Genomic DNA, 57,671 nt, shown 5'->3' on the forward strand with positions numbered 1-57,671 from the left:
GATCGGCAGGTTCTTGGTCAGCGGGATGCTCGGGTCGGTCAGCCGCAGGTGGCACGGCTGCTCTTCCTCATGGTTGGTGCCGGAGATGAACACCGAGCTGAGCTTGTCGAAGCTGATCTTGCCGTCGGGTTTCGGGTAGTCGATCTTCTTGCACTCGGCCGCAGGCTTGAGGCAGGCGTAGTCCGGCTTGGTGTCGTGCAGGGTGAACGGCAGCTTGCCGCCGAAGATGTTCTGGTCGAGCCAGTTGAAGCCTCCGCCGACAATGGCGCCGAACTTGTGGATCGCCGGGCCGAAGTTGCGGCTGGCGAACAGTTCTTCGTGCAGCCAGCTGTTCTTGAAGGCGTCGACGTAGGCGGTCAGCTCCTCGGTGCCGTCCTTGTCGGCGAACAGTGCGTCGGCCACGGACTCGGCCGCGAGCATGCCGGACTTCATTGCGGTATGGCTGCCCTTGATCTTGGCGAAGTTCAGGGTGCCGAGGTCGCAGCCGATCAGCGCACCGCCCTTGAACACCATCTTCGGCAGCGAGTTCAGGCCGCCCTTGCAGATCGCCCGGGCGCCGTAGCTGATGCGCTTGCCGCCTTCCAGGTACTGCTTGAGCACCGGGTGATGCTTGAGGCGCTGGAACTCGTCGAACGGCGACAGGTAGGTGTTGCTGTAGGACAGGTCGACGATCAGGCCGACCACCACCTGGTTGTTCTCCAGGTGATAGAGGAACGAGCCGCCGGTGTTCTCGGTGCCCATGATGTCCATCGGCCAACCGGCGGTGTGCACCACCAGGCCCGGCTGGTGCTTGGCCGGGTCGATTTCCCAGATTTCCTTCAGGCCGATGCCGTAGTGCTGGGCGTCGGCGTCGCTGTCGAGGTTGAAGCGCTTGATCAGTTGCTTGCCGATGTGGCCGCGGCAGCCTTCGGCGAACAGCGTGTACTTGCCGCGCAGTTCCATGCCGGGGGTGTACAGGCCGTCCTTAGGATGGCCTTCGCGGTCGACGCCCAGGTCACCGGTGATGATCCCGCGCACCACGCCGTTCTCGTCGAACAGCGCTTCCTGGGCGGCGAAGCCCGGGTAGATCTCCACGCCCAGGTTCTCGGCCTGCTGGGCCAGCCAGCGGCACAGGTTGCCGAGGGAAATAATGTAGTTGCCTTCGTTGTGCATGGTCTTGGGCACAAAGAAGTCAGGAATTTTCTGCGCGCTTTCGGCGTTTTTCAGCACGAAGATGTCGTCGCGGGTGACGGGGGTGTTCAGCGGAGCGCCGAGTTCCTTCCAGTCAGGGAACAGTTCGTTCAGGGCCCGTGGTTCGAATACCGCGCCGGACAGGATGTGAGCGCCGACCTCGGAGCCTTTTTCGACCACGCAGACGCTGATTTCCTTACCGGCTTCGGCGGCCTTCTGCTTCAGGCGGCAGGCGGCGGACAGACCAGCGGGGCCGGCACCGACGATGACCACGTCGAATTCCATGTATTCGCGTTCCACAGGCTATCTCCTACTCAAGGCTCAACAGTTTTTTTTCTAATTTGGAGGTTTGATGTCGCATTCGTTATTGCCTTTACGTTAACGTCAAAGGAAATAATGGATAAGCCACCCGTCTCTCTAGGGGGCGCATTATATCTACACCACTCCCAGCGTCCAATACAAACGTTTGTTTGAATCGGCCGCAGGCCAGAGAAATCAAAGAAGCGCGGCTTATGGGCGACCATTTTGCCGTATTGACCGGAATAGGCGTTCCGGTCAAGATACGGGCGGTTTTGCGCTCGCCGTAGGCTGAATGGTGGTTTCAAGAGCACCTCTAAAGACAGGGCGTGGGCGGTACGGCGGTGAGGCGCAGCGCGCAGTCTGCACACCGGGAAGATGACTGACCTGCGGGTCGCTCCTGACGAACGGTCACCCGTTCGCTGGAGAAGTCAGCCGTACTGAAGCCGGCGTTTTTAGAGGTGCCCTTGTGCCCGATGAGCACCCACCGCCAGGTTCGCCTAGGCGATTTCCTTTTCACCGGAGAGTAACGAGGAATCCATGAAGGTTCTTGTAGCTGTCAAACGCGTTGTGGATTACAACGTCAAGGTTCGCGTGAAGGCGGACAATTCCGGCGTAGACCTCGCCAACGTCAAGATGTCGATGAACCCGTTCTGCGAAATCGCAGTGGAAGAAGCCGTGCGCCTGAAAGAGAAGGGCGTTGCGAGCGAAATCGTCGTCGTCTCCATCGGCCCGTCCACCGCTCAGGAGCAACTGCGTACCGCACTGGCCCTGGGTGCCGACCGCGCCATCCTCGTCGAATCCGCTGAAGACCTGACTTCCCTGGCCGTGGCCAAGCTGCTCAAGGCCGTGGTCGACAAGGAACAGCCTCAGTTGGTGATCCTGGGCAAACAGGCCATCGACAGCGACAACAACCAGACCGGCCAGATGCTCGCCGCGCTGAGCGGCTACGGCCAAGGCACGTTCGCCTCGAAAGTCGAAGTCTCCGGCGACAGCGTTGCCGTGACCCGCGAAATCGACGGCGGCGCGCAGACCGTTTCCCTGAAGCTGCCGGCCATCGTCACCACCGACCTGCGTTTGAACGAGCCGCGCTACGCGTCCCTGCCGAACATCATGAAAGCCAAGAAGAAGCCTCTGGAGACCCTGACTCCGGACGCCTTGGGCGTTTCCACCGCCTCCACCAACAAGACCCTGAAGGTCGAAGCGCCGGCTGCACGCAGCGCGGGCATCAAGGTCAAGTCGGTGGCTGAACTGGTCGAGAAACTGAAAAACGAAGCGAAGGTAATCTAAATGACTATCTTGGTTATTGCTGAACACGACAACAAAGTGCTGGCCCCGGCCACGCTGAACACCGTTGCTGCCGCTGCCAAGATCGGCGGCGACATCCACGTCCTGGTCGCAGGCCAGGGCGCTGGCGCCGTAGCTGAAGCCGCCGCGAAGATCGCCGGCGTGAGCAAGGTCCTGAACGCGGACAACGCCGCCTACGCCAACCAACTGCCGGAAAACGTCGCGCCGCTGGTGGCCGAACTGGGCAAGAGCTATAGCCACATCCTGGCCGCCGCCACCTCCAACGGCAAAAACATCCTGCCGCGCGTCGCCGCCCAGCTGGACGTCGACCAGATCTCCGAGATCATCTCGGTCGAAAGCGCCGACACCTTCAAGCGCCCGATCTACGCCGGCAACGCCATCGCCACCGTGCAGTCGACCGCCGCGATCAAGGTGATCACCGTGCGCGCCACCGGTTTCGACCCGGTTGCCGCCGAAGGCGGTTCGGCTGCCGTTGAATCGGTTGCCGCTGCCCACAACCCGGCCATTTCCAGCTTCGTCAGCGAAGAGCTGGCCAAGTCCGATCGTCCGGAACTGACCGCTGCCAAGATCGTCGTTTCCGGCGGCCGCGGCATGCAGAACGGCGACAACTTCAAGCATCTGTACGCCCTGGCCGACAAGCTGGGCGCCGCCGTCGGCGCTTCCCGCGCTGCCGTCGATGCAGGCTTCGTGCCGAACGACATGCAGGTCGGCCAGACCGGCAAGATCGTCGCGCCGCAGCTGTACATCGCCGTCGGCATCTCCGGTGCGATCCAGCACCTGGCCGGCATGAAAGACTCCAAGGTGATCGTTGCGATCAACAAGGACGAAGAAGCGCCGATCTTCCAGGTGGCCGACTACGGCCTGGTGGCGGATCTGTTCGAAGCGGTGCCTGAGCTGGAGAAGCTGGTCTAATCCGGCGGCTTCACTTATAAAGAGCCCGGCCTGTTGGTCGGGCTTTTTTTTGTTCCGGATTTGAGCGGGAGCGTTTCGCCATGGATCTGCATCGTCGGTTGGGCCTTACATTGCTGCTGGGACTGGTGTCGTTGCCGGGGCTGTCGACGGCTGCGGGCAAGTGCGAGCGCCTGGTGGTCACCGGCAGTCCGGATGCGCCGCCGTACCTGTGGCAGGATCCGCAGAACCCCAAGCAACTGATCGGCGCCAGTGCCGACCTGCTGCAGCAGGCGGCCAAGGAACTGGGCATCAAGGTCGAACTGCTGTACGCCGGCAAACGTTCCCAGGCGCTGGACGAAGTGCGCAGCGGGCGCATGGACATGCTGGCCGACGCGCCGCTGGCCTTCAACGAGCTGGAGCATCTGGACTACATTCACCCGCCGTTGCTGGAGAACGATTACCTGGTGTGGACGAAGAAGGGCTCGACGCTGGTCTACGGCGAAGCGAAGGACCTTCATGGGCATTCAGGCGCTTTGTCGGAAAAGTCTCGTTTGACCCAGGCATTCAGCCTCTATGCCGAGCGGCAATTGACCCTCACCCGTACGGCAAACCTCACCCAGGCCTTGCAGAAACTGCTGTTGGGGGAAGTGGAATATGTACTCGCCGGACGCTACTCGGGCATGGCGGCCGCGCAGGCGCTGGGGATGGCCGATGACTTGCTGGCCTTCGAGCAGCCTGTCGACCGGCCGGGGCTGTACCTGGCGGTTTCGCACAACTCGGCCTGCAACGATCCGTGGTTGCGCGGACAGTTGGCCAAAAAGATGACAGAATTGCCCGCGTCCGGCCTGACGGAAGCCGCGCTGCAGCGCAACATCGAGCGCTGGAAGGCGCAGCAGCAACAGCCGCAGCAACCTGTCAGTGCCCCAAAACAGTAGGGATTCTTAGTGAGCAATCGACTTCTTTTCGCAGCGGTGGCCGTTCTGGCGTTGGCCGGCTGCGCCAATGATCCTGCGCCCAATGAGCAGATGCGCCTGACCGGGCAGGCCCTGGAACAGGCCAAGGCCGTCGGCGCCAGTGCCGACGATGTGCCGGAAATGAAACTGGCCGAAGACAAGTACAGCCGCGCCAAGGGCAGCATGGCCGGCGAGTCTTACAAGAACGCGCGGATGCGGGCCGAGCAGGCCGAACTGGACGCGCGGCTGGCGGAGGCCAAGGTGCTGACCCACAAGAGCGAAGAGCAGGTGAATGCGCTCAACACCCGCATCGCCCGCCTGCGCAAGCAACTGGGGGATGCCCAATGAGCCTCGCGTCCAGACTCCTCGGCGGCCTGATCGTGGCCGGCTGCGTCGGTCTCTACGGCTGCGCCGGCCAGCAGAGCGAATCGGCGCTGCAACAGGCGGGTGCCGACTTCCAGAAGGTCAAGGAAGACTCCAACGTGCTGCGCATCGCGCCGAAGGACGTGATCCGCGCCGGCGAATCCCTGGCCCGTGCCGACCGTCTCTCCACGTACTGGGGCAGCGGCGGCGACGTGCAGCATTACGCCTATCTGAGCCAGCGCTACAGCGCGATCGCCCGCGAACACACAAACCAGGTGCTCAACGAAGAGCGCGCCGCGAAACTGGAGCTTGAGCGCCAGCGCCTGCAACTGGCCCTGCGCGAATCCAAACTGTCGAGCGTGCAGCAGCAGGGCAAATGGCTGGAAGAGCAGATCGTCGCCTTGGCCACCACCCAGACCGACCGCGGCCTGGTCATGACCCTCGGCGATGTGCTGTTCGACACCGGCGAGGCGGAGCTCAACAACTCGGCGAACCGCGTGGTGCTCAAGCTGGTGCAGTTCCTGCAGCTCAACCCCAAGCGGGTGGTGCGCATCGAGGGCTACACCGACAGCACCGGCGGCAAGCAGGAAAACCTCAAGCTGTCTCGCGACCGCGCCCAGTCGGTGGCCGATGTGCTGATGGATCTGGGCATCGACGACAAGCGCATTCAGGTCGAAGGCTACGGTGACGAGTATCCCGTGGACGCCAACGCTTCCGAGCGCGGGCGTGCGCAGAACCGTCGGGTGGAAATTGTGTTCTCCGACGAAAAAGGCCAGCTCGGCGCCGCCCGCTGAGGCCGGCGTCACTGGAAAGCCCGGGCTGTCAGGCAGCGCCGGGCTTTTTTACGTCTGTCGAATAGCGCTCAAATATTCAGGGCGATGGCTGACACTGCACTGTACGGTCGAGTAATGTGGCAACTGTCCCAGTACACTTCTAAACTGTTCCGGTATTGTTTCGAACAAGAATAAAACGCCCCGTGAAATCGAGTGCTGCGTCATGACCAATCTCTTGCTCTACCAGCGTATTGCTCAACAACTGGCTGAAGACATCCGTCGCGGCGTCTATCAACCGGGTGAACGCGTGCCGTCGGTGCGCAAGATGAGTTCGCAGCTCAACGTCAGCCACGCCACGGTGCTGCAGGCCTACGCCAACCTCGAGGATCAGGGGCTGATCCGTGCGCGGCCGCAGTCCGGCTACTACGTGCACCAGACACCGGCCCTGACCGCGCCGACGCCGGACATCGCGCGGGTCGAGCGCCCGGGCCTGGTCACCCGTAGCAGCATCATTCAGCAGGTGCTGGTCGAATCCCGCCGCGAAGGCGTGTTCCCGTTGGGCGCCGCGGTGCCCAGCGTCGATTACCTGCCGGTGCGGGCATTGCACCAACAGTTGGCCAAGGTCACGCGGTTCCACAGCCCGCGGGCGTTCAGCTACATGTTCAGTCCCGGTTTCGAGCCGCTGCGCCGGCAAGTGGCGATCCGCATGCGCGACGCGGGCGTGGTGGTCGACCCGTCCGAAGTGGTGATCACCCACGGCTGCGTCGATGCCCTGCAGATGTCGCTGCGGGTGCTGACCCGGCCCGGCGACCTGATCGCCGCCGAGTCCCCGACCTACTACGGCTTGCTGCAGCTGGCCGACCTGCTGGGCCTGAAAGTCATCGAGATCCCCAGCGACCCGGCCACCGGCATGAGCCTGGAGGCCCTGCAACTGGCGGCCAACCAATGGTCGATCAAGGCCCTGGTGCTGACCACGCGCCTGAGCAACCCCTTGGGCGGCACCATGCCGGAAGAGCGGCAGAAACAGCTGCTGCGCCTGGCGTCGGATTTCGACATCCAGATCGTCGAGGACGACATCTATGGCGAGCTGATGTTCGAGCAGGGCCGCACCAAGGCGCTCAAGGCCTACGACCGGCTCGACCGGGTGATCTACTGTTCGAGCTTTTCCAAGACCTTGTCGCCCGGCGTGCGCATCGGCTGGATGATCGCCGGCAAGTATCAGCAGGAGATCCAGCGGCTGCAGACCTTCAGCACCCATTCGGCGTGCAGCGTCACGCAAATGGCGATTGCCGCGTACCTGGAGAACGGCGGCTATGACCGGCATTTGCGGTACATCCGCCAGGAATACCGAAAAAACCTCAGCGCCTTCCAGCTGGCGGTCCAGCAGTATTTCCCTGAAGGCACCCAGATGACCCGGCCCACCGGCGGCTTCATTCTGTGGGTGAGCCTGCCGGGACGGGTCAACACCCAGGAGCTGCATGTGCGGGCCCTGCAGCAGGGCATCAGCATTGCGCCCGGTCTGATCTTCAGCAACACCGAGCAGTTCAACCACTGCATCCGGCTCAACTGCGGCATTTCCTGGAACCGCGAGGCGGAGCGGACGCTGATGACCCTCGGCCTGCTGGCGACCCAACTCTGCCAGGAGACCGCCGGCGGCTTCTGAGTCGATGGCAGAGCTTGTCACAGGCTCTGCGACAGGCGAGCATATGGCCCTCTGCCGTTAGCCCCGTTGGATTCATGAAAGCGATTCTCCCTGTCGTCCGGGTTTTGCTCTGCCTGTTTGTGTTCGCACAGGTGCCTGGCGTCCTTGCGGCTTCTGCCCAGGACAAGGCACCCGCTGCCGCCGCCGCGAAAAAGCCGGCCGCAGCCGCCAAGGCGGCGCCGGCAAAGAAGACGCCACAGAAGAAGGCCGCGCCGGTGAAGAAACGCGCACCGGTCGCCTCCAAGTCGAAGTCGGCCAGTGAAGTGGCCAAGATGCCGTTGCCCCCCGCAAAGCTCGACCTGAGCCTGCCCAAGGAGATGGTTCAGCAGTTGAAGCCGGCCGGTGCCGTGCCGCTGCCCAAGCATGAGGCGATCCTGCCGCAGATGTTCGGCGAGAAGAACAGCGGTTTCCAGCTCAACGGCCGTCTGCTGAGCAACGAAATGCAGTTGCAGCTGCGCAACGAGGAGCGGCGGGACGTCGAAGGGGCCGCGCTGGATTTCGAGTTCAAGCAATGAAACCCGCTCATCAGTGACCCGCCGGCCAGACACTTTGTCGGAGACTGGTCGGTCATTTCCGTTTACGCGTAAAAACTCTGTTTCAGGGAATTTAAAACAGGCGTTTTAGCCGTTACTCTGTTCCCTGTCCTTTTCATGCATTGCCCGCCGCGAGGAATCTGTTGCCATGAACTGCCGTGAAGGTTGTGGCGCCTGCTGCATCGCCCCATCCATCAGTTCACCGATTCCCGGCATGCCCGACGGCAAGCCCGCCGGCGAACGCTGCGTGCAGCTCTCGGCCGAAAACCTGTGCAGCATTTTCGGTCGCCCGGAGCGTCCGGCGGTCTGTTCGGGGTTCAAGGCCGATCCTGAAGTCTGCGGCGACAGCCGCGAAGAGGCGGTCAGGCTGATCGGCTGGTGGGAGCAGATGACGGCGGCGTGATGCGTCAAACGAACGGAACTTCAACAATAAGGAACAAGACTATGGGTTCGCTGCACCGTATCGCTGTGTTGTGTGGTCTGACCGCTGTGCTGGCCACCTCGGCCGCCCAGGCCGAAGACTGGAAAGTCGCCAAGAACGAGGACGGGATCAAGGTGTCCCTGAGTGAAGTGCCCGGTTCGGACTACAAGTCCTATCAGGGCGTGACGCTGATGAAGACCACCGTCGCCAAGCTGCGCGCCCTCCAGGAAGACGTTTCCGGCGCCTGCGCCTGGATCCACGAGTGCGAGTCCCAGAAACTGCTCAAGCACGAAGGCGACCAGAGCTGGACCTACACCCGCTTCAACACGCCGTGGCCGGTCACCCCCCGTGACTCGGTGCTGCACATCACCACCGTCGAAGGCGCCGACGGCAGCCTGACCCGCAACCTGGAAGGCGTGCCGAAGTACGTTGCGGAAGAGAAAGGCTATGTGCGGGTCGCCCAGGTCAAGGGCTTCTGGAAGTTCGTGCCCAAGGGCGACCAGGTCGAAGTGACCTACCAGGTGCACACCGAGCCGGGCGGCAGCGTGCCGGCGATGGTCGCCAACAAGTTCGTGGTGGATGCGCCGTTCAACACGCTCAAGGCCCTCAAGGCCCGCGCCGAGAAGTAAGCGCCGGCGCAACGGACGAAACGCCCTGATCCCTCGGGGCGTTTTGTTTTGTGGCGGTTTTGTACTTATTTTGTGTTTCCGGATATGCGTTGAACGAAATTTTCACAAACGCTTCCCGACAATTCGCCCGCATCCTTGCGCCCTGCCGGCCCGACATGAAAGTGTCCGGCGCCGGGGCAGTAATCAATGGCAATGGCGCCTTCGATCGTGCACCATTTGCGCACCGCGCGAGCCCCGGGGCCTGGGAATGGCCAACAGAGGGCAGGGCGCAGCTGTTTCTTGCAATTTCAACTTCCAATGGGTCCTAAAACGACATGGCAAACCCGGACGCCCTGAACCGGCAGCGATCTTCCAGTCGCCTGCTGCAACCGACCGTCAAATCGCATCTGGCCTACACGCTGCTGTGCGCGCTGGTCATGATGGTGATGTTGTCCGTGCTGCGCCTCGCGCTGCTGGTCTACAACCGCGAGATGATCCTCGACACCCCGGCTTCCACCTTCCTCGAAGCCTTCGCCAACGGCCTGCGTTTCGACCTGCGCCTGGTGGTCTACCTGTGCATTCCGCTGCTGCTGGCGCTGTTCAGCGTCCGGGCGATGGCCGCCCGCGGGTTCTTCCGCCTGTGGCTGACCGTGGTCTCCAGCATCGCGCTGTTCCTCGGCCTGATGGAGATGGACTTCTACCGCGAGTTCCACCAGCGCCTCAACGGCCTGGTGTTCCAGTACGTGAAGGAAGACCCGAAAACCGTCATGAGCATGCTCTGGTACGGTTTCCCGGTGGTGCGCTACCTGTTGGCCTGGGCCGTGGGCACGCTGATCCTGACCCTGGCGTTCAAGGGCGCCGACCGCGCCACCCGCCCGCGCGGTCCGTTCAGCGGCGGCAACGTCGGCACCCGTCAGGTGGCGCCGTGGTATGCGCGCCTTGCGGTGTTCGTGGTCTGCCTGGTGGTCTGCGTGGTCGCCGCCCGCGGCACCCTGCGCCAAGGCCCGCCGCTGCGTTGGGGCGACGTGTACACCACCGAATCCAACTTCGCCAACCAGTTGGGCCTCAACGGCACGCTGTCGCTGATCGCGGCGGCCAAGGACCGGATGGGCGAAGACCGCAACAACATCTGGAAGGCCACGCTGCCGCAGCCCGAGGCGCAGAAGGTGGTGCGCGAGATGCTGCTGATGCCGGACGACAAGCTGGTCGATGCCGACATCGCCACCGTGCGTCGCGACTACACGCCGCCGGCCGACAAGACCCTGCCGATCAAGAACGTCGTCGTGATCCTGATGGAAAGCATGGCCGGCCATTCGGTGGGCGCGCTGGGCGGCCCGGGCAACATCACGCCGTACCTGGACAAGCTGTCGAAGGAAGGCCTGCTGTTCGACCGGTTCTTCTCCAACGGCACCCACACCCACCAGGGCATGTTCGCCACCATGGCGTGCTTCCCGAACCTGCCGGGCTTCGAATACCTGATGCAGACGCCGGAAGGCAGCCACAAGCTGTCCGGCCTGCCGCAACTGCTCAGTGCCCGCGCCTTTGACGATGTCTACGTCTACAACGGCGACTTCGCCTGGGACAACCAGTCGGGCTTCTTCAGCAACCAGGGCATGACCAACTTCGTCGGCCGCAACGACTTCGTGAACCCGGTGTTCTCCGACCCGACGTGGGGCGTGTCCGACCAGGACATGTTCGACCGTGGCCTGGAAGAACTGAAGGCCCGCGACGGCAAGGACAAGAAACCGTTCTATGCCTTGCTGCAGACCCTGTCCAACCACACCCCGTATGCGCTGCCGACGCCGTTGCCGGTGGAGCGCGTGACCGACCGCGGCACCCTGAACGAGCACCTGACCGCCATGCGTTACGCGGACTGGGCGCTGGGCCAGTTCTTCGAGAAGGCCCGCAAGGAGCCGTACTTCAAGGAGACCCTGTTCGTCATCGTCGGCGACCACGGCTTCGGCAACGAACGCCAGATCACCGAAATGGACCTGGGCCGCTTCAACGTGCCGATGTTGATGATCGCGCCGGGCATCCAGGAAAAGTTCGGCCAGCGTGACCACAACGTGGGCACCCAGATCGACATCGTGCCGACCATCATGGGCCGCCTGGGCGGCGAAGTGCGTCACCAGTGCTGGGGCCGCGACCTGCTCAACCTGCCGCAGGGCGACACCGGTTTCGGTGTGATCAAGCCGTCGGGCAGCGAGCAGACCACCGCCATCGTGACCGCCGACCAGATCCTGGTGCTGCCGAAGGACAAGGACATGGCGCCGAAGATCTACGCCTACGAACTGGGCGCCAATCCTCACGCCGAGGTCATTCCCGATGCGCCGCGCACCGCCGAGCTCAAGCACAAGCTCGAAGCGTTCCTGCAGACGGCCACCAAGAGCCTGATCGACAACACCGCCGGTGTGATCAACGGCAAGCCGGACTGACCGTCAGGCAAGCCAGGTTCCGCCCCATGAAAAGAGGCCCTTGAAGGGCCTCTTTTTTTGCCTGCGAGAAACGCTATATCCGGCCGAGCAGCAACAGCACCAGCAGCACGACCAGCACAACGCCGATGATGCCGGAAGGGCCGTAGCCCCAACTTCTGGAGTGCGGAAAGACCGGCAGACCACCGATCAGCAACAGGATCAGGATAATGATGAGGATTGTGCCCATGTCTGTTTCCTTGTCGAGAAGGTTTCGGAAAGTCTTGCAGTCCAAGGCCGGCTGGAAACGATCCGGATCCAGGCGTCTTACCAGTTCCGACCGGCGCGTCCGACAGAAAATTCAATGTTTTTTGGCGCTGCCCGCAACGCGCTCGGCCCACGCCCGGTCCCCGCATTGCGTGGTGGTTTGCCCTTGCCATTCAGCAATCTGATGGAGCGTGGGCGGCCGCGGATCCTTCGCTACACTCCGCGCATCTCCCAAAGAACAACAAGGCTGTCTGCTATGCAAAATCGCATGATGATCACTGGTGCAGGCTCCGGCCTGGGTCGCGAAATCGCGTTGCGCTGGGCGCGTGAGGGGTGGCGGCTGGCCTTGTCGGACGTCAGCGAAGCGGGCCTGCAGGAAACCCTCAAGTTGGTGCGCGAGGCCGGCGGCGACGGCTTCGTCCAGCGCTGCGACGTGCGCGACTACAGCCAGCTCACGGCGTTCGCCCAGGCCTGCGAGGTGAAGTTCGGCGGCATCGACATCATCGTCAACAACGCCGGTGTGGCGTCGGGCGGCTTCTTCAGCGAGCTGTCGCTGGAGGACTGGGACTGGCAGATCGCAATCAACCTGATGGGCGTGGTCAAGGGCTGCAAGGCGTTCCTGCCGCTGCTGGTGCAGAGCAAGGGCAAGATCATCAACATCGCTTCCATGGCGGCGCTGATGCAGGGGCCGGCCATGAGCAACTACAACGTGGCCAAGGCCGGTGTGGTGGCGTTGTCGGAGAGCCTGCTGGTGGAACTGGCCCAGCAGGAGGTCGGTGTCCACGTGGTGTGCCCGTCGTTCTTCCAGACCAACCTGCTGGACTCGTTCCGGGGCCCGACGCCGGCCATGAAGGCCCAGGTCGGCAAGTTGCTGGAGAGTTCGCCGATCACCGCCGCCGATATCGCCGACTACATCTTCAACCGGGTCGCCGCCGGCGAGTTCATGATCCTGCCCCACGAGCAAGGGCGCATGGCCTGGGCGCTCAAGCAGAAGAATCCGCAATTGCTGTACGACGAAATGACCGTCATGGCCGACAAAATGCGCGCCAAGGCCCGCCAGAGCAACGGCTGAGCTTGCTCCCGCAGGGCCTCATCGCTAGGGTGGCCGCAACAGTCACCCTGACGAGATGTCTTGCATGCTCAATTACCTGTGGTTCCTTCTTGCCGCACTGTTCGAAATCGCCGGCTGCTTCGCCTTCTGGATGTGGCTGCGCCAGGGCAAGAGCGCCTTGTGGGTGATCCCGGCGCTGCTGAGCCTGACCCTGTTCGCGCTGCTGCTGACGCGCATCGAGGCGACCTACGCCGGCCGTGCCTACGCCGCGTACGGCGGCATCTACATCGTCGCGTCGATCGGTTGGCTGGCGGTGGTCGAGCGCATCCGGCCGTTGGGTTCGGACTGGATCGGTGTCGCGCTGTGCGTGATCGGCGCCACGGTGATCCTGTTCGGTCCGCGTCTTTCTGCTGCCTGAAAAGGTGTAGGTCATCGCCGCTTTGCGGGAAACGTCCGAAGGGCGATGTACCTGCCGCGTGTAGGGCATGACTGATTTGTCCGGCATGCATTGTGGAGCGCGGGCAAGCCGCGCATCTTCAAGGCCCGTTTACCTTGAAGGACCAACCCCATGCTTGTACTCAGCCGTGTCGTCGGAGAACAGATTTCCATCGGCCACAACATTTCCCTGCGCGTGTTGTCGGTCAACGGCTCCAGTGTCCGGTTCGGCGTCGAGGCGCCGCAGCAGGTCGAGGTGCACCGCGCCGAGGTCTACGAGCGCATCCAGCGCAAGCAGGCCGGCGCCAAGGGGCGCTGAGGGTCAGTCGAACAAATGCTTGGGCACATCGTGCTTGAGCATCAGTTGGCATTGCTCGCTCTCCGGGTCGAACACGATCAGCGCCTGGCCTTTGCTCAGGGCCTGGCGGACCCGCAGCACGCGGGTCTCCAGCGGGGTGTCGTCGCCGTTGTCGGTGCCGTCGCGGGTGACGAAGTCCTCGATCAGACGGGTGAGGGTGTCGACTTCAAGCATGTCGTGGGGAATCAGCATGGGGGCCTCGGCTCGATCAATGCCGTGATGCTACGGCGATTGGCGGCCGGCGGCCAGTGCGGGAGGCGCGTGTGGCCTGTTCGGCCCCTTCGCCGGCAAGACCGGTTCCTGCGGGAGCCGGCCTGCCGGCGATGGCGTCAGCCCAGGCACCGCCGACCTAGCTGTCGGGCCGCTGACCCACCAGGCTGTCCACCGGCGGCACCCGCGTTTCGCTCTCCATCTGCGTGTCATGTTCGATCTGATGGCTGAAGCGCTCAAGGGACGCATCGGCCGGCTGCGCGTCGCTGGCGAACACCGGCGCGCTGAGCATGTACGCCCCCAGCAGGCGGCTGAGCGCCGCCAGGCTGTCGAGGTGGGTGCGTTCGTAGCCGTGGGTCGCGTCGCAGCCGAAGGCGAGCAGGGCGGTGCGGATGTCGTGGCCGGCGGTCACCGCCGAATGGGCATCGCTGAAGTAGTAGCGGAACAGGTCGCGGCGCACCGGCAGTTCATGTTCGTCGGCCAGGCGCAGCAGGTGCCGCGACAGGTGATAGTCGTACGGGCCGCCGGAGTCCTGCATCGCGACGCTGACCGCGTGTTCGCTGGAGTGCTGGCCGGGCGCGACCGGTGCGATGTCGATGCCGACGAACTCGCTGACGTCCCACGGCAGGGCCGCCGCCGCGCCGCTGCCGGTCTCCTCGGTGATGGTGAACAGCGGGTGGCAGTCGATCAGCGGTTCCCGGCCGCTGTCGACGATGGCCTTGAGGGCCGCCAGCAGGGCGGCCACGCCGGCCTTGTCGTCGAGGTGGCGGGCGCTGATGTGGCCGCTTTCGGTGAACTCCGGCAACGGGTCGAAGGCCACCACATCGCCAATGCCGATGCCCAACGAATCGCAGTCGGCCCGCGTCGCGCAGTAGGCGTCCAGGCGCAGCTCGACGTGATCCCAGCTGACCGGCAGCTCATCCACCGCGGTGTTGAACGCATGCCCGGAGGCCATCAGCGGCAGGACGCTGCCGCGGATCACGCCGTTGTCGGTGAACAGGCTGACGCGGCTGCCTTCGGCGAAGCGGCTCGACCAGCAGCCGACCGGCGCGAGCGTCAGGCGGCCGTTGTCCTTGATCGTGCGCACGGCGGCGCCGATGGTGTCCAGGTGCGCCGACACCGCCCGGTCGGGGCTGTTCTTCTTGCCCTTGAGCGTGGCGCGGATCGTGCCGCGGCGGGTCATCTCGAAAGGGATGCCGAGCTCCTCAAGGCGTTCGGCGACATAGCGCACGATGGTGTCGGTGAACCCGGTGGGGCTGGGAATGGCGAGCATTTCCAGCAGGACTTTCTGCAGGTAGTTCAGGTCCGGTTCGGGAAGTTGAGGGGACATGGAATCTCCTGTTGGGTGAAAGGCAGCGCTGATCGTCAGGGCACCCCTGCGGGCAGCTCGCTGCACTCCTGTGGGAGCGAGCCTGCTCGCGAAAGCGGTGGCCCATTCAACGCATCCAGGTCAGACAGCCGGCCGGCTGTGGGGAAACAACAGATCCACAAACCGCTCCGCCGTCGGCTGCGGCTCGTGGTTGGCCAGGCCGGCCCGTTCGTTGGCTTCGATGAACACATGCTCCGGCCGGTCTGCGGCGGTCACCATCAGGTCGAGGCCGACCACCGGAATGTCCAGCGCCCGGGCGGCACGCACGGCCGCATCGGCCAGCGTCGGGTGCAGGATGGCGGTGACGTCTTCCAGGGTGCCGCCGGTGTGCAGGTTGGCGGTGCGGCGCACGGACAGGTGCTCGCCCGCCGGCAGGACGCTGTCCCAGTCGTAGCCGGCCATCTGCAGGGTGCGCCGGGTTTCGTCATCCATGGGGATCTTGCTTTCGCCGTCGGTGGCCGCCTGCCGGCGCCGGCTCTGGGCGTCGATCAAGGCGTCGAGCGCGTGGAGGCCATCGCCCACCACGTGCGCCGGCCGGCGGATCGCCGCCGCCACGACGTCGAAACCGATGACCAGGATCCGCAGGTCGAGCCCATCGTGGAAACGCTCCAGCAGCACCCGGCTGTCGAACGCCTTCGCCGCTTCGACGGCTTGCTGCACCGCTTCGATGCTCTGCAGGTCCACCGCCACGCCTTGGCCCTGTTCGCCGTCCAGCGGCTTGACCACCACGCGCAGGTGCTCGTCGAGGAACGCCAGATTGTCGTCCGCGTTGCCCGCCAGGCGCTGCGCCGGCACGTTCAGCCCGGCGGCCTTCAGCACTTTGTGGGTCAGGCTCTTGTCCTGGCACAGGGTCATGCTGACGGCGCTGGTCAGGTCGCTCAGGGATTCGCGGCAACGCACCCGGCGCCCGCCGTGGCTGAGGGTGAACAGCCCGGCCCCGGCGTCGTCCACCTGCACATCGATGCCGCGCCGGTGCGCCTCTTCGACGATGATCCGCGCGTAGGGATTGAACGGCGCCTCGGGCCCAGGCCCCAGGAACAGCGACTGGTTGATGCCGTTCTTGCGCTTGACGGCGAAGGTCGGGAGGCTGCGCATGCCCAGTTTGGCGTAGAGGGTCTTCGCCTGCCGGTTGTCGTGCAGCACCGACAGGTCGAGGTGGTTCAGACCGCGGCTCATGAAGTGTTCGATCAGGTGGCGCACCAGCACTTCGCCGACCCCCGGACGCCGGCACTGCGGATCCACCGCCAGGCACCACAGGCTGCTGCCGTTTTCCGGATCGTGGTACGCCTTGCGGTGATTGAGGCCCATGACGCTGCCGATCACCGCGCCGCTGTCCTCGTCCTCGGCCAGCCAGTACACCGGCCCGCCCCGGTGGTGCGGGGTGAGCCGGGCAGGGTCGACCGGCAGCATGCCGCGGGCGTGATACAGCCGGTTGATGGCCAGCCAGTCCGCGTCGCTTTGGGCGCGGCGGATGCGGAAGCCGCGAAACACCCGGGTCGCCGGGCGGTAGTCGCTGAACCACAGGCGCAGGGTATCGGAAGGGTCGAGAAACAGTTGCGCAGGTTCGAGGCCGAGCACCTGCTGCGGTGCGGCGACGTACAGGGCGATGTCACGTTCGCCCGGCTGTTCCTTGAGCAGTTCTGCGGCCAGGCTCGATGGGTCCGGGAAGGTATGGCCGATCAGCAGGCGGCCCCAGCCGCAATGCACCGCGATCGGGGCGCCGGCCGGTGCGCTGCCGTCTTCGGCCAGGCGCGCCTGCAAGCGTTCGTAGGAGGGCGCCTGACCGCGCAGCAGACGCTGGCCGTAGGCCGTGGCATGAGGTTTCATCGGTCAGATTCCTTGTTCGCTGAGCCACAGGTTCAGGGCCGCCAGTTGCCACAGGCGCGAGCCGCGCAGCGGGGTGATGTGGCTTTGCGGGTCGGTCAGCAGGCGGTCGAGCATCGCCGGGTCGAACAGGCCGCGGTCCTGGCTTGGGTCGAGCAGCAACTCGCGGACCCAGTCGAGGGTGTCGCCCTGCAAGTGCTTGAGGCCGGGCACCGGAAAGTAGCCTTTCTTGCGGTCGATCACCTGCGCGGGAATCACCTGCCGTGCCGCTTCCTTGAGCACCTGCTTGCCGCCGTCGGGCAACTTGAAGCGGGCGGGGATCCGCGCCGACAGCTCGACCAGGCGATAGTCCAGGAACGGCGTCCGCGCCTCCAGGCCCCAGGCCATGGTCATGTTGTCGACCCGTTTGACCGGGTCGTCCACCAGCATCACCGTGCTGTCCAGGCGCAGGGCCTTGTCCACCGCCGCGTCGGCGCCGGGCTGCGCGAAATGCTCCTTCACGAAGTCGCCGGCCGCGTCATGGGCCGTCATCCATTTCGGCTGCACGGTGGCCTTGTAGCCGTCGTGGGTGCAGTCGAAGAACGCCTGACGATAGGCCGCATACGGATCGGCCGCGCCGTCCACCTGCGGATACCAGTGATAACCGGCGAACAGTTCGTCTGCGCCCTGGCCGCTCTGCACCACCTTGCAGTGCTTGGCCACCTCGCGGGAGAGCAAGTAGAAGGCGATGCAGTCGTGGCTGACCATCGGCTCGCTCATGGCGCGGAACGCGGCGGGCAGCTGTTCGATGATTTCCTGTTCGTCGATGCGCAGTTGATGGTGGCGGGTGCCGTAATGCCTGGCGATCAGATCTGAATACTGGAACTCGTCGCCGCGCTCGCCGCCGGCGTCCTGGAAACCGATGGAGAAGGTCGACAGGTCGTCCACGCCGGTTTCGCGCAGCAGGCCGACCAGCAGGCTCGAATCGACGCCGCCGGACAGCAGCACCCCCACATCCACCGCCGCACGCTGACGGATGGCGACCGCCTCGCGGGTGCTCTCGAGCACGCGGTCGCGCCAGTCCTCAAGGGTCAGATCCTGCTCGTCGGCGCGCGGGCCGTAGGACAACGCCCACCAAGTCTTGCGCTCTGTGCTGCCGTCCGCGCCGACGCGCATCCAGGTGGCGGGCGGCAGTTTTTCGATGCCGGCCAGCAAGGTGCGCGGCGCCGGCACCACGGCGTGGAAGTTCAGGTAATGGTTGAGGGCGATCGGGTCGATGACCGGTGCGATGTCGCCTCCCTTGAGCAGCGCCGGCAGGCTTGACGCAAAGCGCAGGCGCTCGCCGGTGCGCGACAGGTACAGCGGCTTCACGCCGAGCCGGTCGCGGGCGAGGAACAGCCGCCGGGTGTCGCGCTCCCAGATCGCCAGGGCAAACATGCCGTTGAGCTTGGGCAACAGTGCTTCGCCCCAGGCGTGATAGCCCCGGAGCAGCACTTCGGTATCGCCGCCGGAATGGAAGACATGGCCGAGGCCTTCGAGCTCGGCGCGCAGTTCCGGGAAGTTGTAGATCGCGCCGTTGAAGGCCAGGGCCAGGCCCAGACTGTTGTCGGTCATCGGCTGTGCCGAGCCGTCCGACAGGTCCATGACTTTCAGGCGGCGATGGCCCAGGGCGACCGGCCCTTGGGCATGGAAGCCCCAGGCGTCGGGGCCGCGGGGGGCCAAGTGATGGGTGATTCGTTCGAGGGCTGCAAGGTCTGCAGGGCGTTGGTCAAAACGTAACTCGCCAGCTAATCCGCACATAAGTTCCTTACCGGTTTATTCCGTTGGGGAGGTCAACATGCACCGTGCCGGAATGGCCGGTACTGAAAAACTGACCTGTGCAGGAACCGGTAGTTTTAGAACGATCGGTTATATGGCGTCGTCGGCGAGCAGAATCCCATAACAGCTTCACCACGGTTTTGTGCGGTACAGGGTTATGCAAAACATGGGAATTCTTGCTGATCCGCAACGGCAAACGCGCAGGATTTCGCGTTATCAATCGCTCACAGGGATCGCTAAGTTAAAGGCCTGAACCCGCGATTAAGGACGATTGCCGATGCCGCCCCCGGACACCCCCCTGACACCTGTCACGCTCACGAACGAACAGGTGCTTGCGACCCTGCTGGACGCCACCGGCGATCTGGACACCGCCGAAGTGCTTCAGCAACGCCTCCCTTCGTGGTTGCTCCAGGCTCCCCATGAGGAACTTTCGGCATTGGCGCAGGCGGTCCGGGAACTGCGGGCCAGCCACGAGCAGGTGGAGGCGGGACTGAGCCGCCTGCAATCCTTGAAAGCCTATTGCATCTTCGAGTTGACCCACGCGTTGCGCCTGCGTTGGCCGGTGGCGTTCGAGGTCGAAAACGATCACCTGGCGCTCATGGGCGCCCACCCTGGCAAGCGCACCTTGCTCGACGCGGCCATGCAGAACTTCACCGAAGCGCAGGCAGACGCCGACGGTTTGCCCAAGGGCAGTGAGATCCAGCTCAAGAACCAACCGCAAGGGGTGGCCGGACTGACGCCGTCAGCCTTCGCCGGCTTTTGCCGCGACCTGGATCTGGGGCGGCGTTATCAAGCGCATTTCACGCAGGTGTTCGGCCTGCAGAGGCGGGCCGGGCAGATGGAGGTGACGAGCGCCCTGGGCCAGGACATCGTCCGCCTGAAAAAACGCTTGTTGGCGTTCGACATGCATCTGGCCTTACTGAAAGGGGACATCACCCGGGAGGGGTATCGGATGTTGCAGCGACTGGTCGAAGCCGATGGCGTCGCCGACGCGAAAACCCTGCATTACGAGGGGCGTCCCTTGCGCATGCAGGGGCTCGGGCTGCAAGGCACCTGCATCTGGGGAGTGGTGGTGTTTTCGCAGCGACCGGTTGAGGAGCATCCGGATGAATGGTGTCTTGTCTACATGCCCGGCGAACCCTACCGGCCGCTGTTCGAATACCCCGACTTCAGCACGTTCGAGCTCTACCTGACGCTGAAGCTGGGCCTGCGCAGTTATCAGGCGCCTTTTTCCCGCTACCTGGACGAGGACGGCAAGCCTGGTTTTTTCAAGACCTTTGCCCGCACACGGAGCCTGGGGAAGGTCGAGGCGCGGCCGATCACGCGGTCGTTGTTCGACTTCTTGCTGTACAGCCATGTCGGCAAGCTGCAGATCGATGCGCAGGTGCTTGCGGTGCCCACCGCCGATGTGGACGCCGAGGCATCGCGTGAGCGCTGGCTGGGGTATCTGGACACCGGCATGACCATCGCCGGTCTGGCAGGGTTTTTCTTGCCGGTGGTGGGCGAGCTGATGATGGGGGTGGCGGTCGGCCAACTGCTGGCGGGGACCTTCGAGGGCGTCGAGGACTGGAGTGCCGGCGACCGGCACGACGCCCTGGCGCATATGCTCGATGTGGCGCAGAACGTCGCTCTGATGGCGGCAACCGCAAGCGCCGCGAAAGGACTGGGCACCGTGGTCAGCCGCACGCTTGCACGGCACCCGGAATTCTTCGGGCGCTTCGCGGCGGTGCTCGACCGCTCGGGCTGGCCGAAGTTGTGGAAGCAATCGCTGCAGGCCTATGAGCAACCCGAGGCGGCCAAAGGGCAGGCGCAGGTGGACTTCTCAGGGTTGTACCGGGTGCAGGACCGCACGTTCCTGCAGATCGAGGACAAGCACTATGCCGTGGCGCTTGATCCGGAGTCGCAGACGTGGCGGATTCAGCACCCGTCGCGCAAGGACGCCTTCAGGCCTGAACCGCTGCCCAGCGGCACGGGGGGCTGGCTTCGTCCCGGCGAACCGGTGGAGCAATGGCGCAATCCGGCTTATGTGCTCAAGCGCATGACCCCCGTTCTGTCCGGCATCGACGATAGCCGGCTGGACATGATCCGGAAGCTGACCGATACACCGCTCCATGAGCTGCATCGTTTGTTCCTGGACAGCGCGCCGATGCCGCAGCGTCTGCAGGACATGGCCAAGCGCTTCAAACTGGACAGCAAACTGCGCGGTTTCATTGCCGACATGGAGCAGGGCGATGTGCGCAGCGTGCGCCATGTACAGGAGCAGTTGCATGCGTTGCCCCTGCTCAAAGGATGGCCTCACGGGCGCTACATCGAAGTGTTGGACGGACAGGCGAATGTCGTGGCGACCTACCCGTCCTCTGCCGTGAGCGACCATGACCTGTGCGTCCATGTGACCGAAGATCAGTTGGCGGATGGGCAATTGCTGCAAGTGATCACAGAAGGGCTCTACCCCCAGGAAGTGCAGACGTTGACCGGCGTGCCCGCGTCAGGCGGCGAGCGGGCCGTGCACCTGGCGAAAACGCTGGGCGCCGAGATCAAGGCCGAGCGGCGACCCCTCTTCGACTGGATGTACGGGCAATACGATCAGGGCCGTTCGAGCGAGGTGGGGGCGGCTCGGGGCCGGTTTCCCGACCTGCCCGCACGCTATGCCCAACGACTCACGGACCTGGCCTCCAGCGTCGAACGCCTGCATGTGCGTGCCGTCGGACGACTGCCGATGAACCTGGCCCAGAAGATGCGCCAGGCCCGTGATGCCATACGGATGGACAGGGCGCTGGCGGGTTTCCACCTGCCGGAGCTGGCCAATGCCGACACGGAGCGGCTGGGCATCCGCCTGTTGCCGCGCCTGGACGGCTGGCAGGCGGATTGGCGGCTGGAGTTGCGCGAAGCGTTCCGCCACGGGCCGTTGCTGGCGGACATCGGCGATCCGGGCGCCGCGCCTGCGCAAGCCGGAATGATCGTCAGGTCGCCGGGCGGGTATCGGGTGTTCAACGGGGAAGGGCAAGCCCTGGGGCAGGTTGCATCCGGGCCTGAAAGCCTTTATGTCGCGGTGCTCAAAGGCATGCCGGAGCCGTTGCGCCGCGCCACGGGGTTTGCCGAAGCTCAGCCGGAAGCGGCCGGACGCCTGCGCAACCGGTTGCTGAACGCTGCGCTCGACGACCGGGCCGATGCCGAGCGGGCACTGTTCACCGATCAGCCCTTGCCGGTGCGCAAGCGCATGGCGTGCGTGCAACACGACGGCCCTGTCGGCTCGTCGAACCATTCCGCTGCGCTGGTGCGCAAGGTCAAGCGGCTCTACCCGTCGTTTTCCGATGCGCAAGCCAGCACGCTTCTCCTCGGTCTGGGGCCGGATCCCCTGGGCCGGGCCCGAGCGGTCAGACAACTGCAGCAGGCGTTGAAAGAACTGACCGAGAGCCTTGAGGACTGGAGCGAGGATCAGCAGGCGCTCAACGCCATCGGCACACCATTGCGCGAGGCCCGTCAGAGTCGGCAATTGGCGGCGGGGATGATCGAGGACGCCTGGCGGCAACTGACGAGGACGTCAGACGGGCAATGCAGTCTCAGGCTCGACGGTATGCGCATCGGGCAACTGCCGCACCTGCCCGCGAGCGTTTCGTTCGACCATGTGAAGCAACTGTCATTGAAGAACATGGAGCTGAACGATGACTCGGTCTACTTCCTAAAGGCATTCCGGCAGGTGCAGTCGCTCGACCTGGACGGCAACCGACTGACCCGCTTGCCGGAAGCGGTCTCGCACATGCCGGCGCTCACGCGCCTGAGCCTTTCGGACAATCGGGTGCAATTGACGGAGCAGACGCTGGCGAAGCTGTCCGGATTGCGCACTCTGCATGCCTTGAACCTGAGCGGCAATGCCTTGGGGGCCACGCCGGATGTCGGCAAGATGTTCGACTTGCGTCTTTTGGCCCTGCGCAATACCCGCGCGACCGAGTTGCCCAAGGGCTTGTCCCGCTTGCCGAACCTGGATCGTGTCGACCTGCGTGACAATGACATCCGGCAGTTGCCGGACTGGCTGTTCCAGACGCCCAGGCGCATGAGCGAGACGGTCAACCTGCGGCACAACCCGCTGGAGGATCCGAGTCGCATCCGCTTGCTGGAGTATCGGGATCGGGTCGGAGTCGGCATGGGGTTCATTGAAGACGACATCTCCCGCCTCAACGAACAGCAGGCCAGGGCGTTATGGTTCACGGACCGGGCCGGGCAGTCGTTCGAACGGCGAAACAGCGTCTGGACGGCCTTCAAGGACGATCCGCGGGCCGACGGCTTGTTTCGCCTGTTGTCGGAGGTGGGCAACACGGCGGACTCGGAATACGTTCACCGGGACATGGCACGTCGGGTCTGGCGTGTGCTGGAGGCCGCCGAGGCGGATGCGACGCTGTGCGAGCAGATCCTCGACCTGGCGGCCAACCCGATCCACTGCACGGATTCGGCGGCGTTGAACTTCAGCCACCTTGAGGTGGCGGTGGAGGTGCATCAGATCACGGACCGTCAGGCCGATGCCGAAACGCGCGCGGCGGATCTGCTGAAGCTGGGGCGCAGGCTGTTTCGCCTGGAGCAGGTGGACAAGCTGGCCCAGGCCCACATCGACAGCCATCCGAGGGCCGATCCGCTGGAGGTCGGCCTGGCCTATCGCACGGGGTTGGCCGATGACCTGGACTTGCCCGGCCAACCCAGGCACATGCGCTTCGAGTTCTTGAGCGGCGTCACCCGGAAAGACCTGGAGGCGGCGCTGATCAAGGTCAAGCATGTCGAGCTGTCGACCGGGTTTGCGGCTTTTCTGGCGCAGCAGCCGTTCTGGTGCGATGTCATGAAGCAGCACCATCCCCGTCAGTTCGAAACGGCGCAAGCGATCTACCCGCCCAGGCTGCAGGCCCTGTTCGAAAAGGCGGACACCCTGACGACGGCGGACTATCTCGAACAGGTCGAGGCCATCTCGTTCGAACGGCAGAGCGCCGAAACGAACTTGATGAAGCGGCTGACGGACGACGTCATCAAGCGGATCGAGCTGGGTGTCTGCGCGTTGTCCGATTTCTGAATGCCTGCGGATTCGGTTTCACTTGCCTCGTATCAAGCGGCGCAAAACGAACCGGTTGGGATGGCAGGCTTCGGCAACGGCTTTGGGCAAGGGCAGCGGCTCGTCGTCCAGCCACGCCGCCAGCAGCTCGCCGCACAGCGGTGCGGTGATCAGGCCGCGCGAGCCGTGCCCGCTGTTGACGTACAGGCCATCGAGCCATGGACAGGGCACCTGCGGCACTTGCCGGGCATCCCTGGCCAGTGCGGCGTAGGCGTGGGCAAAAGCTTCGCGGTCGGCGAGGGGGCCGACGATGGGCAGGTAGTCGGGGCTGGTGCAGCGAAAGGCTGCGCGGCCCTGGAGGTGGCCGACGTCCTGCCCGTGGATGTTCAGGCGTGCGGTCAGGTCGGTGGAGATTTCGTCGAGCATCTCCAGGTTGCCCAGGTGTTCGGCGGCGGTCGGGGTCAGGTCGTCGCTGTTGAAGTCGAAACTGGCGCCCAGCGTGTGTTCGCCCAGTCGCGCAGGGGCGACGTAGCCCTCGGCGCACACCACGGTCTTCAGCGCCTGGCTCTGCTCCGTTTGCGCCAGGCGGGTGATCTGCCCGCGAATGCGCTTGAGCGGCAGTTCGGCGCTTTGGGCGAAACGCCGCACGTCGGCGGCGCCGGCCAGCACCACGACCGGTGCGCTGGCGATCAGGCGATCACCGTCGAAGGCCTGCCATTGGCCGTCGACCTTGCGCAGTTCCAGCACTTCGTGATGGTGCAGCAGTTCGATGTTCGGTTGGTCGGCCTGGGCCTGGCACAGCGCCGGCGGGTGAACCCAGCCGCCCTCCGGGTAGAACAGGCCACCGTGGGCCAGGCCGATCCCGGCGCGGTCTTGCGCCTGGGGTGGGTCGAGCCATTGCAGCAGGTCCGGCGGGAAGGCGGCGGCCAGTTGCGCGTGACGCTCGGCCTCCTTGTCGTTGAACGCCAGTTGCAGCACGCCGCAGCCGTCCCAGTCGGTGCCGCGCTGCAGGCTTTCCAGCAGACGGCGGGTGTAGCCGAATCCGCTGACGATCAACTGCGACAATGCCGTGCCATGGGCCGACAGTTTCAGGTACAGCACGCCTTGGGGGTTGCCCGATGCCTCCTGCGCCACCGCGCCATGTCGCTCCAGCAGGCTGACCCGCCAGCCCCGGGCCGCGAGGCTGGCGGCGCTGGCGCAACCGGCGAGCCCGGCGCCGATCACCAGCGCCCGGCGCTCGCCGGTCAACGGTGCCGGGCGGGCGAACCAGGGTTTGTCCGGCGCGGGGGCGGGCACTTGCGCCGGCCAGCCGAGGAATTCGCCGCGCAGGATCTCCCACTTGTGGCCGATGCCCGGCGTGCGCTTCATCTTGAAGCCCGCCGCGTTGAGCAGGCGCCGCACCCAGCCGGTGCTGGTGAAGGTGCTGATGGTCGCGCCGGGCGCGGCCAGCCGGGCCAGTTCGGCGAACAGTTCGGCGGTCCACATGTCCGGGTTCTTCGCCGGCGCGAAACCGTCGAGGAACCAGGCGTCGATCCGGGCGTCCAGCTGCGGCAACTGCTCCAGCGCATCGCCGATCAGCAGGGTGAGGGTGACCCGCCCGTTGTCCAGCACGATGCGCTGGAACCCTTGATGAATCGCCACATAGCGCTTTTGCAGTTGATCGGCGAAGGTGGCCAGTTCCGGCCACAGCGAAAGTGCCCGCTGAAGATCCGCAGGGCTCAGGGGGTACTTTTCGACACTGACGAAATGCAGCCGCGCACCGGCCGGGGCAGACCGTTCGAACAACTGCCAGGCGCAGAGAAAATTCAGCCCGGTGCCGAACCCGGTCTCGCCGATCACCAGCCTGCCGTTTGCCGGCAACGCGGCGAAGCGCTCGGCCAGGCGGTTCTGTTCGAGGAACACGTAGCGGGTCTCTTCCAGCCCGGACTGGTCGGAAAAGTACACATCGTCAAAGGCCCGCGAACGCGGGCGTCCCTGGTCGTCCCAGTCGAGCTGGGCGTGGGGCAGTTCAGGTTTCATGGCAGGCTCGGCAACGGCAAGGCCGCCATTCTAGCCGATTGCGCAAAGGCGGCTTGATCCATGGCAAACCTTGCGGGCGCAGGTTCACGGACAATCCGCCGCCCGCCGGAATTTCTGTGCCGCGCCGGTGCCTGATCCGCTAGTCTTGCTGAACCCTGGAAGGAGCCGTCCCATGTTCGAATCCGCTGAAATCGGTCACGCCATCGACAAAGACACCTACGAAGCCGCGGTGCCGGCCCTGCGCGAAGCGCTGCTCGAAGCCCAGTTCGAACTGCAGCAGCAACGGCGCTTTCCGGTGATCGTCCTGATCAACGGGATCGAGGGGGCCGGCAAGGGCGAAACGGTCAAGCTGCTCAACGAATGGATGGATCCGCGCCTGATCGAGGTGCGCACCTTCGATCAACAGACCGACGAGGAACTGGCCCGGCCGCCGGCCTGGCGCTACTGGCGGATGCTGCCGGCCAAGGGGCGGATGGGCATCTTCTTCGGCAACTGGTACAGCCAGATGCTCCAGGGGCGGGTGCACGGGCTGTTCAAGGATCCGCGGCTGGACCAGGCGATCAACGCCGCCGAGCGCCTGGAGAAGATGCTCTGCGATGAAGGCGCGTTGATCTTCAAGTTCTGGTTCCACCTGTCCAAGAAGCAGATGAAGGCGCGGCTCAAGGCCCTGGCCGACGACCCGCTGCACAGCTGGCGGATCAGCCCGCTGGACTGGCAGCAGTCGCAGACCTACGACAAGTTCGTCAAGTACGGCGAACGGGTGCTGCGCCGCACCAGCCGCGACTACGCGCCTTGGCATGTGATCGAGGGGATGGACGCCCATTACCGCAGCCTGGCGGTGGGCAAGATCCTGCTGGAGGGGCTGCAGAACGCGCTCAAGCGTCCGGACGTGCACCCGCACGAAGTCAATGCCGCGCCGCTGGGCACGGCCGTCGACCAGATGAACCTGCTCGACAGCCTCGACCTGACCCAGTCCCTGGACAAGAAAGACTACGAAGAGCAGCTGATCACCGAACAGGCGCGGCTGTCCGGGCTGATGCGCGACAAGCGCATGCGCCGCCATGCGCTGGTGGCGGTGTTCGAAGGCAACGACGCGGCCGGCAAGGGCGGGGCGATCCGGCGGGTCGCGGCGGCGCTCGACCCGCGTCAGTACAGCATCGTGCCGATTGCCGCACCGACCGAAGAGGAGCGTGCGCAGCCGTACCTGTGGCGCTTCTGGCGGCACATCCCGGCACGGGGCAAGTTCACTGTGTTCGACCGCTCCTGGTACGGCCGGGTGCTGGTGGAGCGGGTCGAAGGCTTTTGCAGCAAGGCCGACTGGCTGCGGGCCTACGGCGAGATCAACGACTTCGAGGAACAGGTCGCCGACGCCGGGGTGATCGTGGTCAAGTTCTGGCTGGCCATCGACAAGGACACCCAGATGGAGCGCTTCCAGGCCCGGGAGGAGATCCCCTTCAAGCGCTTCAAGATCACCGAAGACGACTGGCGCAACCGCGACAAGTGGGACGCCTACCGCGCGGCGGTGGGCGACATGGTCGACCGCACCAGCACCGAGGTCTCGCCGTGGACGCTGGTCGAGGCCAACGACAAGCGCTGGGCCCGGGTCAAGGTGCTGCGCACGATCAACCGGGCGCTGGAGGAGGCGTTCGAAAAGTCCGACCGCCGGGAGAAGAAGCACAAGAGCTGAACCGATGGGCACGCATACGCCGGGTGAATGATCGTCGCGGCAGGTCTCGGGGTGGACTTATGCTCGAAACCACTCCCGACCGACTCAATGAGGTGTGCGATGCGTGAAGTGGTGATCGTCGACAGCGTCCGGACCGGCCTGGCCAAGTCCTTTCGCGGCAAGTTCAATATGACCCGTCCCGATGACATGGCGGCCCATTGCGTCAATGCGTTGCTCACCCGCAACGACATCGACCCGGCCAGCGTCGAGGACTGCATCGTCGGCGCCGGCTCCAACGAAGGCGCCCAGGGCCACAACATCGGCCGCAACGTGGCGGTGCTGTCGCGCCTGGGCACCGGCACCGCCGGCATGACCCTCAACCGCTTCTGCTCGTCCGGCCTGCAGGCGATCGCGATCGCGGCCAACCAGATCGCTTCCGGCTGCAGCGACATCATCGTGGCCGGCGGCGTCGAGTCGATCAGCCTGACCCTCAAGAGCGTCAACACCGACCACCTGATCAACCCGCTGCTCAAGCAACGGGTGCCGGGCATCTATCACACCATGGGCCAGACCGCCGAAACGGTGGCCCGGCGCTATGGCGTCACCCGCGAAGCGCAGGACCGCTATGCGCTGCAAAGCCAGCTGCGCACCGCCCAGGCCCAGGCGGCGGGGCTGTTCGACGATGAGATCGTGCCGATGGCGGTGAAGTACCGGGTCGAGGACAAGGCCACCGGCGCCGGGCAGATCCTCGACGGCATTGTCGACCGCGACGACTGCAACCGCCCCGACACCACCTACGAAAGCCTGGCCGGGCTCAAACCGGTGTTCGCCGAGGACGGTTCGGTGACCGCCGGCAACTCGTCGCAACTGTCCGACGGCGCGTCGATGACCCTGGTGATGAGCCTGGAGAAGGCCTTGCGGTTGGGGCTCAAGCCCAAGGCGTTTTTCCGCGGCTTCACCGTGGCCGGCTGCGAGCCGGACGAAATGGGCATCGGCCCGGTGTTCTCGGTGCCGAAACTGCTCAAGGCCAAGGGCCTGCAAGTGGCGGACATCGATCTGTGGGAGCTCAACGAGGCGTTCGCCTCGCAGTGCCTGTACAGCCGCGACCGGCTGGAGATCGACAACGAGCGGTACAACGTCAACGGCGGTTCGATTTCCATCGGCCATCCGTTCGGCATGACCGGGTCGCGTCAGGTCGGGCATCTGGTGCGCGAACTGCAGCGGCGCAACCTGCGTTACGGGATCGTCACCATGTGCGTGGGGGGCGGGATGGGGGCGACCGGGCTGTTCGAGGCGGTGCGCTGAGCTGAGCGATTGAATCTGCCTGCGGCGACCCGACGGGCTCCCTCGCCAAAGAGGCCTATGCGGATTGCAGTTGCATTCGCGCAATGTAGGCGCGGATCTCCTGCTGCGCCTTCTCCAGGCTGTCGAACGGCCCTTCGAGGGTGTTTTCCCGGGTGCTGAAGAACAGTTCGCCGTTGACCCGGCACAGCCGGTCGCTGCGAAAGTGCATGGCGGGTGCCGGATCCTGGACGCGCATGCCGTACATGGTGGGTCTCCTGGAGGGGGCGCTGGAAGGATCCGATGAGCTTATGCCTGAAGCACTTGGCGCGCCCGCCGAGCCGATCAACGGGCGTGCGTCAATATTGCGCTGCGACCTGCACAGTTCCGTTTGCGGCCTGACCCCAACTGTCCCTGTGTCGCGCCGGCCGCCGCGCCTAGAATGAGCGCACTCGTCAGTCGCATTCGGGGTACTCATGCACATTTCATCGGGCCGTTGGGTGTACGGCATGTTCCTGGCCTTGCTGACCGCGTTCCTGTGGGGAATCCTGCCGATCAAGCTCAAGCAGGTGCTGGTGGCGATGGATCCGGTCACGGTGACCTGGTTCCGCCTGCTGGTCTCCGGCGGTTGCCTGTTCGTCTACCTGGCGGCCACCCGGCGCCTGCCCAGCCGCAAGGCGCTCGGGCCCAAGGGCGGCTGGCTGGTGCTGATGGCGGTGCTCGGGCTGGTGGGCAACTACGTGCTGTACCTGATGGGCCTGAACCTGCTCAGTCCGGGCACGGCGCAGCTGGTGGTGCAGATGGGGCCGATCATGCTGCTGATCGCCAGCCTCTTCGTGTTCAAGGAGCGCTTCAGCATCGGCCAGGGCATCGGCCTGGCGGTGCTGCTGATCGGTTTTGCGCTGTTTTTCAACCAGCGCCTGGCGGAGCTGCTGACGTCATTGTCCGACTACACCGCCGGCGTCCTGCTGGTGCTGCTGGCCTCGACCGTGTGGACGTTCTACGCGCTGGGCCAGAAGCAGCTGCTGACCGTGTGGAACTCGCTGCAGGTAATGATGGTGATCTATCTGTTCTGCGCCTTGCTGCTCACGCCGTGGGTGCATCCTCTGGAGGCGCTCAGCCTCAGCCCGTTGCAGGGTTGGCTGCTGCTGGCGTGCTGCATGAACACCCTGATCGCCTACGGTGCGTTCGCCGAGGCGCTGGCGCATTGGGAGGCGTCGCGGGTCAGCGCGACGTTGGCGATCACGCCGCTGGTGACGTTCGGCGCGGTAGCGGTGGCGGCCTGGTGGTGGCCTGACTACGTGCACGCCGAGCAGATCAACCTGCTGGCGTACGGCGGGGCGGTGCTGGTGGTGCTGGGGTCGGCGCTGGTGGCCCTGGGGCCTTCGCTGATCGCCGGGCTCAAGGCGCGGCGGGCCAAGGTCGTGCCGGGCTGAGCGGGCCCCTCGCCGACGCTGTCGCCGGCAGGCTGGCTCCTGCAGAAGACCTGGGTGAATGCAGCCTTTGTGTTCACCGCAGAACCCTGTGGGAACCAGCCTGCCGGCGATGGCGCCGCAAGGATCAGCCCTTGGCCCCGGCCTCCAGCATGTTCTCCGGCCGCACCCAGGCATCGAACTGCTCATCGGTCAGGTAACCGAGCTGCAACGCCGCCTCACGCAAGGTCAGCCCTTCGCTGTAGGCCTTCTTGGCGATTTCCGCCGACTTGTCGTAGCCGATGTGCGGGTTCAGGGCCGTCACCAGCATCAGGCCGCGCTCCAGGTGTTCCGCCATTTTCTCGGCATCCGGCTCCAGTCCGGCGATGCAGTGCTGCTGGAAGTTGCTGCAGCCGTCGCCCAGCAGGCGGATCGATTGCAGCAGGTTGTGGATGATCACCGGCTTGAACACGTTCAGTTGCAGGTGGCCTTGGCTGGCGGCGAAGCCGATCGCCACGTCGTTGCCCAGCACCTGGCAGGCGAGCATCGACAGCGCTTCGCATTGGGTCGGGTTGACCTTGCCGGGCATGATCGAACTGCCCGGCTCGTTGGCCGGCAGCTTCACTTCGGCGAAGCCTGCACGGGGGCCGGAGCCGAGCAGGCGCAGGTCGTTGGCGATCTTCATCAGGGCCACGGCGAGGGTCTTCAGGGCGCCGGACAAGGTGGTCAGCGGCTCGTGGCCGGCGAGGGCGGCGAACTTGTTCGGCGCAGTGACGAACGGCAGCCCGGACAGCGCCGCCAGTTCCGCCGCGATGGCTTCGGCGAAACCGTGGGGCGAGTTCAGGCCGGTGCCGACGGCCGTGCCGCCCTGGGCCAGTTCGCACACCGCCGGCAGGGCGGCGCGGATCGCCCGCTCGGCGTAGTCCAGTTGGGCGATGAAGCCGGAAATCTCCTGGCCGAAGGTGATCGGCGTGGCGTCCATCATGTGGGTGCGGCCGGTCTTGACCAGCTTCAGGTGCCGCGCCGACAGCTCCGCCAGGCCGCCGGACAGTTCGGCGATGGCCGGCAGCAACTGGCCCTGCACCGCCTGGGCCGTGGCGATGTGCATGGCGGTGGGGAAGCAGTCGTTGGAGCTCTGGGAGCGGTTGACGTGATCGTTCGGGTGCACCGGCAGCTTGCCGCCGCGCGGGTTGCCGGCCAGTTCGTTGGCGCGGCCGGCGATCACTTCGTTGACGTTCATGTTGCTCTGGGTGCCGCTGCCGGTCTGCCAGACCACCAGCGGGAACTGGTCGTCGTGCTGGCCGTCGAGCACTTCGTCGGCGGCCTGTTCGATCAGGCGGGCGATGTCGGCGGGCAGGTCGCCGTTGCGGTCGTTGACCCGGGCGGCGGCTTTCTTGACCAACGCCAGGGCGTGCAGCACCGGCAGCGGCATGCGCTCCTGGCCGATGGCGAAGTTGATCAGCGAGCGTTGCGTCTGAGCGCCCCAGTAAGCGTCGTCCGGGACTTCGATCTGGCCCAGGCTGTCGGTTTCGATACGGCTCATCGTGCACACTCCTGTCGGTCTGATTTGCGCTGTTTAGGCCGGCTTCGGCCAGGGGGGTTCCATCGGATCGATTGTTGACCGGTCACGCCCGCCAGGCAAGCGCGGCAAGGCCCGGGGGTTGAGCCTCGATGTTAATCAGGCGCAGAATGGTCGCCCTTGGGGTTTTACCTCGCCTGCTAGAAAAGGAAACTCGATGACTCGTCTTCGTGCCATCTGTACCGCGGTTGCCCTGGTCTGCGCCAGCGGCCAGGTGCTTGCCGACACCGCCAGCCACAACGCCAGTGCCGAAGCTTTCCTGACCCTGGCGCACGCCGACAAGCTGGGCACTCCGGTGTACATGCAAGTGCAGCAGATGTTCGCCCAGCGCTTTGAACAGACCAAGGCGCCGGAATCCAAGAAAGCCGTGCTGGAGACCTACCAGGCCAAGGCCAACGCCGCCCTGGATCAGGCCATCGGCTGGAACAAGCTGAAGCCGGACATGGTCAAGCTCTACACCAGCAACTTCAGCGAATCCGAACTCAAGGACCTGGTGGCGTTCTACCAGTCGCCGCTGGGCAAGAAAGTCCTGGAAAAGATGCCGCAACTGACCCAGCAATCGGCCCAGATGACCCAGGCCAAGCTGGAAAGCGCCGTGCCGGTGGTCAACAAGCTGCTGGACGACATGACCAACGAGCTGGCCCCGAAAGGCGCGGCGCCGGCCAAGAAAAAGCCGTAAGCGGAGTCCGTGATGACCATGCAACAACGCATCGAATCGACGCTGGCCCTGCTTCAGCCTGAACACCTGCAGGTGCTGGACGAAAGCCACATGCACAGCCGCGGCCTGCAGACCCACTTCAAGGCTGTGGTGGTCAGCGCCCAGTTCGAGGGCCTGAACCGGGTCAAGCGCCACCAGAAGGTCTACGGCACGCTCGGCGAGCTGATGGGCGAGTTCCATGCGTTGGCGCTGCACACCTACACCCCGCAGGAATGGGCAGAGGTCGGGGCCGCCCCGGCGTCGCCGACCTGTGCAGGGGGGCATTGAGGCAGCCGCAAGTTTTAAGCTGCAAGCGGCAAGCGCAAGCACGGCGATCGGCTTGTAGCTTGCCGCTCATGGCTGCTCCTTTGCTACAATCCGCAACGCGCCGCTGACCCGGCGCGTTTTTTTTCGCATCCGGTTCACCCTTTGCGAGGGTAGCCACCTGGAGAGACACCCATGACACAACCGATTGTCGTGGCGGCACTGTATAAGTTCGTCACCCTCGAAAATTACGTCGACCTGCGCGAGCCGCTGCTCAAGGCCATGCTCGACAACGGCATCAAAGGCACCCTGCTGATCGCCGAGGAAGGCATCAACGGCACCGTGTCCGGCAGCCGTGAAGGCATCGACGGGCTGCTGGCCTGGCTGCGCGACGACCCGCGCATGGTCGACATCGACCACAAAGAGTCGTACTGCGACGAGCAGCCGTTCTACCGCACCAAGGTCAAGCTCAAGAAAGAGATCGTGACCCTGGGCGTCCCGGGCGTCGACCCGAACAAGAAGGTCGGCACCTACGTCGAGCCGCAGGACTGGAACGCGCTGATCAGCGACCCCGAGGTGCTGCTGATCGACACCCGCAACGACTACGAAGTGTCGATCGGCACCTTCGAAGGCGCCATCGACCCGAAGACCACGACCTTCCGCGAGTTCCCGGAGTACATCAAGGCGCATTTCGACCCGGCCGTGCACAAGAAGGTCGCGATGTTCTGCACCGGCGGCATCCGCTGCGAGAAGGCCTCGAGCTACATGCTGGGCGAAGGCTTCGAAGAGGTCTACCACCTCAAGGGCGGGATCCTGAAGTACCTCGAAGAGGTGCCGCAGGAAGAGACCAAGTGGCAGGGCGACTGCTTTGTGTTCGACAACCGCGTCACCGTGCGCCATGACCTGAGCGAAGGCGACTACGACCAGTGCCACGCCTGCCGCAACCCGGTGAGCGTCGAGGATCGCGCCTCCGAGCACTACGTGGCCGGGATCAGTTGCCCGCACTGCTGGGACACCCTCAGCGAGAAGACCCGCCGCAGCGCCATCGACCGGCAAAAGCAGATCGAACTGGCCAAGGCGCGCAACATGCCGCACCCGATCGGCTACAACTATAAGCAAGCATCCACCGAGGCCTGAACCATGTCTGCGCGCCTGCTCTATGTGATGGATCCGATGTGTTCCTGGTGCTGGGGGTTCGCTCCGGTGGCCAAGGCCCTGGTCGAGCAGGCGCAGGCAGCGGGGGTGGAGCTGCACCTGGTGGTCGGCGGTTTGCGCACCGGCAGCGGTGCGGCGCTGGAGCCGACCACCCGGCGCTACATCCTTGAGCATTGGCACGCGGTCGCCGAGGCCACCGGCCAGCCGTTCCGCTTTGAGGGCGCGTTGCCCGACGGTTTCGTCTACGACACCGAGCCTGCCTGCCGCGCCATCGTCACCGCGCGCAGCCTGGCGCCGGACTGCGCGTGGACACTGCTGGGCCTGATCCAGCACGCGTTCTACGCCGAAGGCCGCGACGTCACCCACGCCAGCGTGCTGGTGGAACTGGCGGAGCGGGCCGGCGTGCCGCGCATCGAGTTCGCCGAAGCCTTCGACCGCGCCGAGCAGCACGCGGCCACCGCCGCCGATTTCAGTTGGGTGCAGGACCTGGGCATCGCCGGATTCCCGACTCTGCTGGCCGAGCGCAACGGTCAGCTGGCGTTGCTGACCAACGGTTATCAGCCGTTGGGCGAACTGTCGCCGTTGCTCGGCCGATGGCTGGAGCGCGCCGCCTGTGTCTGACCCGGCCGATGACACGCCAGCCGTCAAGCGTGTCGACCGGCTGAGCTGGGCGGAAGTCCGGCGACTGGCGCTGCATCACAAGAAATCCCTGTGGATCGCCAACGGCGTGGCTGTGCTGGCGACGCTGTGCAGCGTGCCGATCCCGTTGCTGTTGCCGCTGCTGGTGGACGAAGTCCTGCTGGGCCATGGCGACGCCGCGCTCAAGGTCATGAACCACGTGCTGCCGTCGATGTGGCAGCAGGCGGCCGGCTATATCGGCCTGATGCTGCTGGTGACCCTGACCCTGCGCTGCAGCGCCCTGTGCTTCGGCGTGCTGCAGGCCCGGCTGTTCGCGCGGCTGGCCAAGGACATCGTCTACCGCATCCGGATCCGCCTGATCGAGCGCCTCAAGCGCATCTCCCTCGGCGAATACGAAAGCCTGGGCAGCGGCACGGTGACCACGCACCTGGTCACCGACCTGGACACCCTCGACAAATTCGTCGGCGAAACCCTCAGCCGTTTCCTGGTGGCGATGCTGACTCTGGTGGGCACCGCCAGCATCCTGGTGTGGATGCACTGGAAGCTGGCGCTGCTGATCCTGCTGTTCAACCCGTTGGTGATCTACGCCACCGTGCAGTTGGGCAAGCGGGTCAAGCACCTGAAGAAACTGGAGAACGACAGCACTTCGCGCTTCACCCAGGCGCTGAGCGAGACCCTCGACGCGATCCAGGAAGTGCGCGCCGGCAACCGCCAGGGCTTCTTCCTCGGGCGCCTCGGCCTGCGGGCCCAGGAGGTGCGCAATTACGCGGTCAACTCGCAGTGGAAGACCGACGCCTCCAACCGGGCCAGCGGCCTGCTGTTCCAGTTCGGCATCGATATCTTCCGCGCGGCGGCGATGCTCACGGTGCTGTTCTCGGACCTGTCCATCGGCCAGATGCTCGCGGTGTTCAGCTACCTGTGGTTCATGATCGGCCCGGTCGAGCAGTTGCTGAACCTGCAATATGCCTACTATGCGGCGGGCGGCGCGCTGTCGCGGATCAACGAACTGCTGGCCCGCGCCGACGAGCCGCAGTACCCCGGCGGCCTCGACCCGTTCAAGGGCCGCGAGACGGTCGGCATCCAGGTGCAGGGGCTGAGCTTCGGTTACGGCGACGAGCTGGTGCTGGATCGGTTGGACCTGTCCATCGCCCCCGGCGAGAAGGTGGCCATCGTCGGCGCCAGCGGCGGCGGCAAGAGCACCCTGGTGCAACTGCTGCTGGGGCTGTACACGCCCTTGGCCGGCACCATCCGCTTCGGCGGCTGCAGCCAGCAGGACATTGGCCTGGACACGGTGCGGGAGAACGTCGCGGTGGTGCTGCAGCACCCGGCGCTGTTCAACGACACCGTGCGGGCCAACCTGACCATGGGCCGCACCCGCAGCGACGAAGCCTGCTGGCAGGCGCTGGCGATCGCCCAGCTCGAACCCGCCATCCGCGCGCTGCCCGACGGACTGGACAGCATCGTCGGCCGCGCCGGCGTGCGCCTGTCGGGCGGCCAGCGCCAGCGCCTGGCGATTGCGCGGATGATCCTGGCCGAACCGAAAGTGGTGATCCTCGACGAAGCCACCTCGGCCCTCGACGCCGCCACCGAGTACAACCTGCACCAGGCCCTGGCGCGGTTCCTCAACGGCCGCACCACCCTGATCATCGCCCATCGCCTGTCGGCGGTGAAACAGGCCGACCGGGTGCTGGTGTTCGACGGCGGGCAGGTGGCCGAAGACGGCGACCACCAGCAACTCATTGCCGACGGCGGGCTGTACGCCAGGCTCTATGGGCACCTGCAACAGCATTGAGCGGATCTGCCATGGCGTGCACGCCCGTCTCCGGCGAATGGGCGCATTCAGGGAGCCGGCTGCCTGTCAGGACGTTTGCCCCATATCACGTTGAGATCATCAATATGGCGATCTTGCCCGAACCCTTTGACGATAATCGAGCATGAGTCGCAGGGCGGCAGGGTCGTGACCACATTGATCGAGCGAATGTCCCCGGAATTTGGGTACTCTTCCCGCAGGTAGCCGATCAACTTGCTTTCGCTGTCGACAGATGTCACCCGCTCCAGTACATCGGGCCGGGCTGGATCCGTGATTGGGTGGGGAATCGCAAGCAACACTTCATCATCCGTCAGTTTCAAGGCTTCGGGAGCAGCAGGTTTCCTGAATCTGTCGACATTGAAGTAATACATGCCATTTTTCTCGACAACTGGAATATCGGGGCTTGATCGGAATATCGGCAAGTGCCGGGTGTTATCGCCTGCACCCGAAACGCTGACATAGATTTCCTTCCGGTCTCTCGCGGTAATGACCTCGGCATAGGCAATGTTGCGGGGCGAGGAGCGAGCGTAAGGAGTCAGGCTCTGTAAATCCTGCATGGCATTGTCGATTGCGATGCCTCGGGATGCCGGATCGCTTTCTCTCAAGAACAAAGTATCAAAGTTATCGGCAACCGATCGCTGCAACTGCGCACTGGTCAGATTGCTTCTGCTCCATACATTGGCACCTTCAGCCAGTGTCACCGCTGTCGTTCGCGTTGGACCATCAAACAATAACGAACTGGCTGGGTAGGCTGTCACCTTCACCCATTTCAACCCAGTTTCAGGATTGGCTGGCGCTCCAATGGCTACCGCAAACTCTTCAAGACTGTCCAATGTTCGATGAACCCGCTCCCATCCATGAATGCGCACCAGGTTGTTGGCATTCAGCGAGCCGATGTATATGCGCCGCAGCTCGCTTGCGGGTGTATCTCCCTGGAGAAGTTCTTCGGTCACTTTTTTCATGCGAAGGGGCTTTTGAATACTGTCATTGGCTGCAAGCGTGGTCATGTAGTAGTCGTTTGTATGCAGCCTTGCGAATACGTAGCGATGCTGACTGTCCAGGGAGTAGGCAACCACCGCACCTACCTCGTGCACATCATCGATTTGAATGGCGCTCCCGTTCACTTTCAAGCCGGCAAAAATTCCTTCCTGGAACTCCAGTCGGGCATCGATGTAAGGCTTGGCGATGGGTCTGTTCCGGCGCAGGCCAATCGCGGATGGGTGACCGCGATAAAGTTGAAGGGCGTTGTCTCTGACCTCATAAATTCTGTTTTCAAAGGCCAGTAGTTGACGTGGCTGGGCTGAGGTCACAGGGGAAGGTGTGAATCTGCTGTCGCCGAACCATTCGGCCCAACTGTTTTCTTCCGAAAAGTGGCCAACAGCGGGACGTTCGGCAGGGGTATCGGTGATCACATATCGGGTCTTGCAAATTCCGTTGGGGACTCTACGAGCGCGGCAATGTGCGGCGTTCAGTGTTCCGCTTGCATCGAGGCGATCCACGCGTGTCAAAGCGTTCTTTTGAACCCGGTAGGCAACGTCGTCAATCCACACCATGGTTCGACCGTCGACTTCCAGTATTTGTCTTGCCCGGGCTGTCTTGGCAATCGCATACAAGTCTTCATTGTTTGTGAGGCCTATACGTCGATAACTCGCTTGGCCTACGGAGACTTGAGAAAGAGCCAGGCGTGGCCCGAATGGTTTGCCCGACAGGGGATCGACCAGATGGAGCACCCGCGATCCGGCCGATCCTGTGTTGCGTACCGGAACATTCTCGATGCCCTCGACCGTCGCCAACTGGTCTCCCCGAGAGAGCGGTTTCCAACGTCCAACGTCGTCTATCTGTGGCAGGCCTTGCACAATACGGTAGCGACCGGCTCTGCCGGCCGCCTCGCGGAGCTTGAACAACCCGCTGCTGGCCAGTTTCACTCCCCGGCTGCCCATGGCCCTGAGCAGTGATGCGATTCCGTCGAAGGGGTTCAGGGTTGACTGTAAAAACGCTCCTGTCAGTTTTGCAAACGCCGGGAGCGCCCTGTTGAAACCTACAGTGGTTGCCGTGTTGACAATCTTCAATGTGCCGGCAGCGAATTTCCCCAACGGGAGTACAAACGAGACCAAATCGGTGAACATGCCAAAGGTGCCCTGGATCCAGCGCGTGCTGTCGCCCGACAGCAAATCTTCCATGCTGCCCCAGAACGGGACAAACCCTTTGATAGTGGCAAGGTTCTTGTCTTTGCTCTCCTGTTCCTCTTCAAACGAGGTTTTTCCATAACAACTTTTACGCAACAGGACTTCGTCAAAAAAGAGAAACCTCCAGGAAATGCAATAAGCGATGTTTTTGGTGGCCTGAGACTCTAGCGTGCGTGGAATGCTCTCGTGGGAGGATTGGCTGTCCGTGCTGGCGGGGACATTGACGACTGCATCGAGAATGGCCTCGCACTGAGCATTGGCGATGGGAGGTGTGCCATTGACGTGGGCATCCCAATCGAAAGGGAGAGTCTTGTGCCGCAGGACGGCCACGCTTACAGGCGAGCCTTTGCTGACTTTCCACTTTTCCGTCTTGGGCAGGCCGCCCAGGTGCCGAGGCTCGATGTCTTGCCGGCGGCGTATCACCCCAGCCTTTGGCAAAACCTCGTAATAAACCACTTCGTCTTCGTTTGTCGCTTGCACAATGAAACCGTTGCGCGCCCGCAGAGGCAGAGTGTCGCTGGCCTGTTCATTTTCCGCCGCGATGCCCGAGGTAGCCCTTCGCAGGCTAAAGATCGCAATAGAGCCATTCTCCAACGCACGACGGTCAGCCAAGGGCAAGGAGGCGAGCAAAGCGGCAATCAACTTGCTGTAGGCACTTCGGATGATGTCCAGGTAAATCTTGAAATGAGTGTCGAAGTTCTTTTCGATGTCCGGCAGAGTCGGTGTTTTCAATGAGGGAGCAGCAACAGTCCCGAGATGGCTCTGCAAGGTACGATCTTCATTCAGTTGAAACCAGGTGGCGGTGGCTATGTGGAGGGCGGGGTCGACCACAAACCACTTGTTTTCGTTCAGTTTCCCGGATGCATAAACATCGACGAAGGAATGTGTCTTGGGTATCAGACGCTGGGCGTATAACCCGAATTGATGTTGCGGGACGGTAGTGTCGCCGATGGCAGTCAGTCTGATATTTTTGGCGATGAACTTCTCGCCAAATATTTTTTCGATTTTCAATCTGGCGATGTTCAACCTTTCCGGCGGAGGGATGGTGATCCAGCTGGCGGCGTCTTTCAGATTGTTGATGGCGGTGTCGAGCTTTCTGACTGCTGTCTTCAGTTCCTTATGCGTGAAGTCATCTTCGATTTTATCCGGGATGAACCCATTGGTGATTGCCCAATCCAGCGTGGCTCTAAAACGTGTAGCATTTATAAGATTCTTTTGTTCTGGGTTTGCTTTCATGGACTGTTTTGCTGGTAGATCCAATAGTTTCTGAAACGTCAGTCTCTCCAGCAACTGCGGATCTACGGCATTGGCGAGATAAACGCCGTGGACGAAATTGACCCAGACAACGGAACTCCTGTAGGCAAGTTCGCCAGGTATGTCGGCAACCTGGAACTCCAGCGGAAACTCGGGGCGCAGTAAGCATGCGAGCAGAATCGCTTCCTTTTCGGATGCGGCCTGACGGGACTTGAGAAGGTGCTGCTCGAACTCGGACCAGATCTGCGGGTAGCTCTTTCCCCAGTTCGAAGGATGACGCAAGGCGTATCCGGCAACGTCTTTCGGCGAATACGGCTTTGTCATCCATAAACGGATGGCTTTGCCGAGCAGTTTCGTCCGGACGATGGGAGAAGTCTCTTCCTCTGAAGCCGCACCAAACCAGTTCAGATCTTTCAACAGCACGTCGGTCAGTCTTTTCGCTTCATCGGATTGAAAGAGCTTCTCCAGAGTCCTGGCAGGTGAAGTCCTGATCTGCTCGGCAGTGATGTCGGGTACCGCTTCCTTGATCAAGTGAGTGAATATCGAAGTTTGTTGTTCGGGCAGAAACCTCCTGACGATATCGACGATCTTCCTGTTGGTCCGCAGGCTGACCAGTTCATCCAGGCTCATTGGCAAAGTCGGGACGCGTTTGTGCAGGAGACGGAGAATTCTTTGATCTATCAATGTTGCCGGGCGTCTGACCGCATCCAGCTCAAAGCCACTGAAAAGTTGGAGCGAATGGCGGGCGCTTCGCTCCTCCAGTTCACGGATCAACGGGTCTATTGCCGCGCTGCTTTCAGGTTCCGCTGCCGGCAAGCCGTAATAGTCAAGAAATGCGTGCAGGCTGAGTCGTTTGTCGGAGCGCAGGTGTCCGCCCAGATCGCGAGCTTCGCGCTCTATTCTTCTTGTCAATTTACGCAGGCGGGGGAAGTCGGTCAGGGACAGCACGACTTCCTTTCCGTGCATGTCTGTCGTTTTGTAGGTGCTGGCACTTGCGCCAGCAGAAACCGACAGCATGCTCAATCGGTCGCCTGGATAATCCGGATGCTTCAGTAGTCGCTGCAGAAGGCCTTGTCCGATGTCATGTTTCAGCATGAGAGCGCTGTGCTGGACAGGAGAGAGATACACAGTGGCCAAGGGCACATTCCTGGCCTTGGCATCACGTAACTCAGTCAGTAATGCATCGAATTCTGCCTGCTGGCCTTGGTATTGCTGTTGCAATGTTGCCGGGAGTGTTGTGGTGTCCATGAATGCGTAGCCTCTTGAAAGGGAAAAGAAGTATTGGTGCGATCAAGGGCTGTTCTGGTGGTACATAGTTAGTCGAGGTTGTGTCGGTCCTGGCTTGCCGTGAGGACGAACGCCTCCTAATCTGGCTACAGCGATCTCGTTCGGAATACGATTATGCAGTGCTGACGGCAAGGATCCCCATGAAGCAAAAGCCGACTCTCGGAACGCCGCGGTTGCTGGGCATCGTCTGGCCATTCATCGCCGTCGTGCTGTTTCAGGCTTTGCTGGGGGGCGTGAGTCTTTACGTCCTGTCGGCGGTGCGTGGCTATGTCGCCGGCGAAAGCCTCTGGTCCAAGGGCCAGAAGGACGCCATCTATTACCTCAACCTCTACGCCGACAGCCGCGACGAGGCGATCTACCTCAAGTACCAGAACGCGATCGCCGTGCCCCAGGGCGGGCATCAGCTGCGTCTGGCCCTGGATCGGCGTCCGCCCGACCTGCAAGCGGCGCGGGAAGGCATCCTCAAGGGCGGCAACCATCCCGACGATGTTTCCAGCCTGATCTGGCTGTACCTCAACTTCCGGCACTTCAGCTACCTGGAGACCGCCATCGACCGATGGACCCTGGGCGATGCCTATCTGGTGGAGCTCGACGGCGTGGCCCGGGAGATGCACGAGAAAATCAGCGCAAACGCCGCCGACGATGAAGACATACGTCGCTGGAAGGCGCGCATCTTTGCGATCAACGATGGCGTGACGCCCGCAGCGAAGGCGTTCAGCGACGCGCTGGGCGAAGGGTCGCGGGTGATCCTGCGCCTGCTGCTGTTCACCAACCTGGCCACGGCGCTGGGCCTGATCGTGCTGGCCCTGTGGCGCACCCGCAAGCTGCTCAAGCAACGGCACGCGTTCGCCGAAGCCCTGCAACTGGAAAAGGATCGCGCCCACATCACCCTGCATTCGATCGGCGACGGCGTGATCACCACCGACGTCAGCGGTGCGATCGACTACATGAACCCTGCCGCCGAAGCGCTGACCCACTGGAAGGCGGAGCAGGCCGCCGGCCTGCCGCTGGCGGCGCTGTTCAACCTGCTGGACGACAATGCCCAGGCCGAAGGCCTGACGCTGATCGAGCACATCCTCAGCGGCCGGCTCACCGGCGGCAGCGAGCATTCAAGGCTCATCCAGCGCCTGGACGGCAGCACGGTGTCGGTGAACCTGGTCGGGGCGCCGATCCGCAACGCCGGCAAAGTCAGCGGCACGGTGCTGGTGCTGCACGACATGACCCAGGAGCGCCAGTACATCGCCAACCTGTCGTGGCAGGCCACCCATGATGCGCTGACCGGGCTGGCCAACCGCCGGGAATTCGAATACCGCCTGGAGCAAGCGCTGCACAACCTTTCCCGTCAGGCCGGGCGGCATGCGCTGATGTTCCTTGACCTGGACCAGTTCAAATTGGTCAACGACACCTGCGGCCACGCGGCGGGGGACGAATTGCTGCGGCACATCTGTGCGCTGCTGCAGTCGGGGTTGCGCGAGGGCGATACCCTGGCGCGGCTGGGCGGCGACGAATTCGGCGTCCTGCTGGAGAACTGCGCGCCGGAGGCCGCGGAAAAAATCGCCGAGGGGCTGCGCCAGACTGTGCAGAACCTGCATTTCGTCTGGAAGGGCAGGCCTTTCCTGACCACCGTGAGCGTCGGCCTGGTGCACATCGCCCAGACCCCGACCACCCTCGAGGCGTCCCTGCGCGCCGCCGACATGGCCTGCTACATGGCCAAGGAGAAGGGCCGCAACCGGGTGCAGGTCTACCACGCCGACGATTCGGAACTGTCGCTGCGTTTCGGCGAAATGGCCTGGGTGCAGCGCCTGCACATGGCGCTGGAGGAAAACCGCTTTTGCCTGTACGCCCAGGAAATTGCGCCGCTGGGCCCCGCCGATGGCGCGCGCGGGCACATCGAGATCCTGTTGCGCCTGCATGACGAGGCCGGCCGGATGATCCTCCCGGACAGTTTCATACCGGCGGCCGAGCGCTACGGCCTGATGACGTCGCTGGACCGTTGGGTGGTGCAGAACGTATTCAAGGTCATTGGCCAGTGCATTGAAGATGAATGTCAGGGGCCGTTGGCGATGTGTGCGATTAATCTTTCAGGCATAACTATCGGAGATGACGCGTTCTTGCACTTCTTGCGTGAACAGTTTGTTAATTACAATGTTCCGCCTGAAATGATTTGTTTTGAAATCACTGAAACGAGTGCCATCGCAAATCTCGGCAGTGCCATCCGATTTATCAATGAGCTCAAAGGTTTAGGTTGTTTCTTTTCACTCGATGACTTTTGCGCCGGAATGTCTTCGTTCGCGTATCTCAAACATTTGCCTGTAGACTTCCTGAAGATCGACGGGAGTTTCGTAAAGGATATGCTGGACGACCCGATTAACCGCGCAATGGTCGAAGTGATCAATCACATCGGGCATGTCATGGGCAAGCGGACGATTGCCGAGTTCGCCGAAACGCCGCAGATCGAGCAGGCATTGCTTGAAATCGGCGTGGATTACGCTCAGGGTTATGTCATCGACCGCCCGCAGCTGTTCACCTGTGACAGTTTGCAAAGTCGGCCCGCCAGGCCGCAGCCGCTGTTGTTCAAGGCGCCTGGCACGTTCCGTTGAAGACTCTCGCCGATCCTTACAATCACAAATCAAAAGGAGCCGAACAGTGATCGACACATTCAACCGAACCGGACCACTCATGGAAGCCGCAAGTTACCCAGCCTGGGCGCAACAGTTGATCCAGGATTGCAGCGAGAGCAAACGCCGGGTTGTCGAACATGAACTGTATCTGCGCATGCGGGACAACAAACTCAGCGCCAAGACCATGCGTCAGTACCTGATCGGGGGCTGGCCGGTGGTCGAGCAATTTGCGCTGTACATGGCGCAGAACCTCACCAAGACCAAGTTCGCCCGCCATCCCGGCGAAGACATGGCGCGGCGCTGGCTGATGCGCAACATTCGCGTCGAACTCAACCACGCCGACTATTGGCTGAACTGGAGCCGGGCCCATGGGGTGAGCCTGGAAGACCTGCAGGCCCAGCAAGTGCCGCCGGAGCTGCATGCCTTGAGCCACTGGTGCTGGCACACCAGTTCGGCGGACTCGCTGATCGTGGCCATCGCCGCCACCAACTACGCCATCGAAGGCGCGACCGGGGAGTGGTCGGCGCTGGTCTGCTCCACTGGCGTCTACGCTGCCGCGTTCCCCGAGGAAGACCGCAAGCGGGCCATGAAATGGCTGAAGATGCACGCCCAGTACGACGACGCTCATCCTTGGGAAGCGCTGGAGATCATCTGCACGCTGGCGGGCCTGAACCCGAGCAAGGCGCTGCAGGTCGAGTTGCGCCAGGCCATCTGCAAAAGCTACGACTACATGTACCTGTTCCTTGAACGGTGCATGCAACTGGAGCTGACGGAGCGGGTGATGGCCGGGCGCGAGCGGCGGGCGCTGGTCGAAAGCTGATCAGGCGGCTCCCGCAGTGCGCGGCACGGCGCCTGCGGGAGCCGGCCTGCTGGCGATGGCGCCAGCAGGCGCGCCGCCTGACGGAACAAAGGCGGGCCGTCAGCCGGCCATGGTGAGACGGTTGCGCCCCTCGCGCTTGGCCACATAAAGCGCACTGTCGGCCCGGCGCAGCAGGCTGTCGGCCGACTCCCCCGGCAACAGGGTCGAGCAGCCGAGGCTCACGGTCAATTCGATCAACTGATTGCTGGCGTAATAGTCCTGGGCCTGGGCAGCCTGGCGCAGGCGTTCCCCGACCATCGCCGCCGCTTCGCGGCCGGTGTTCGACAGCAGGATCAGAAACTCTTCCCCGCCGTAGCGGAACACCATGTCGACGTTGCGCAGCTGGCTCTTGATCGAGGCCGCCACGGCCCTCAGCACGTCGTCGCCGGCGGTGTGCCCGTGAATGTCATTGACCCGCTTGAAGTGGTCGATGTCCAGCATCAGCAGCGACAGCGGCTGTTGGTGCCGGCGCGACATCTCGATTTCCCTCTGCAGGGTCTGCTCCATGGCGATGCGGTTGCCGGTGCCGGTCAAGGGATCGCGCAGCGCGCTCTGGGTCGCGGCCCGATAGAGCAAGGCGTTGCGCATCGGATACAGCAGCGCCGACAGCAGCGATTCGAGATGGCCCTGATCCTGTTCGCTGAAGCGCTCGTTGCGGCGGAACACCAGTTCGCCCATGTGTTCGCCTTCGTGGCTGAGGCTGTAGCTGACCGAATGACGGCCCCGCGTGCCGAACTCCAGGCGCAGGTCGCTGCTCTGGTGCTGATAGCTCAGGGCGTCGAGGGGCACCAGGCGCTGAACTTCACGGAAGAACAGACCGAGGATGCGTTGCGGCTCAAGACTGGTTTGCAGCTGCAGGCCCAGTTGCTGGCGCAATTGCGCGACAGTGACCGGCCGTTCCAGAAGCGGAGGCTGTTGACCGAAGCCCAGGCGTTGCAATTTTGCGCTGTCAAAATCAATTGCAGTGGTCTGGGAGGGTGATTTCATATGGCGTGAGCCCCTAAGCAGTAAGTCTGTCTTACAGGCTGGGTGAAGCGGCTATGGGCTGCGCGTCATACTGATCCATCAGTCCCGTAGGACATTTGACGCAAGTTTAGTCTGCCTGATGTCGATTAGTCAGCTATCGAATCAGGCCCCGCCCGACTGCCTTCACACGGCGTGCTTTGAGGAAATTTAGAGCGAAAGTCGTGCCATTCGGTTCGCAATTTTTTAAATCGTTACGAATCAATGGGTTGTGACTGGAGAGAGGCGCGCGGCGCTGGTTTATTGACTGAAGCGGCCACGGATGAGCGGTAAAAACCTGCCGCGACGGGAAACCGCCGCGGCAACAAAAGCGACGTATGGCATCACTGGGCGTTGAATGCCTGCCCGTTGATGCCTGCGCTGTCCGGGCCCATGAGGTACAGATAGACCGGCATGATCTCCTCGGGCGTCGGGTTGTTCAGCGGGTTTTCCCCCGGGTACGCCTGAGCGCGCATGCTGGTGCGGGTCGCTCCCGGGTTGATGCTGTTGGCGCGCACCGGGGCCACGGTGTCGACTTCGTCGGCCAGGGTCTGCATCAGGCCCTCGGTGGCGAACTTCGAGACGCCGTAGGCGCCCCAGTAGGCGCGGCCCTTGCGTCCGACGCTGCTGGAGGTGAACACCACCGAGGCGTCCTGCGACAGCTTGAGCAGCGGCAGCAGGGTGCTGGTCAGCATGAACATGGCGTTGACGTTGACTTGCATCACGCGCATGAAGTTTTCGCCGGACAGCTGTTCGATCGGGGTGCGCGGGCCGATGATCGAGGCGTTGTGCAGCAGGCCGTCGAGGTGGCCGAACTCGGTCTCGATCATCGCCGCCAGCTCATCGTACTGATGGGGCAGGGCGGTCTCGAGGTTGAACGGGATCACCGCCGGCTGCGGATGGCCGGCCGCTTCGATCTCGTCGTAGACCTGGGTCAGGTTGGCTTCGGTCTTGCCCAGCAGCAGCACGGTCGCGCCGTGGGCGGCGTAGGCTTTCGCGGCGGCGGCGCCGATGCCGCGGCCGGCGCCGGTGACCAGGATGACGCGGTCCTTGAGCAGTTCGGGGCGAGCGGAGTAATCAAACATAAAAAACCTCACAAAAATCCATTTGCACGACCTGCGCTGTGTGGCGAGGGAGCTTGCTCCCGCTCCACTGCGCAGCAATGGCGAACAGGAGCGCTGCGCACTCCAGCGGGAGCAAGCTCCCTCGTCGCCTTCAGCAGCGGCACAGCGCGCTGTCGATCACCTTGCGCAGCTCCAGCGGATGGTCCACCACCACGTCCGCGCCCCAGTGGCGCGGGTTGTCGTCGGGGTGGATGTAGCCGTAGGTCACGGCGGCGGTCTTGGTGCCGGCGTCGCGCCCGGACTCGATGTCGCGCAGGTCATCGCCGACGAACAGCACGCTGGCCGGGTCCAGGTCGAGCATCTTGCAGGCCAGGATCAGCGGCTCGGGATCGGGTTTGCTGTTCTTCACGTGATCCGGGCAGATCAGCAGCGCCGAGCGCTCGGCCAGCCCCAGCTGCTGCATGATCGGTTCGGCGAAACGCACCGGCTTGTTGGTGACCACGCCCCAGGTCAGGTTGGCCTTTTCGATGTCCGCCAGCAGCTCGCCCATGCCGTCGAACAGCTTGCTGTGCACGGCGCAGCCGGCCATGTAGCGCTCCAGGAACTCCTGGCGCAGTTCCTCGAAGCCCGGCGATTCCGGATCCATGGAGAACGTCACCGCCACCATGGCCCGGGCGCCGCCGGAGATCTCGTCGCGGATGTGCTTGTCGCTCATCGGCGCCAGGCCGCGGTCTGCGCGCATCGCCTGGCAGATGGCGATGAAGTCCGGCGCGGTGTCGAGCAGGGTGCCGTCCATGTCGAAAAGGACTGCTCTGATGGTCATCGGCTCACTCCTCGCGCAGGGTCTGGATCATGTAGTTGACGTCGACGTCCGCCGCCAGCTTGTAGTGCTTGGTCAGCGGGTTGTAGGTCAGGCCGATGATGTCTTTGACGGTGAGGCCGGCGGCGCGGCTCCAGGCGCCCAGCTCGGACGGGCGGATGAATTTCTTGAAGTCGTGGGTGCCGCGCGGCAGCAGCTTCATGATGTATTCGGCGCCGATGATGGCGAACAGGTAAGCCTTGGGGTTGCGGTTGATGGTGGAGAAGAACACCTGGCCGCCGGGCTTGACCATGCGCATGCAGGCGCGGATCACCGAAGACGGGTCCGGCACGTGCTCGAGCATCTCCAGGCATGTGACCACGTCGAACTGCCCGGGCATTTCCTCGGCCAGGGCCTCGGCGGTGATCTGCCGGTATTCGACGTTCACGCCCGATTCCAACTGATGCAGCTGCGCCACCGCCAGCGGCGCTTCGCCCATGTCGATGCCCATGACCGTGGCGCCGCGCTGGGCCATGGCCTCGCTGAGGATGCCGCCGCCGCAGCCGACGTCGAGGACTTTCTTGCCGGCCAGGCTGGCCCGCTCGTCGATCCAGTTGACCCGCAGCGGGTTGATGTCGTGCAGCGGTTTGAACTCGCTTTCGCGGTCCCACCAGCGATGGGCCAGGGCCTCGAACTTGGCGATTTCGGCGTGGTCGACGTTGCTCATCATTGAATCCTCGAAAAACTGAAAAGGTCTGTAGCCCCGGAGCCTGCCCCGGGGTGTTTACGATTCGGTGCGGCCGCTGATGCGCAGGCCCCAGGCCCGGGCGGTCTCGCCCAGCTGCCGTTCGTCCATGCGCGTCAGGCGCCGGTCGTCGAGCAGCGGCTTGCCGGCGACCCAAAGGTGTTTCACGCAGTCGCGTCCGGTGGCATAAATCAGTTGCGAAACCGGGTCGTAGACCGGTTGCTGCGCAAGCCCCGAGAGGTCGAAGGCGACGATGTCCGCCGCCTTGCCGAGCTCCAGCGAGCCGGTCTGTGCGTCGATGCCCAGCGCCCGGGCGCCGTTGAGGGTGGCCATGCGCAGCGCCCGGTGGGCGTCCAGCGCGGTGGCCGAGCCGGCGACGGCCTTGGCCAGCAGCGCGGCGGTGCGGGTTTCGCCCAGCAGGTCCAGGTCATTGTTGCTGGCCGCGCCGTCGGTGCCGACCGCCACGTTGACGCCGGCCTGCCACAGCCGCTCCACCGGGCAGAAGCCGCTGGCCAGCTTCAGGTTCGATTCCGGGCAGTGGATCACGCTGGTGTTGCTTTCTACCAGCAACGCCAGGTCGTCATCGCTGATCTGGGTCATGTGCACGGCCTGGAAGCGCGGGCCGAGCAGGCCGAGGCGGCCGAGGCGGGCCAGCGGGCGCTCGCCGCTCTGTTCGGCGGCCTGCTGCACTTCGAACGCGGTCTCATGGACGTGCATGTGGATGGAGGCATCGAGCTCTTCGGCGATCACCCGGATCTTTTCCAGGTTCTCGTCGCCCACGGTGTAGGGCGCGTGGGGGCCGAAGGTAACCTTGATGCGCTCGTGGTGCTTGAGGTCGCCGAACAGTTCGACGCCCTGACGGATGGCTTCGTCGGCGCTGGCGGCGCCCGGAATCGGGAAATCCAGGATCGGGATGGCGATCTGCGCGCGGATTCCGCTGTTGTGCACGCGCTCGCAGGCAACCTTCGGGAAGAAATACATGTCCGAGAAACAGGTGATGCCGCCTTTTATCTGCTCGGCGATGGCCAGGTCCGTGCCGTCGCGCACAAATGCCTCGTCGACCCATTTGGCTTCGGCGGGCCAGATGTGGTTCTCCAGCCAGGTCATCAGCGGCAGGTCGTCGGCCAGGCCGCGGAACAGGGTCATCGCGGCATGGCCGTGGGCGTTGATCAGGCCTGGGCTGAGCAGCATGTCCGGCAGTTCGCGGATCTCGGCGGCGTCGCACTTGAGCGCTTCGGCGCGCGGGCCGATGAACGCGATGCGGCCGTCGCGGATGCCCAGGCCGTGGTCTTTGAGCACCACGCCTGCGGGTTCGACGGGTACCAGCCAGGTCGGCAGCAAGAGTAAGTCGAGCGCAATGGCAGGTTTCGGCATCGAGGATCGGTCCCAGGGCTTTTGTGAAGGATGGCGAAGTATACCCGAGCGTCTTCGCGGGGGGATCGCTATAATCGGCCGCTTTTGTTCATGAGTGCGGGGTGAGGGATGCGCGATCGTCTGTTGGCTGCAGAGAAGGTGAAGGCCATCGATTGGCGTGATGGCGCGCTTTACCTGCTGGATCAGCGTATTTTGCCGTTCGAGGAAACCTGGATCGCCTACACCGGCGCCGCCGGCGTGGCCGAAGCGATACGCTCGATGGTGGTGCGTGGCGCGCCGGCCATCGGCATCGCGGCCGCGTACGGCGTGGTGCTGGCCGCCCGTGCCCGGTTCGCGGCCGGCGGCGACTGGCAGGCGGCGCTGGAGGAAGACTTCGCGCTGCTGGCGCAATCCCGTCCGACGGCCGTCAACCTGTTCTGGGCGCTGGGCCGCATGCGCGAACGCCTGGAGCGCCTCAAAGAGCAGGCCGATCCGCTGGCGGCGCTGGAGGCCGAGGCCGTCGCCATCCATGAAAGCGACCGCGAGGCCAACCTGACCATGGCCCAACTGGGCGTCGACCTGATCCGCAAGCACCAGGGCAACGCCCAGGCGCTGCTCACCCACTGCAACACCGGCGCCCTGGCCACCGGCGGCTTCGGCACTGCGCTGGGCGTGATCCGCGCCGCGTTCATCGAGGGCATGGTCGAGCATGTGTACGCCGACGAAACCCGGCCCTGGCTGCAGGGCTCGCGCCTGACCGCGTGGGAGCTGGCCAACGAAGGCGTGCCGGTGACCCTCAATGCCGACTCGGCGGCGGCGCACATCATGAAGACCAAGGGCGTCACCTGGGTGATCGTCGGCGCCGACCGGATCACCGCCAACGGCGATGTGGCGAACAAGATCGGCACCTATCAGCTGGCGGTCAACGCCATGCACCACGGCGTGCGCTTCATGGTGGTGGCGCCGAGCTCGACCATCGACATGAACCTGGCCAGCGGCGACGACATCCCGATCGAGGAGCGTGACGGCGCCGAACTGCTGGAGGTCGGCGGCAAGCGCGTCGGGGCGGATGTCCAGGCCTTCAATCCGGTGTTCGACGTGACGCCGGCGGACCTGATCGATGCGATCGTGACCGAGAAGGGTGTGGTCGAACGCCCGGACGCCGCGAAAATGGCCCAGCTGATGTGCCGCAAACGCCTGCATTGAGGCCGTGGGCGGCCTGCGCATTGCCATCAGTGGCAGGCTTGCTCCCGCATGAGCGGCGCCGGGCGCCCAAGCTATGGGGTCCGACCGGCTGGCGATCAGGGCCTTAAGGTCAACAAACATCTGCAATTCGGGCCCGGTTTTTGCGCCCGATGAGCCTCTGAGCCCCTCACGTCCCCTTTAAGGCTGTCATCGGTCATCTAACTATGCTCCATGCGCATCTGGGGGATAGGTGCGTGGCGGCTGTTGTGATAACATCCGGCGTTTTCCGAGACTGCTCCGCGGAGTTGTCTTCACTGCGCAAATCCGCGTCGCAGCGCGTCGATTTGTCGTAAGTCGTGGCACGGCATCCGGCCTGCAGCGACGAGCTTCGTTGGTCCCATATGGATATGACGAAGTTTCACCAGAAAAAAGGAATCAGGCTTCTCATGGGCGAACTGGCCAAAGAAATCCTCCCGGTCAATATCGAAGACGAGCTGAAACAGTCCTATCTCGACTACGCGATGAGCGTGATCGTCGGCCGTGCACTGCCGGATGCGCGTGATGGCTTGAAGCCCGTGCACCGTCGCGTGCTGTTCGCGATGAGCGAACTGGGCAACGACTACAACAAGCCGTACAAGAAATCCGCCCGTGTGGTCGGTGACGTGATCGGTAAGTACCACCCGCACGGTGACACCGCGGTGTACGACACCATCGTGCGCATGGCCCAGCCTTTCTCCCTGCGCTACCTGCTGGTCGACGGCCAGGGCAACTTCGGTTCGGTGGACGGCGACAACGCGGCGGCCATGCGATACACCGAAGTGCGCATGACCAAGCTGGCGCACGAGCTGCTGGCCGACCTGCACAAGGAAACCGTGGACTGGGTGCCGAACTACGACGGCACCGAACTGATCCCGGCGGTCATGCCGACCAAGATCCCCAACCTGCTGGTCAACGGCTCCAGCGGCATCGCCGTGGGCATGGCGACCAACATCCCGCCGCACAACCTCGGCGAGGTCATCGACGGTTGCCTGGCCCTCATCGACAACCCCGAGCTGACCGTCGATGAGCTGATGCAGCACATTCCGGGCCCTGACTTCCCGACCGCCGCCGTGATCAACGGCCGCGCCGGCATCATCGAGGCCTACCGCACGGGCCGCGGCCGCATCTACATGCGCGCCCGCTCGATCATCGAAGACATCGACAAGGTCGGCGGCCGTCAGCAGATCGTCGTCACCGAGCTGCCGTACCAACTGAACAAGGCGCGTCTGATCGAGAAGATCGCCGAGCTGGTCAAAGAGAAGAAACTCGAAGGCATCACCGAACTGCGCGACGAATCCGACAAGGACGGCATGCGCATCGTGATCGAGCTGCGCCGCGGCGAAGTGCCGGAGGTGGTGCTCAACAACCTCTACGCCCAGACCCAGCTGCAGAGCGTGTTCGGCATCAACATCGTGGCCCTGATCGACGGCCGTCCGCGGATCCTCAACCTCAAGGACCTGCTGGAAGCCTTCGTTCGCCACCGTCGCGAAGTCGTCACCCGCCGCACCGTGTTCGAACTGCGCAAGGCCCGCGAGCGCGGCCACATCCTCGAAGGCCAGGCCGTCGCCCTGTCGAACATCGACCCGGTGATTGCCCTGATCAAGGCGTCGCCGACGCCGTCCGAGGCCAAGGAAGCGCTGGTCAGCACCCCGTGGGAGTCCACTGCCGTGATGGCGATGGTCGAGCGCGCCGGCGCCGATTCGTGCCGTCCGGAGAACCTCGATCCGCAGTACGGCCTGCGCGAAGGCAAGTACTTCCTGTCGCCGGAGCAGGCCCAGGCCATCCTGGAGCTGCGCCTGCACCGCCTGACCGGCCTGGAGCACGAGAAGCTGCTGGCCGAGTACCAGGAGATCCTCAACCAGATCGGCGAGCTGATCCGCATCCTCAACAGCTCCGCGCGCCTGATGGAAGTGATCCGCGAAGAGCTGGAAGTGATCCGCGCCGAATACGGCGACGTGCGCCGCACCGAAATCCTCGATGCGCGCCTGGACCTGACCCTGGGCGACATGATCCCGGAAGAGGATCGCGTCGTGACCATTTCCCACGGCGGCTACGCCAAGACCCAGCCGCTGGCCGCCTACCAGGCCCAGCGTCGCGGCGGCAAAGGCAAGTCGGCCACCGGCGTCAAGGACGAGGACTACATCGCCCACCTGCTGGTCGCCAACAGCCATACCACGCTGCTGCTGTTCTCCAGCAAGGGCAAGGTGTACTGGCTCAAGACCTACGAGATCCCGGAGGCGTCCCGCGCCGCCCGCGGCCGTCCGTTGGTCAACCTGCTGCCGCTGGACGACGGTGAGTACATCACCACCATGCTGCCGGTCGAGGAATACACCGAAGGCCACTACATCTTCATGGCCACCGCCAACGGCACCGTGAAGAAGACCCCGCTGGAATCCTTCAGCCGTCAGCGCAGCGTCGGTCTGATCGCGCTGGAGCTGGACGAAGGCGACGTATTGATTTCCGCCGCCATCACCGACGGCGAGCGCGAAGTGATGCTGTTCTCCGACGGTGGCAAGGTCACCCGTTTCAAAGAGTCCGACGTGCGTGCCATGGGCCGTACCGCCCGCGGCGTGCGCGGCATGCGCCTGCCGGAAGGCCAGAAGCTGATTTCCATGCTGATCCCGGAAGAAGGCAGCCAGATCCTCACCGCTTCCGAGCGCGGCTACGGCAAGCGCACCGCGATCTCCGAATTCCCTGAGTACAAGCGCGGCGGCCAGGGCGTGATCGCCATGGTCAGCAACGAGCGCAACGGCCGTCTGGTCGGTGCGGTCCAGGTGCTCGACGGCGAGGAGATCATGCTGATCTCCGACCAGGGCACGCTGGTGCGTACCCGTGTCGACGAAGTCTCCAGCCTGGGCCGCAACACTCAGGGCGTGACCCTGATCAAGCTGGCCAAGGACGAGACTTTGGTGGGCCTTGAGCGGGTGCAGGAGCCGTCGGACGTCGAGGGTGACGAGCTGGAAGGCGAAGAGGATGCCGGGCTGGAAGACGGCGTGATCGGCGCCGAGCCGGACGACGCAGGCGACAACCTGCAGGCGGACGCCGCCGACGAAGAAGAGTCGCAAGACTAACCCAATCGTAGCAGGGCAGAGTGTTTGCTCTGTCCGCTACCGTGATTGCATAGCGAGAGTGGATGTGAGCAAACGAGCCTATAACTTCTGCGCAGGTCCCGCTGCGCTGCCTGAAGCTGTCCTGTTGCGTGCCCAGTCCGAGCTGCTCGACTGGCACGGCAAGGGTCTTTCGGTCATGGAGATGAGCCATCGCAGCGATGAGTTCGTCTCCATCGCCACCCAGGCCGAGCAGGATCTGCGTGACCTGCTGAATATCCCCTCGAACTATAAAGTGCTGTTCCTGCAGGGCGGCGCGAGCCAGCAGTTCGCGCAGATCCCGCTGAACCTGCTGCCTGAAGGCGGCAGCGCCGACTACATCGACACCGGCATCTGGTCGCACAAGGCCATCGAAGAGGCGTCCCGCTACGGCCGCGTCAACGTCGCCGCCAGCGCCAAGCCCTACGACTACTTCGCCATTCCCGGCCAGGACGAGTGGACGCTGTCGAAAGACGCGGCCTACGTGCACTACGCGCCGAACGAAACCATCGGCGGCCTGGAATTCCAGTGGATCCCGGAAACCGGCGACGTTCCGCTGGTGGCCGACATGTCGTCCGACATCCTCTCGCGCCCGGTGGACGTCTCCCGCTTCGGCATGATCTACGCCGGCGCCCAGAAGAACATCGGCCCGAGCGGCATCGTCGTCAACATCGTCCGCGAAGACCTGCTGGGCAAGGCCCGTGCACTGTGCCCGACCATGCTCGACTACAAGGTCGCGGCCGACAACGGCTCGATGTACAACACCCCGCCGACCCTGGCCTGGTACCTGTCCGGCCTGGTGTTCCAGTGGCTGAAGGAGCAGGGCGGCGTAGAAGCCATCGCCAGGCTCAACGACGCGAAGCAGCGCACCCTGTATGACTTCATCGACGCCAGCGGCCTCTACAACAACCCGATCAAGAAATCGGACCGTTCCTGGATGAACGTGCCGTTCCGCCTGGCCGACGACCGTCTGGACAAGCCGTTCCTGGCCGGTGCCGAAGAACACGGCCTGCTGAACCTCAAGGGGCACCGCTCCGTGGGCGGCATGCGCGCCTCCATCTACAACGCTGTCGACATCAACGCGGTCAACGCGCTGGTGGCGTACATGGCGGAGTTCGAGAAGGAACACGGCTGATGTCCGAACAAGAACTCAAGGCGCTGCGCCTGCGCATCGATGCCCTGGACGAGAAGGTACTGGACCTGATCAGCGAGCGTGCGCGCTGCGCCCAGGAAGTCGCGCGGGTGAAGATGGCGTCGCTGGCCGAGGGCGAGGTGCCGGTGTTCTACCGGCCCGAGCGTGAGGCCCAGGTGCTCAAGCGGGTGATGGAGCGCAACCAGGGGCCGCTGGGCAACGAAGAGATGGCGCGGCTGTTCCGCGAAATCATGTCCTCGTGCCTGGCGCTGGAACAGCCGCTGAAAGTGGCCTACCTCGGCCCGGAAGGCACCTTCACCCAGGCGGCGGCCATGAAGCACTTCGGCCATGCCGTGATCAGCAAGCCGATGGCGGCCATCGACGAGGTGTTCCGCGAAGTGGCCGCCGGTGCGGTGAACTTCGGCGTGGTGCCGGTGGAGAACTCCACCGAGGGTGCGGTCAACCACACCCTCGACAGCTTCCTCGAGCACGACATGGTGATCTGCGGTGAGGTTGAACTGCGCATTCACCATCACTTGCTGGTGGGTGAAAACACCAAGACCGACAGCATCACCCGCATCTATTCCCACGCCCAGTCGCTGGCCCAGTGCCGCAAGTGGCTGGACGCCCATTACCCGAACGTCGAGCGTGTGGCGGTGCCGAGCAACGCCGAGGCGGCCAAGCGGGTCAAGGGCGAATGGAACTCGGCGGCGATCGCCGGCGACATGGCGGCCGGGCTGTACGGCCTGACCCGTCTGGCCGAGAAGATCGAAGACCGTCCGGACAACTCCACGCGGTTCCTGATGATCGGCAACCAGGAAGTGCCGCCGACCGGCGACGACAAGACCTCGATCATCGTGTCCATGAGCAACAAGCCCGGCGCGCTCCACGAGCTGCTGGTGCCGTTCCATGACAACGGCATCGACCTGACCCGCATCGAGACCCGTCCGTCGCGCAGCGGCAAGTGGACCTACGTGTTCTTCATCGACTTCGTCGGCCATCACCGCGACCCGCTGGTCAAGGGCGTGCTGGAGAAGATCAGTCAGGAAGCGGTGGCACTCAAGGTGCTGGGTTCCTACCCGAAAGCAGTTCTTTAAGGGGTATCAGCCTAATGAGCGGTAACTTCCTCGACCTGGCGCAGCCGGGCGTGCAGCAACTTTCGCCTTACGTTCCGGGCAAGCCTGTGGACGAACTGGCCCGCGAGCTGGACCTGGATCCGGCCAGCATCGTCAAACTGGCCAGCAACGAGAACCCGTTGGGCGCCAGTCCGAAGGCCCTGGCGGCCATCCGCGACGAGCTGGCCGAGCTGACCCGCTATCCGGACGGCAACGGCTTTGCGCTCAAGTCCCTGCTGGCCGGGCAATGTCGCGTCGAGTTGAACCAGGTGACCCTGGGCAACGGCTCCAACGACATTCTGGAGCTGGTGGCGCGGGCCTACCTGGCTCCGGGCCTGAATGCGGTGTTCAGCGAGCACGCCTTTGCGGTCTACCCGATCGCGACCCAGGCCGTCGGCGCGCAGGCCAAGGTCGTGCCGGCCAAGGACTGGGGGCATGACCTGCCGGCCATGCTGGCGGCCATCGACGCCAATACCCGCGTCGTGTTCATCGCCAACCCGAACAACCCGACCGGCACCTGGTTCGGTGCCGAAGCGCTGGACGAATTCCTGCAGGACGTGCCGGAGCATGTGCTGGTGGTGCTGGACGAGGCGTACATCGAGTACGCCGAAGGCTCCGACCTGCCGGACGGCCTGGACTTCCTGGCGGCGTACCCGAACCTGCTGGTGTCGCGCACCTTCTCCAAGGCCTATGGCCTGGCGGCCCTGCGCGTTGGCTACGGCCTCTCCACGCCTGTGGTGGCGGACGTGCTGAACCGCGTGCGGCAGCCGTTCAACGTCAACAGCCTGGCGTTGGCGGCGGCTTGCGCGGCGCTGAAGGATGAGGATTACCTGGCGCAAAGCCGCCAGCTCAACGAGTCCGGCATGCAGCAGCTCGAGGCGGGTTTCCGCGACCTGGGGCTGGGCTGGATCCCGTCCAAGGGCAACTTCATCTGCGTCGACCTCGGTCAGGTGGCTGCTCCGGTGTTCCAGGGCCTGCTGCGCGAGGGCGTGATCGTGCGCCCGGTGGCCAACTACGGCATGCCGAACCACCTGCGGGTGACCATCGGCCTGCCGGCGGAAAACAGCCGCTTCCTCGAGGCGCTGCGCAAGGTTCTGGCCCGTGGGTGATGTCACTGCGCTGCAACCTGCTGCACCTATGATCGGTCGCCTGGTGGTGGTCGGTCTGGGGTTGATCGGTGGTTCTTTTGCCAAGGGGTTGCGTGAAAGCGGCCTGTGCCGCGAAGTGGTCGGGGTCGATCTCGACCCGCAGTCGCGCAAGCTTGCGGTCGAGCTGGGGGTGGTGGATCGCTGCGAGGAGGATCTGCTCGCCGCCTGTCAGGGCGCTGACGTGATCCAGCTGGCCGTGCCGATCCTGGCCATGGAGAAAGTGCTGGGCCGCCTGGCCGGCATGGAACTGGGGCAGGCGATCCTGACCGACGTCGGCAGCGCCAAGGGCAATGTGGTGCGTGCGGCCACGCAAGCGTTCGGCGGCATGCCGCCGCGTTTCGTGCCCGGGCATCCGATCGCCGGTTCCGAGCAAAGCGGCGTGGAAGCCTCCAACGCCGAGCTGTTCCGCCGTCACAAGGTGATCCTCACGCCGCTGGAGCAGACCGATCCGCACGCGCTGGCGGTCGTCGACCGTTTGTGGCGCGAACTGGGCGCCGACGT

Annotated in this window: 45 protein-coding genes (2 of these 45 running past the window's edge); 30 read left to right on the top strand and 15 right to left on the bottom strand. The window is 64.0% G+C overall.

Annotation, left to right across the window (positions count from 1 at the left end; genetic code table 11):
- On the bottom strand, positions 1-1,470 hold the 5' portion of the coding sequence (locus KVG96_RS05010) for an electron transfer flavoprotein-ubiquinone oxidoreductase (protein WP_085578088.1). The gene continues 195 nt to the left of window position 1, outside the view; only the first 1,470 of its 1,665 coding nucleotides appear in the window; the start codon lies at positions 1,468-1,470; the stop codon falls past the left edge of the window.
- 537 nt (positions 1,471-2,007) lie between these two features.
- Here KVG96_RS05010 and KVG96_RS05015 point away from each other — a divergent pair.
- The 10 genes from KVG96_RS05015 (at position 2,008) to KVG96_RS05060 (ending at position 11,454) form a co-directional block, all read left to right on the top strand.
- A complete protein-coding gene (locus KVG96_RS05015; protein ID WP_085578087.1) occupies positions 2,008-2,757 on the top strand; it encodes an electron transfer flavoprotein subunit beta/FixA family protein in 750 nt (249 codons plus the stop codon).
- Positions 2,758-3,687 carry an electron transfer flavoprotein subunit alpha/FixB family protein gene (locus tag KVG96_RS05020; RefSeq protein ID WP_217891057.1) on the top strand — a complete coding sequence of 310 codons (930 nt, stop codon included), beginning with the start codon at positions 2,758-2,760 and terminating at the stop codon, positions 3,685-3,687.
- A gap of 80 nt (positions 3,688-3,767) precedes the next feature.
- Entirely contained in the window at positions 3,768-4,601 is an 834-nt protein-coding gene (locus tag KVG96_RS05025; RefSeq protein ID WP_217891058.1) for a substrate-binding periplasmic protein, read from the top strand.
- Positions 4,602-4,610: 9 nt separating this feature from the next.
- Complete coding sequence (locus KVG96_RS05030) at positions 4,611-4,967, top strand: DUF4398 domain-containing protein (RefSeq protein ID WP_217891059.1); 357 nt, start codon at positions 4,611-4,613, stop codon at positions 4,965-4,967.
- Positions 4,964-5,776, top strand: a complete 813-nt coding sequence (locus KVG96_RS05035) for an OmpA family protein (protein ID WP_217891060.1) — start codon at positions 4,964-4,966, stop codon at positions 5,774-5,776. The genes KVG96_RS05030 and KVG96_RS05035 overlap by 4 nt, the downstream gene beginning before the upstream one ends.
- A gap of 202 nt (positions 5,777-5,978) precedes the next feature.
- Entirely contained in the window at positions 5,979-7,418 is a 1,440-nt protein-coding gene (locus tag KVG96_RS05040; protein ID WP_085578082.1) for an aminotransferase-like domain-containing protein, read from the top strand.
- A 74-nt stretch (positions 7,419-7,492) separates the two neighbouring features.
- Entirely contained in the window at positions 7,493-7,972 is a 480-nt protein-coding gene (locus tag KVG96_RS05045) for a translation initiation factor 2 (protein WP_217892438.1), read from the top strand.
- Positions 7,973-8,138: 166 nt separating this feature from the next.
- Positions 8,139-8,393, top strand: a complete 255-nt coding sequence (locus KVG96_RS05050) for a YkgJ family cysteine cluster protein (protein ID WP_217891061.1) — start codon at positions 8,139-8,141, stop codon at positions 8,391-8,393.
- Positions 8,394-8,434: 41 nt separating this feature from the next.
- Positions 8,435-9,040, top strand: coding sequence for an START domain-containing protein (locus KVG96_RS05055; protein ID WP_217891062.1), 606 nt, complete (start codon positions 8,435-8,437; stop codon positions 9,038-9,040).
- Between the two features lie 314 nt (positions 9,041-9,354).
- Positions 9,355-11,454 carry an LTA synthase family protein gene (locus tag KVG96_RS05060; protein WP_217891063.1) on the top strand — a complete coding sequence of 700 codons (2,100 nt, stop codon included), beginning with the start codon at positions 9,355-9,357 and terminating at the stop codon, positions 11,452-11,454.
- A gap of 73 nt (positions 11,455-11,527) precedes the next feature.
- Here the strand turns inward: KVG96_RS05060 and KVG96_RS05065 are convergent, their stop codons facing one another.
- The gene (locus KVG96_RS05065; RefSeq protein WP_003226960.1) at positions 11,528-11,680 is read right to left on the bottom strand and encodes a DUF3309 family protein; all 153 of its coding nucleotides are present in this window, start codon (positions 11,678-11,680) and stop codon (positions 11,528-11,530) included.
- 273 nt (positions 11,681-11,953) lie between these two features.
- On the opposite strand from KVG96_RS05065, the gene KVG96_RS05070 reads away from it, so the two are divergent.
- The 3 genes from KVG96_RS05070 (at position 11,954) to csrA (ending at position 13,502) form a co-directional block, all read left to right on the top strand.
- Positions 11,954-12,769: an SDR family oxidoreductase gene (locus KVG96_RS05070; RefSeq protein WP_217891064.1), complete on the top strand. Its 816-nt coding sequence runs from the start codon at positions 11,954-11,956 to the stop codon at positions 12,767-12,769.
- Positions 12,770-12,833: 64 nt separating this feature from the next.
- The gene (locus tag KVG96_RS05075) at positions 12,834-13,166 is read left to right on the top strand and encodes a YnfA family protein (protein ID WP_217891065.1); all 333 of its coding nucleotides are present in this window, start codon (positions 12,834-12,836) and stop codon (positions 13,164-13,166) included.
- Between the two features lie 150 nt (positions 13,167-13,316).
- Positions 13,317-13,502, top strand: coding sequence for a carbon storage regulator CsrA (gene csrA, locus KVG96_RS05080; protein WP_217891066.1), 186 nt, complete (start codon positions 13,317-13,319; stop codon positions 13,500-13,502).
- Positions 13,503-13,505: 3 nt separating this feature from the next.
- Here the strand turns inward: csrA and KVG96_RS05085 are convergent, their stop codons facing one another.
- The 4 genes from KVG96_RS05085 to KVG96_RS05100 form a co-directional block, all read right to left on the bottom strand.
- Entirely contained in the window at positions 13,506-13,733 is a 228-nt protein-coding gene (locus KVG96_RS05085; RefSeq protein WP_085629731.1) for a YheU family protein, read from the bottom strand.
- A 157-nt stretch (positions 13,734-13,890) separates the two neighbouring features.
- A complete protein-coding gene (locus tag KVG96_RS05090; RefSeq protein WP_217891067.1) occupies positions 13,891-15,081 on the bottom strand; it encodes an osmoprotectant NAGGN system M42 family peptidase in 1,191 nt (396 codons plus the stop codon).
- Positions 15,082-15,201: 120 nt separating this feature from the next.
- Entirely contained in the window at positions 15,202-16,947 is a 1,746-nt protein-coding gene (gene ngg / locus KVG96_RS05095; RefSeq protein ID WP_217891068.1) for an N-acetylglutaminylglutamine synthetase, read from the bottom strand.
- 3 nt (positions 16,948-16,950) lie between these two features.
- Positions 16,951-18,723 carry an N-acetylglutaminylglutamine amidotransferase gene (locus tag KVG96_RS05100; protein WP_217891069.1) on the bottom strand — a complete coding sequence of 591 codons (1,773 nt, stop codon included), beginning with the start codon at positions 18,721-18,723 and terminating at the stop codon, positions 16,951-16,953.
- Between the two features lie 295 nt (positions 18,724-19,018).
- On the opposite strand from KVG96_RS05100, the gene KVG96_RS05105 reads away from it, so the two are divergent.
- Positions 19,019-23,794 (top strand): NEL-type E3 ubiquitin ligase domain-containing protein, encoded by a 4,776-nt coding sequence (locus KVG96_RS05105; RefSeq protein ID WP_217891070.1) that lies wholly within the window; start codon positions 19,019-19,021, stop codon positions 23,792-23,794.
- Between the two features lie 18 nt (positions 23,795-23,812).
- Here the strand turns inward: KVG96_RS05105 and mnmC are convergent, their stop codons facing one another.
- Complete coding sequence (gene mnmC, locus KVG96_RS05110; RefSeq protein WP_217891071.1) at positions 23,813-25,792, bottom strand: bifunctional tRNA (5-methylaminomethyl-2-thiouridine)(34)-methyltransferase MnmC2/FAD-dependent 5-carboxymethylaminomethyl-2-thiouridine(34) oxidoreductase MnmC1; 1,980 nt, start codon at positions 25,790-25,792, stop codon at positions 23,813-23,815.
- A gap of 172 nt (positions 25,793-25,964) precedes the next feature.
- On the opposite strand from mnmC, the gene pap reads away from it, so the two are divergent.
- Both pap and KVG96_RS05120 read left to right on the top strand, forming a co-directional pair.
- The gene (gene pap, locus KVG96_RS05115; protein ID WP_217891072.1) at positions 25,965-27,479 is read left to right on the top strand and encodes a polyphosphate:AMP phosphotransferase; all 1,515 of its coding nucleotides are present in this window, start codon (positions 25,965-25,967) and stop codon (positions 27,477-27,479) included.
- Between the two features lie 99 nt (positions 27,480-27,578).
- Entirely contained in the window at positions 27,579-28,763 is a 1,185-nt protein-coding gene (locus KVG96_RS05120; protein WP_217891073.1) for a thiolase family protein, read from the top strand.
- A 55-nt stretch (positions 28,764-28,818) separates the two neighbouring features.
- On the opposite strand, the gene KVG96_RS05125 is transcribed toward KVG96_RS05120, so the two are convergent.
- Positions 28,819-29,007 (bottom strand): DUF6316 family protein, encoded by a 189-nt coding sequence (locus KVG96_RS05125; protein ID WP_217891074.1) that lies wholly within the window; start codon positions 29,005-29,007, stop codon positions 28,819-28,821.
- A 208-nt stretch (positions 29,008-29,215) separates the two neighbouring features.
- Here KVG96_RS05125 and KVG96_RS05130 point away from each other — a divergent pair, with 208 nt between their 5' ends.
- A complete protein-coding gene (locus KVG96_RS05130; protein ID WP_217891075.1) occupies positions 29,216-30,175 on the top strand; it encodes a DMT family transporter in 960 nt (319 codons plus the stop codon).
- 124 nt (positions 30,176-30,299) lie between these two features.
- Here KVG96_RS05130 and KVG96_RS05135 read toward each other — a convergent pair whose 3' ends face one another.
- The gene (locus KVG96_RS05135) at positions 30,300-31,694 is read right to left on the bottom strand and encodes a class II fumarate hydratase (protein ID WP_217891076.1); all 1,395 of its coding nucleotides are present in this window, start codon (positions 31,692-31,694) and stop codon (positions 30,300-30,302) included.
- A 193-nt stretch (positions 31,695-31,887) separates the two neighbouring features.
- Here KVG96_RS05135 and KVG96_RS05140 point away from each other — a divergent pair, with 193 nt between their 5' ends.
- The 5 genes from KVG96_RS05140 (at position 31,888) to KVG96_RS05160 (ending at position 36,277) form a co-directional block, all read left to right on the top strand.
- Positions 31,888-32,409 (top strand): DUF2059 domain-containing protein, encoded by a 522-nt coding sequence (locus tag KVG96_RS05140; RefSeq protein WP_085578063.1) that lies wholly within the window; start codon positions 31,888-31,890, stop codon positions 32,407-32,409.
- Positions 32,410-32,421: 12 nt separating this feature from the next.
- Positions 32,422-32,715, top strand: coding sequence for a BolA family protein (locus tag KVG96_RS05145; RefSeq protein ID WP_217891077.1), 294 nt, complete (start codon positions 32,422-32,424; stop codon positions 32,713-32,715).
- Positions 32,716-32,886: 171 nt separating this feature from the next.
- Positions 32,887-33,828, top strand: coding sequence for an oxygen-dependent tRNA uridine(34) hydroxylase TrhO (gene trhO / locus KVG96_RS05150; protein WP_217891078.1), 942 nt, complete (start codon positions 32,887-32,889; stop codon positions 33,826-33,828).
- A gap of 36 nt (positions 33,829-33,864) precedes the next feature.
- The gene (locus KVG96_RS05155; protein ID WP_217892439.1) at positions 33,865-34,467 is read left to right on the top strand and encodes a DsbA family protein; all 603 of its coding nucleotides are present in this window, start codon (positions 33,865-33,867) and stop codon (positions 34,465-34,467) included.
- Complete coding sequence (locus KVG96_RS05160) at positions 34,460-36,277, top strand: ABC transporter ATP-binding protein (RefSeq protein ID WP_217891079.1); 1,818 nt, start codon at positions 34,460-34,462, stop codon at positions 36,275-36,277. The genes KVG96_RS05155 and KVG96_RS05160 overlap by 8 nt, the downstream gene beginning before the upstream one ends.
- Positions 36,278-36,324: 47 nt before the next feature.
- On the opposite strand, the gene KVG96_RS05165 is transcribed toward KVG96_RS05160, so the two are convergent.
- The gene (locus KVG96_RS05165; protein ID WP_217891080.1) at positions 36,325-40,983 is read right to left on the bottom strand and encodes a hypothetical protein; all 4,659 of its coding nucleotides are present in this window, start codon (positions 40,981-40,983) and stop codon (positions 36,325-36,327) included.
- 179 nt (positions 40,984-41,162) lie between these two features.
- Between KVG96_RS05165 and KVG96_RS05170 the strand changes: the two genes are divergently transcribed.
- Positions 41,163-43,622: an EAL domain-containing protein gene (locus tag KVG96_RS05170; RefSeq protein WP_217891081.1), complete on the top strand. Its 2,460-nt coding sequence runs from the start codon at positions 41,163-41,165 to the stop codon at positions 43,620-43,622.
- Between the two features lie 79 nt (positions 43,623-43,701).
- Positions 43,702-44,463: an iron-containing redox enzyme family protein gene (locus KVG96_RS05175; RefSeq protein ID WP_225927214.1), complete on the top strand. Its 762-nt coding sequence runs from the start codon at positions 43,702-43,704 to the stop codon at positions 44,461-44,463.
- A gap of 99 nt (positions 44,464-44,562) precedes the next feature.
- Here KVG96_RS05175 and KVG96_RS05180 read toward each other — a convergent pair whose 3' ends face one another.
- The 5 genes from KVG96_RS05180 to KVG96_RS05200 form a co-directional block, all read right to left on the bottom strand.
- Positions 44,563-45,489, bottom strand: a complete 927-nt coding sequence (locus tag KVG96_RS05180) for a GGDEF domain-containing protein (protein ID WP_217891083.1) — start codon at positions 45,487-45,489, stop codon at positions 44,563-44,565.
- A gap of 359 nt (positions 45,490-45,848) precedes the next feature.
- Complete coding sequence (locus tag KVG96_RS05185; RefSeq protein WP_085578055.1) at positions 45,849-46,589, bottom strand: YciK family oxidoreductase; 741 nt, start codon at positions 46,587-46,589, stop codon at positions 45,849-45,851.
- Positions 46,590-46,719: 130 nt separating this feature from the next.
- Positions 46,720-47,391, bottom strand: coding sequence for an N-acetylmuramic acid 6-phosphate phosphatase MupP (gene mupP, locus KVG96_RS05190; protein WP_217891084.1), 672 nt, complete (start codon positions 47,389-47,391; stop codon positions 46,720-46,722).
- Positions 47,392-47,395: 4 nt separating this feature from the next.
- On the bottom strand, positions 47,396-48,094 hold the full coding sequence (gene ubiG / locus KVG96_RS05195; protein WP_217891085.1) for a bifunctional 2-polyprenyl-6-hydroxyphenol methylase/3-demethylubiquinol 3-O-methyltransferase UbiG: 699 nt from the start codon (positions 48,092-48,094) through the stop codon (positions 47,396-47,398).
- 57 nt (positions 48,095-48,151) lie between these two features.
- A complete protein-coding gene (locus tag KVG96_RS05200) occupies positions 48,152-49,486 on the bottom strand; it encodes a TRZ/ATZ family hydrolase (protein ID WP_217891086.1) in 1,335 nt (444 codons plus the stop codon).
- A gap of 108 nt (positions 49,487-49,594) precedes the next feature.
- Between KVG96_RS05200 and mtnA the strand changes: the two genes are divergently transcribed.
- The 6 genes from mtnA to KVG96_RS05230 form a co-directional block, all read left to right on the top strand.
- A complete protein-coding gene (gene mtnA, locus KVG96_RS05205) occupies positions 49,595-50,671 on the top strand; it encodes an S-methyl-5-thioribose-1-phosphate isomerase (protein ID WP_217891087.1) in 1,077 nt (358 codons plus the stop codon).
- A 425-nt stretch (positions 50,672-51,096) separates the two neighbouring features.
- On the top strand, positions 51,097-53,760 hold the full coding sequence (gene gyrA, locus KVG96_RS05210) for a DNA gyrase subunit A (RefSeq protein ID WP_217891088.1): 2,664 nt from the start codon (positions 51,097-51,099) through the stop codon (positions 53,758-53,760).
- A 64-nt stretch (positions 53,761-53,824) separates the two neighbouring features.
- Positions 53,825-54,910 (top strand): 3-phosphoserine/phosphohydroxythreonine transaminase, encoded by a 1,086-nt coding sequence (gene serC / locus KVG96_RS05215; protein WP_217891089.1) that lies wholly within the window; start codon positions 53,825-53,827, stop codon positions 54,908-54,910.
- A complete protein-coding gene (pheA, locus tag KVG96_RS05220) occupies positions 54,910-56,004 on the top strand; it encodes a prephenate dehydratase (RefSeq protein WP_085578049.1) in 1,095 nt (364 codons plus the stop codon). Before serC ends, pheA begins: the two co-directional genes overlap by 1 nt.
- Positions 56,005-56,018: 14 nt before the next feature.
- Positions 56,019-57,131: a histidinol-phosphate transaminase gene (gene hisC, locus KVG96_RS05225; RefSeq protein ID WP_217891090.1), complete on the top strand. Its 1,113-nt coding sequence runs from the start codon at positions 56,019-56,021 to the stop codon at positions 57,129-57,131.
- A 28-nt stretch (positions 57,132-57,159) separates the two neighbouring features.
- On the top strand, positions 57,160-57,671 hold the 5' end (the start) of the coding sequence (locus KVG96_RS05230; protein ID WP_264082375.1) for a bifunctional prephenate dehydrogenase/3-phosphoshikimate 1-carboxyvinyltransferase. It continues 1,696 nt past the right edge of the window; 512 of the gene's 2,208 nt are visible here — the first part of the coding sequence; the start codon lies at positions 57,160-57,162; the stop codon falls past the right edge of the window.

Origin of the sequence: Pseudomonas ekonensis (assembly GCF_019145435.1) — a bacterium.
GTDB classification, from domain to species: Bacteria; Pseudomonadota; Gammaproteobacteria; order Pseudomonadales; family Pseudomonadaceae; genus Aquipseudomonas; species Aquipseudomonas ekonensis.

Coding starts and splice junctions, on each gene's coding strand:
- KVG96_RS05025 (WP_217891058.1), top strand. CDS start 3,768: ATGGATCTGCATCGTCGGTTGGGCCTTACATTGCTGCTGGGACTGGTG.
- KVG96_RS05145 (WP_217891077.1), top strand. CDS start 32,422: ATGACCATGCAACAACGCATCGAATCGACGCTGGCCCTGCTTCAGCCT.
- KVG96_RS05200 (WP_217891086.1), bottom strand. CDS start 49,486: ATGCCGAAACCTGCCATTGCGCTCGACTTACTCTTGCTGCCGACCTGG.
- KVG96_RS05015 (WP_085578087.1), top strand. CDS start 2,008: ATGAAGGTTCTTGTAGCTGTCAAACGCGTTGTGGATTACAACGTCAAG.
- pheA (WP_085578049.1), top strand. CDS start 54,910: ATGTCCGAACAAGAACTCAAGGCGCTGCGCCTGCGCATCGATGCCCTG.
- KVG96_RS05175 (WP_225927214.1), top strand. CDS start 43,702: ATGGAAGCCGCAAGTTACCCAGCCTGGGCGCAACAGTTGATCCAGGAT.
- hisC (WP_217891090.1), top strand. CDS start 56,019: ATGAGCGGTAACTTCCTCGACCTGGCGCAGCCGGGCGTGCAGCAACTT.
- mtnA (WP_217891087.1), top strand. CDS start 49,595: ATGCGCGATCGTCTGTTGGCTGCAGAGAAGGTGAAGGCCATCGATTGG.
- KVG96_RS05100 (WP_217891069.1), bottom strand. CDS start 18,723: ATGTGCGGATTAGCTGGCGAGTTACGTTTTGACCAACGCCCTGCAGAC.
- KVG96_RS05035 (WP_217891060.1), top strand. CDS start 4,964: ATGAGCCTCGCGTCCAGACTCCTCGGCGGCCTGATCGTGGCCGGCTGC.
- KVG96_RS05170 (WP_217891081.1), top strand. CDS start 41,163: ATGAAGCAAAAGCCGACTCTCGGAACGCCGCGGTTGCTGGGCATCGTC.
- KVG96_RS05040 (WP_085578082.1), top strand. CDS start 5,979: ATGACCAATCTCTTGCTCTACCAGCGTATTGCTCAACAACTGGCTGAA.
- KVG96_RS05120 (WP_217891073.1), top strand. CDS start 27,579: ATGCGTGAAGTGGTGATCGTCGACAGCGTCCGGACCGGCCTGGCCAAG.
- mnmC (WP_217891071.1), bottom strand. CDS start 25,792: ATGAAACCTGAACTGCCCCACGCCCAGCTCGACTGGGACGACCAGGGA.
- KVG96_RS05140 (WP_085578063.1), top strand. CDS start 31,888: ATGACTCGTCTTCGTGCCATCTGTACCGCGGTTGCCCTGGTCTGCGCC.
- KVG96_RS05180 (WP_217891083.1), bottom strand. CDS start 45,489: ATGAAATCACCCTCCCAGACCACTGCAATTGATTTTGACAGCGCAAAA.
- KVG96_RS05130 (WP_217891075.1), top strand. CDS start 29,216: ATGCACATTTCATCGGGCCGTTGGGTGTACGGCATGTTCCTGGCCTTG.
- KVG96_RS05065 (WP_003226960.1), bottom strand. CDS start 11,680: ATGGGCACAATCCTCATCATTATCCTGATCCTGTTGCTGATCGGTGGT.
- KVG96_RS05165 (WP_217891080.1), bottom strand. CDS start 40,983: ATGGACACCACAACACTCCCGGCAACATTGCAACAGCAATACCAAGGC.
- KVG96_RS05045 (WP_217892438.1), top strand. CDS start 7,493: ATGAAAGCGATTCTCCCTGTCGTCCGGGTTTTGCTCTGCCTGTTTGTG.
- pap (WP_217891072.1), top strand. CDS start 25,965: ATGTTCGAATCCGCTGAAATCGGTCACGCCATCGACAAAGACACCTAC.
- KVG96_RS05060 (WP_217891063.1), top strand. CDS start 9,355: ATGGCAAACCCGGACGCCCTGAACCGGCAGCGATCTTCCAGTCGCCTG.
- KVG96_RS05055 (WP_217891062.1), top strand. CDS start 8,435: ATGGGTTCGCTGCACCGTATCGCTGTGTTGTGTGGTCTGACCGCTGTG.
- KVG96_RS05105 (WP_217891070.1), top strand. CDS start 19,019: ATGCCGCCCCCGGACACCCCCCTGACACCTGTCACGCTCACGAACGAA.
- KVG96_RS05085 (WP_085629731.1), bottom strand. CDS start 13,733: ATGCTGATTCCCCACGACATGCTTGAAGTCGACACCCTCACCCGTCTG.
- KVG96_RS05185 (WP_085578055.1), bottom strand. CDS start 46,589: ATGTTTGATTACTCCGCTCGCCCCGAACTGCTCAAGGACCGCGTCATC.
- csrA (WP_217891066.1), top strand. CDS start 13,317: ATGCTTGTACTCAGCCGTGTCGTCGGAGAACAGATTTCCATCGGCCAC.
- KVG96_RS05090 (WP_217891067.1), bottom strand. CDS start 15,081: ATGTCCCCTCAACTTCCCGAACCGGACCTGAACTACCTGCAGAAAGTC.
- KVG96_RS05070 (WP_217891064.1), top strand. CDS start 11,954: ATGCAAAATCGCATGATGATCACTGGTGCAGGCTCCGGCCTGGGTCGC.
- trhO (WP_217891078.1), top strand. CDS start 32,887: ATGACACAACCGATTGTCGTGGCGGCACTGTATAAGTTCGTCACCCTC.
- mupP (WP_217891084.1), bottom strand. CDS start 47,391: ATGACCATCAGAGCAGTCCTTTTCGACATGGACGGCACCCTGCTCGAC.
- KVG96_RS05050 (WP_217891061.1), top strand. CDS start 8,139: ATGAACTGCCGTGAAGGTTGTGGCGCCTGCTGCATCGCCCCATCCATC.
- KVG96_RS05155 (WP_217892439.1), top strand. CDS start 33,865: ATGTGTTCCTGGTGCTGGGGGTTCGCTCCGGTGGCCAAGGCCCTGGTC.
- KVG96_RS05075 (WP_217891065.1), top strand. CDS start 12,834: ATGCTCAATTACCTGTGGTTCCTTCTTGCCGCACTGTTCGAAATCGCC.
- ngg (WP_217891068.1), bottom strand. CDS start 16,947: ATGAAACCTCATGCCACGGCCTACGGCCAGCGTCTGCTGCGCGGTCAG.
- KVG96_RS05135 (WP_217891076.1), bottom strand. CDS start 31,694: ATGAGCCGTATCGAAACCGACAGCCTGGGCCAGATCGAAGTCCCGGAC.
- gyrA (WP_217891088.1), top strand. CDS start 51,097: ATGGGCGAACTGGCCAAAGAAATCCTCCCGGTCAATATCGAAGACGAG.
- KVG96_RS05020 (WP_217891057.1), top strand. CDS start 2,758: ATGACTATCTTGGTTATTGCTGAACACGACAACAAAGTGCTGGCCCCG.
- ubiG (WP_217891085.1), bottom strand. CDS start 48,094: ATGAGCAACGTCGACCACGCCGAAATCGCCAAGTTCGAGGCCCTGGCC.
- KVG96_RS05125 (WP_217891074.1), bottom strand. CDS start 29,007: ATGTACGGCATGCGCGTCCAGGATCCGGCACCCGCCATGCACTTTCGC.